The sequence below is a fragment of the Rhizobium viscosum genome, from assembly GCF_014873945.1.
Taxonomy (GTDB): Bacteria; Pseudomonadota; Alphaproteobacteria; order Rhizobiales; family Rhizobiaceae; genus Rhizobium; species Rhizobium viscosum.
The window spans coordinates 3,428,514-3,484,244 of record NZ_JADBEC010000001.1 but is presented as its reverse complement, the minus strand read 5'-3'; the positions used below and the strand labels follow the sequence as shown (position 1 = coordinate 3,484,244).

58 protein-coding genes, 1 other RNA gene and 1 pseudogene (2 of these 60 running past the window's edge) are annotated in these 55,731 nt (G+C 61.2%); 31 read left to right on the top strand and 29 right to left on the bottom strand.

What is annotated here, in order from left to right:
* The 4 genes from H4W29_RS17090 to H4W29_RS17075 form a co-directional block, all read left to right on the top strand.
* A protein-coding gene (locus tag H4W29_RS17090) for a sensor domain-containing diguanylate cyclase (protein WP_192729967.1) crosses the window boundary here: on the top strand, positions 1 to 191 show its 3' portion. It extends 841 nt beyond the left edge of the window; only the last 191 of its 1,032 coding nucleotides appear in the window; the start codon falls outside the window, past its left edge; its stop codon occupies positions 189 to 191.
* A 91-nt stretch (positions 192 to 282) separates the two neighbouring features.
* On the top strand, positions 283 to 663 hold the full coding sequence (locus tag H4W29_RS17085; RefSeq protein ID WP_192729966.1) for a COG4315 family predicted lipoprotein: 381 nt from the start codon (positions 283 to 285) through the stop codon (positions 661 to 663).
* 10 nt (positions 664 to 673) lie between these two features.
* Complete coding sequence (locus H4W29_RS17080) at positions 674 to 1,189, top strand: RNA polymerase sigma factor (protein ID WP_192729965.1); 516 nt, start codon at positions 674 to 676, stop codon at positions 1,187 to 1,189.
* A complete protein-coding gene (locus H4W29_RS17075; protein WP_192729964.1) occupies positions 1,186 to 1,971 on the top strand; it encodes an anti-sigma factor family protein in 786 nt (261 codons plus the stop codon). Before H4W29_RS17080 ends, H4W29_RS17075 begins: the two co-directional genes overlap by 4 nt.
* A gap of 80 nt (positions 1,972 to 2,051) precedes the next feature.
* Here the strand turns inward: H4W29_RS17075 and H4W29_RS17070 are convergent, their stop codons facing one another.
* From H4W29_RS17070 to nthA, 3 genes are read right to left on the bottom strand one after another with little or no spacing between them, the layout of a single operon-like run.
* Positions 2,052 to 2,423 (bottom strand): nitrile hydratase accessory protein, encoded by a 372-nt coding sequence (locus H4W29_RS17070; protein WP_192729963.1) that lies wholly within the window; start codon positions 2,421 to 2,423, stop codon positions 2,052 to 2,054.
* Complete coding sequence (gene nthB, locus H4W29_RS17065) at positions 2,410 to 3,069, bottom strand: nitrile hydratase subunit beta (RefSeq protein ID WP_192729962.1); 660 nt, start codon at positions 3,067 to 3,069, stop codon at positions 2,410 to 2,412. Before nthB ends, H4W29_RS17070 begins: the two co-directional genes overlap by 14 nt.
* Complete coding sequence (gene nthA, locus H4W29_RS17060; protein ID WP_192729961.1) at positions 3,066 to 3,740, bottom strand: nitrile hydratase subunit alpha; 675 nt, start codon at positions 3,738 to 3,740, stop codon at positions 3,066 to 3,068. The genes nthB and nthA overlap by 4 nt, the downstream gene beginning before the upstream one ends.
* A 251-nt stretch (positions 3,741 to 3,991) precedes the next feature.
* On the opposite strand from nthA, the gene H4W29_RS17055 reads away from it, so the two are divergent.
* The 3 genes from H4W29_RS17055 (at position 3,992) to H4W29_RS17045 (ending at position 6,527) form a co-directional block, all read left to right on the top strand.
* Positions 3,992 to 4,684, top strand: coding sequence for a hypothetical protein (locus H4W29_RS17055; RefSeq protein WP_192729960.1), 693 nt, complete (start codon positions 3,992 to 3,994; stop codon positions 4,682 to 4,684).
* Positions 4,685 to 4,773: 89 nt separating this feature from the next.
* On the top strand, positions 4,774 to 6,057 hold the full coding sequence (locus tag H4W29_RS17050; RefSeq protein WP_192729959.1) for an SDR family oxidoreductase: 1,284 nt from the start codon (positions 4,774 to 4,776) through the stop codon (positions 6,055 to 6,057).
* Positions 6,057 to 6,527 (top strand): DUF2269 family protein, encoded by a 471-nt coding sequence (locus H4W29_RS17045; protein ID WP_192729958.1) that lies wholly within the window; start codon positions 6,057 to 6,059, stop codon positions 6,525 to 6,527. Before H4W29_RS17050 ends, H4W29_RS17045 begins: the two co-directional genes overlap by 1 nt.
* On the opposite strand, the gene H4W29_RS17040 is transcribed toward H4W29_RS17045, so the two are convergent.
* The gene (locus tag H4W29_RS17040) at positions 6,519 to 7,112 is read right to left on the bottom strand and encodes a LysE family translocator (protein WP_192729957.1); all 594 of its coding nucleotides are present in this window, start codon (positions 7,110 to 7,112) and stop codon (positions 6,519 to 6,521) included. The two genes, H4W29_RS17045 and H4W29_RS17040, sit on opposite strands and share 9 nt — an antisense overlap.
* Positions 7,113 to 7,261: 149 nt before the next feature.
* Here H4W29_RS17040 and H4W29_RS17035 point away from each other — a divergent pair, with 149 nt between their 5' ends.
* Positions 7,262 to 8,104 (top strand): aldo/keto reductase, encoded by an 843-nt coding sequence (locus tag H4W29_RS17035; RefSeq protein WP_192729956.1) that lies wholly within the window; start codon positions 7,262 to 7,264, stop codon positions 8,102 to 8,104.
* Positions 8,105 to 8,167: 63 nt separating this feature from the next.
* Here the strand turns inward: H4W29_RS17035 and ilvN are convergent, their stop codons facing one another.
* Positions 8,168 to 8,740, bottom strand: a complete 573-nt coding sequence (ilvN, locus tag H4W29_RS17030; protein ID WP_192729955.1) for an acetolactate synthase small subunit — start codon at positions 8,738 to 8,740, stop codon at positions 8,168 to 8,170.
* A 26-nt stretch (positions 8,741 to 8,766) separates the two neighbouring features.
* Entirely contained in the window at positions 8,767 to 10,560 is a 1,794-nt protein-coding gene (locus tag H4W29_RS17025; RefSeq protein ID WP_192729954.1) for an acetolactate synthase 3 large subunit, read from the bottom strand.
* 340 nt (positions 10,561 to 10,900) lie between these two features.
* Here H4W29_RS17025 and H4W29_RS17020 point away from each other — a divergent pair, with 340 nt between their 5' ends.
* Positions 10,901 to 12,928, top strand: a complete 2,028-nt coding sequence (locus H4W29_RS17020) for an ATP-binding protein (protein WP_192729953.1) — start codon at positions 10,901 to 10,903, stop codon at positions 12,926 to 12,928.
* Positions 12,929 to 12,935: 7 nt separating this feature from the next.
* On the opposite strand, the gene H4W29_RS17015 is transcribed toward H4W29_RS17020, so the two are convergent.
* Both H4W29_RS17015 and miaA read right to left on the bottom strand, forming a co-directional pair.
* Positions 12,936 to 13,193 (bottom strand): hypothetical protein, encoded by a 258-nt coding sequence (locus H4W29_RS17015; RefSeq protein ID WP_192729952.1) that lies wholly within the window; start codon positions 13,191 to 13,193, stop codon positions 12,936 to 12,938.
* Positions 13,194 to 13,274: 81 nt separating this feature from the next.
* Complete coding sequence (gene miaA / locus H4W29_RS17010; protein ID WP_192729951.1) at positions 13,275 to 14,171, bottom strand: tRNA (adenosine(37)-N6)-dimethylallyltransferase MiaA; 897 nt, start codon at positions 14,169 to 14,171, stop codon at positions 13,275 to 13,277.
* Between miaA and serB the strand changes: the two genes are divergently transcribed.
* Positions 14,170 to 15,060, top strand: a complete 891-nt coding sequence (serB, locus tag H4W29_RS17005; protein ID WP_192729950.1) for a phosphoserine phosphatase SerB — start codon at positions 14,170 to 14,172, stop codon at positions 15,058 to 15,060. The genes miaA and serB overlap by 2 nt on opposite strands.
* 82 nt (positions 15,061 to 15,142) lie before the next feature.
* Here the strand turns inward: serB and H4W29_RS17000 are convergent, their stop codons facing one another.
* The 6 genes from H4W29_RS17000 to H4W29_RS16975 form a co-directional block, all read right to left on the bottom strand.
* On the bottom strand, positions 15,143 to 16,885 hold the full coding sequence (locus H4W29_RS17000) for a DegQ family serine endoprotease (RefSeq protein WP_192729949.1): 1,743 nt from the start codon (positions 16,883 to 16,885) through the stop codon (positions 15,143 to 15,145).
* Between the two features lie 103 nt (positions 16,886 to 16,988).
* Positions 16,989 to 17,174 (bottom strand): DUF2065 domain-containing protein, encoded by a 186-nt coding sequence (locus H4W29_RS16995; RefSeq protein ID WP_192729948.1) that lies wholly within the window; start codon positions 17,172 to 17,174, stop codon positions 16,989 to 16,991.
* Between the two features lie 11 nt (positions 17,175 to 17,185).
* Positions 17,186 to 18,151 (bottom strand): protease modulator HflC, encoded by a 966-nt coding sequence (gene hflC, locus H4W29_RS16990; protein WP_192729947.1) that lies wholly within the window; start codon positions 18,149 to 18,151, stop codon positions 17,186 to 17,188.
* Between the two features lie 3 nt (positions 18,152 to 18,154).
* Positions 18,155 to 19,255 carry an FtsH protease activity modulator HflK gene (gene hflK / locus H4W29_RS16985; protein WP_192729946.1) on the bottom strand — a complete coding sequence of 367 codons (1,101 nt, stop codon included), beginning with the start codon at positions 19,253 to 19,255 and terminating at the stop codon, positions 18,155 to 18,157.
* Positions 19,256 to 19,401: 146 nt separating this feature from the next.
* Positions 19,402 to 19,923 carry a dihydrofolate reductase gene (locus tag H4W29_RS16980; protein WP_192729945.1) on the bottom strand — a complete coding sequence of 174 codons (522 nt, stop codon included), beginning with the start codon at positions 19,921 to 19,923 and terminating at the stop codon, positions 19,402 to 19,404.
* Positions 19,924 to 20,037: 114 nt separating this feature from the next.
* Entirely contained in the window at positions 20,038 to 20,832 is a 795-nt protein-coding gene (locus H4W29_RS16975) for a thymidylate synthase (RefSeq protein ID WP_192729944.1), read from the bottom strand.
* Between the two features lie 113 nt (positions 20,833 to 20,945).
* Here H4W29_RS16975 and ssrA point away from each other — a divergent pair.
* The 4 genes from ssrA (at position 20,946) to H4W29_RS16955 (ending at position 22,508) form a co-directional block, all read left to right on the top strand.
* Positions 20,946 to 21,322, top strand: a transfer-messenger RNA (tmRNA) gene (gene ssrA / locus H4W29_RS16970).
* A gap of 131 nt (positions 21,323 to 21,453) precedes the next feature.
* Entirely contained in the window at positions 21,454 to 21,966 is a 513-nt protein-coding gene (locus tag H4W29_RS16965) for an SspB family protein (RefSeq protein WP_113325497.1), read from the top strand.
* 51 nt (positions 21,967 to 22,017) lie between these two features.
* A complete protein-coding gene (locus H4W29_RS16960; protein ID WP_192729943.1) occupies positions 22,018 to 22,206 on the top strand; it encodes a DUF4169 family protein in 189 nt (62 codons plus the stop codon).
* Between the two features lie 80 nt (positions 22,207 to 22,286).
* Positions 22,287 to 22,508: a ribbon-helix-helix domain-containing protein gene (locus H4W29_RS16955; protein ID WP_192729942.1), complete on the top strand. Its 222-nt coding sequence runs from the start codon at positions 22,287 to 22,289 to the stop codon at positions 22,506 to 22,508.
* 37 nt (positions 22,509 to 22,545) lie between these two features.
* Here the strand turns inward: H4W29_RS16955 and H4W29_RS16950 are convergent, their stop codons facing one another.
* From H4W29_RS16950 to H4W29_RS16940, 3 genes are all read right to left on the bottom strand, one after another.
* Positions 22,546 to 26,247 (bottom strand): AsmA family protein, encoded by a 3,702-nt coding sequence (locus H4W29_RS16950; protein ID WP_192729941.1) that lies wholly within the window; start codon positions 26,245 to 26,247, stop codon positions 22,546 to 22,548.
* Between the two features lie 89 nt (positions 26,248 to 26,336).
* The gene (locus H4W29_RS16945; protein WP_192729940.1) at positions 26,337 to 27,749 is read right to left on the bottom strand and encodes an FAD-binding oxidoreductase; all 1,413 of its coding nucleotides are present in this window, start codon (positions 27,747 to 27,749) and stop codon (positions 26,337 to 26,339) included.
* Between the two features lie 100 nt (positions 27,750 to 27,849).
* Complete coding sequence (locus H4W29_RS16940) at positions 27,850 to 28,902, bottom strand: aldo/keto reductase (protein WP_192729939.1); 1,053 nt, start codon at positions 28,900 to 28,902, stop codon at positions 27,850 to 27,852.
* Between the two features lie 91 nt (positions 28,903 to 28,993).
* Between H4W29_RS16940 and H4W29_RS16935 the strand changes: the two genes are divergently transcribed.
* Both H4W29_RS16935 and H4W29_RS16930 read left to right on the top strand, forming a co-directional pair.
* Entirely contained in the window at positions 28,994 to 29,896 is a 903-nt protein-coding gene (locus H4W29_RS16935) for a LysR substrate-binding domain-containing protein (RefSeq protein WP_192729938.1), read from the top strand.
* Between the two features lie 161 nt (positions 29,897 to 30,057).
* On the top strand, positions 30,058 to 31,143 hold the full coding sequence (locus tag H4W29_RS16930; protein WP_192729937.1) for an AbrB family protein: 1,086 nt from the start codon (positions 30,058 to 30,060) through the stop codon (positions 31,141 to 31,143).
* Positions 31,144 to 31,173: 30 nt separating this feature from the next.
* On the opposite strand, the gene H4W29_RS16925 is transcribed toward H4W29_RS16930, so the two are convergent.
* Positions 31,174 to 31,572 (bottom strand): VOC family protein, encoded by a 399-nt coding sequence (locus tag H4W29_RS16925; RefSeq protein ID WP_192730759.1) that lies wholly within the window; start codon positions 31,570 to 31,572, stop codon positions 31,174 to 31,176.
* A gap of 88 nt (positions 31,573 to 31,660) precedes the next feature.
* On the opposite strand from H4W29_RS16925, the gene H4W29_RS16920 reads away from it, so the two are divergent.
* The gene (locus tag H4W29_RS16920) at positions 31,661 to 32,371 is read left to right on the top strand and encodes a helix-turn-helix transcriptional regulator (protein ID WP_192729936.1); all 711 of its coding nucleotides are present in this window, start codon (positions 31,661 to 31,663) and stop codon (positions 32,369 to 32,371) included.
* A gap of 138 nt (positions 32,372 to 32,509) precedes the next feature.
* Entirely contained in the window at positions 32,510 to 33,430 is a 921-nt protein-coding gene (locus H4W29_RS16915; protein ID WP_192729935.1) for a LysR family transcriptional regulator, read from the top strand.
* A 1-nt stretch (position 33,431) separates the two neighbouring features.
* On the opposite strand, the gene H4W29_RS16910 is transcribed toward H4W29_RS16915, so the two are convergent.
* Both H4W29_RS16910 and H4W29_RS16905 read right to left on the bottom strand, forming a co-directional pair.
* Positions 33,432 to 34,385 (bottom strand): NmrA/HSCARG family protein, encoded by a 954-nt coding sequence (locus H4W29_RS16910; protein ID WP_192729934.1) that lies wholly within the window; start codon positions 34,383 to 34,385, stop codon positions 33,432 to 33,434.
* Between the two features lie 196 nt (positions 34,386 to 34,581).
* Positions 34,582 to 35,526, bottom strand: coding sequence for an AraC family transcriptional regulator (locus H4W29_RS16905; protein ID WP_192729933.1), 945 nt, complete (start codon positions 35,524 to 35,526; stop codon positions 34,582 to 34,584).
* 32 nt (positions 35,527 to 35,558) lie between these two features.
* Between H4W29_RS16905 and H4W29_RS16900 the strand changes: the two genes are divergently transcribed.
* Positions 35,559 to 35,966 carry a DUF2000 family protein gene (locus tag H4W29_RS16900; protein WP_192729932.1) on the top strand — a complete coding sequence of 136 codons (408 nt, stop codon included), beginning with the start codon at positions 35,559 to 35,561 and terminating at the stop codon, positions 35,964 to 35,966.
* A gap of 66 nt (positions 35,967 to 36,032) precedes the next feature.
* Here the strand turns inward: H4W29_RS16900 and H4W29_RS16895 are convergent, their stop codons facing one another.
* Positions 36,033 to 36,698, bottom strand: coding sequence for a YiaD family glycine zipper/OmpA-like lipoprotein (locus H4W29_RS16895; RefSeq protein ID WP_192729931.1), 666 nt, complete (start codon positions 36,696 to 36,698; stop codon positions 36,033 to 36,035).
* Positions 36,699 to 36,862: 164 nt separating this feature from the next.
* Positions 36,863 to 37,273 carry a winged helix-turn-helix transcriptional regulator gene (locus H4W29_RS16890; RefSeq protein WP_192729930.1) on the bottom strand — a complete coding sequence of 137 codons (411 nt, stop codon included), beginning with the start codon at positions 37,271 to 37,273 and terminating at the stop codon, positions 36,863 to 36,865.
* A 77-nt stretch (positions 37,274 to 37,350) separates the two neighbouring features.
* Here H4W29_RS16890 and H4W29_RS16885 point away from each other — a divergent pair, with 77 nt between their 5' ends.
* Positions 37,351 to 37,944: an NADPH-dependent FMN reductase gene (locus H4W29_RS16885; protein WP_192729929.1), complete on the top strand. Its 594-nt coding sequence runs from the start codon at positions 37,351 to 37,353 to the stop codon at positions 37,942 to 37,944.
* A 67-nt stretch (positions 37,945 to 38,011) separates the two neighbouring features.
* On the opposite strand, the gene H4W29_RS16880 is transcribed toward H4W29_RS16885, so the two are convergent.
* The 5 genes from H4W29_RS16880 to H4W29_RS16860 form a co-directional block, all read right to left on the bottom strand.
* A complete protein-coding gene (locus H4W29_RS16880; RefSeq protein ID WP_192729928.1) occupies positions 38,012 to 39,010 on the bottom strand; it encodes a flagellin N-terminal helical domain-containing protein in 999 nt (332 codons plus the stop codon).
* 282 nt (positions 39,011 to 39,292) lie between these two features.
* Positions 39,293 to 42,445 (bottom strand): efflux RND transporter permease subunit, encoded by a 3,153-nt coding sequence (locus H4W29_RS16875; RefSeq protein WP_192729927.1) that lies wholly within the window; start codon positions 42,443 to 42,445, stop codon positions 39,293 to 39,295.
* Positions 42,442 to 43,656, bottom strand: coding sequence for an efflux RND transporter periplasmic adaptor subunit (locus H4W29_RS16870; protein WP_192729926.1), 1,215 nt, complete (start codon positions 43,654 to 43,656; stop codon positions 42,442 to 42,444). Before H4W29_RS16870 ends, H4W29_RS16875 begins: the two co-directional genes overlap by 4 nt.
* A gap of 246 nt (positions 43,657 to 43,902) precedes the next feature.
* Entirely contained in the window at positions 43,903 to 44,199 is a 297-nt protein-coding gene (locus tag H4W29_RS34365; protein ID WP_246517205.1) for a helix-turn-helix domain-containing protein, read from the bottom strand.
* A gap of 13 nt (positions 44,200 to 44,212) precedes the next feature.
* The gene (locus H4W29_RS16860; protein WP_192729925.1) at positions 44,213 to 44,695 is read right to left on the bottom strand and encodes a VOC family protein; all 483 of its coding nucleotides are present in this window, start codon (positions 44,693 to 44,695) and stop codon (positions 44,213 to 44,215) included.
* Between the two features lie 645 nt (positions 44,696 to 45,340).
* Between H4W29_RS16860 and H4W29_RS16855 the strand changes: the two genes are divergently transcribed.
* The 9 genes and pseudogenes from H4W29_RS16855 to pncA all read left to right on the top strand — a co-directional run bounded on the left by H4W29_RS16855 (position 45,341) and on the right by pncA (position 54,001).
* On the top strand, positions 45,341 to 46,162 hold the full coding sequence (locus H4W29_RS16855; protein ID WP_192729924.1) for an alpha/beta fold hydrolase: 822 nt from the start codon (positions 45,341 to 45,343) through the stop codon (positions 46,160 to 46,162).
* A gap of 74 nt (positions 46,163 to 46,236) precedes the next feature.
* Positions 46,237 to 46,988 (top strand): annotated as a pseudogene (locus H4W29_RS34780) (IS5 family transposase).
* Between the two features lie 56 nt (positions 46,989 to 47,044).
* A complete protein-coding gene (locus H4W29_RS16845; protein WP_192729922.1) occupies positions 47,045 to 47,926 on the top strand; it encodes a glyoxalase in 882 nt (293 codons plus the stop codon).
* A 27-nt stretch (positions 47,927 to 47,953) separates the two neighbouring features.
* Positions 47,954 to 48,631 (top strand): YoaK family protein, encoded by a 678-nt coding sequence (locus H4W29_RS16840; RefSeq protein ID WP_192729921.1) that lies wholly within the window; start codon positions 47,954 to 47,956, stop codon positions 48,629 to 48,631.
* Positions 48,632 to 49,069: 438 nt separating this feature from the next.
* Complete coding sequence (locus tag H4W29_RS16835; protein ID WP_192729920.1) at positions 49,070 to 51,565, top strand: ATP-dependent helicase; 2,496 nt, start codon at positions 49,070 to 49,072, stop codon at positions 51,563 to 51,565.
* A gap of 159 nt (positions 51,566 to 51,724) precedes the next feature.
* Positions 51,725 to 52,219, top strand: a complete 495-nt coding sequence (locus tag H4W29_RS16830; protein WP_192729919.1) for an EF-hand domain-containing protein — start codon at positions 51,725 to 51,727, stop codon at positions 52,217 to 52,219.
* A gap of 114 nt (positions 52,220 to 52,333) precedes the next feature.
* Complete coding sequence (locus tag H4W29_RS16825) at positions 52,334 to 52,753, top strand: hypothetical protein (RefSeq protein ID WP_246517202.1); 420 nt, start codon at positions 52,334 to 52,336, stop codon at positions 52,751 to 52,753.
* The gene (locus tag H4W29_RS16820; protein ID WP_192729918.1) at positions 52,659 to 53,168 is read left to right on the top strand and encodes a GNAT family N-acetyltransferase; all 510 of its coding nucleotides are present in this window, start codon (positions 52,659 to 52,661) and stop codon (positions 53,166 to 53,168) included. The genes H4W29_RS16825 and H4W29_RS16820 overlap by 95 nt, the downstream gene beginning before the upstream one ends.
* 206 nt (positions 53,169 to 53,374) lie before the next feature.
* Positions 53,375 to 54,001, top strand: coding sequence for a bifunctional nicotinamidase/pyrazinamidase (gene pncA / locus H4W29_RS16815; protein ID WP_192729917.1), 627 nt, complete (start codon positions 53,375 to 53,377; stop codon positions 53,999 to 54,001).
* On the opposite strand, the gene H4W29_RS16810 is transcribed toward pncA, so the two are convergent.
* Entirely contained in the window at positions 54,002 to 54,253 is a 252-nt protein-coding gene (locus tag H4W29_RS16810; protein WP_192729916.1) for a DUF2164 domain-containing protein, read from the bottom strand.
* Positions 54,254 to 54,385: 132 nt separating this feature from the next.
* Between H4W29_RS16810 and H4W29_RS16805 the strand changes: the two genes are divergently transcribed.
* Together H4W29_RS16805 and H4W29_RS16800 are read left to right on the top strand one after the other, a co-directional pair.
* Positions 54,386 to 55,117: an AzlC family ABC transporter permease gene (locus H4W29_RS16805; protein WP_192729915.1), complete on the top strand. Its 732-nt coding sequence runs from the start codon at positions 54,386 to 54,388 to the stop codon at positions 55,115 to 55,117.
* Position 55,118: 1 nt separating this feature from the next.
* A complete protein-coding gene (locus H4W29_RS16800) occupies positions 55,119 to 55,427 on the top strand; it encodes a branched-chain amino acid transport AzlD family protein (protein ID WP_192729914.1) in 309 nt (102 codons plus the stop codon).
* Between the two features lie 24 nt (positions 55,428 to 55,451).
* Here the strand turns inward: H4W29_RS16800 and H4W29_RS16795 are convergent, their stop codons facing one another.
* Positions 55,452 to 55,731, bottom strand: partial view of an aminopeptidase P family protein gene (locus H4W29_RS16795; protein WP_192729913.1) — the 3' end only. It continues 1,556 nt past the right edge of the window; the window shows 280 of its 1,836 coding nt (coding positions 1,557-1,836); the start codon falls outside the window, past its right edge — the gene reads right to left on this strand; it ends in the stop codon at positions 55,452 to 55,454.

Below are 55,731 nucleotides of genomic sequence, written 5' to 3'. Positions count from 1 at the left end.
GCCTGCTCTCGGCCTTCCGCAGCCCCTTTACCATCGAGGGAAATACCATCCTCGCCCGCCTGAGCATCGGTGCCGCACTCGCTCCGCAAGGTGGCGGCCGCCGCCGCGAACTGCTGCGCAACGTCGATGGCGCCCTCTATAGCGCCAAGGCCGCTGGACGGGACTGCTATGTGGTTTTCAATCCGAACTGACGTTTGAAAAGGAAGCGGGAATAAAACGGACACCTGCCGTGTCTCATCTCCGGTATCGCAAAAATGCGTGCCTAACCCGAGGAGAGAGACCATGAAGTCCGTGAAATTCCTGTCCGTTCTGGCGCTCGTTGCTGCCACCGCCACTGCAGCCTTTGCAGCCCCGGCCGTCACCACCGTCGAAACGGCAAAGGGCAAGGTTCTTGCCGGCGAAAAGGGCATGACGCTCTACACCTACAAGAAGGACGAAAAGGGCGTCACGAACTGCTACGACAAGTGCGCCACCAACTGGCCGCCCTTCCTCGCCGCTTCCGACGCCAAGGCCGATGGTGCATACTCGCTCGTCGAACGCAAGGATGGAAAGAAGCAGTGGGCCAAGGACGGCATGCCGCTCTACTACTGGGTGAAGGACACCAAGTCCGGCGATATCACCGGCGACGGCGTCGGCGGTGTCTGGGATCTTGCAAAGCCCTGATGAGGCCAGCGTGAAGACGCCCCTACCCGATACGTTCGAGGGCCAGATCCTGGCCCTCCTTCCCTCGCTCCGGCGCTATTCCCGCAGCCTCACCCGCTCGGATGCCGAAGGCGAGGATCTGCTTCAGGATTGCGTGGAAAAGGTTCTGGCCCGGCGCGGCCAGTGGCGCGGCATCAATCTGCGCGGCTGGGTCCTGACGACGATGACCAACCTTTACCGCAATACCCGCCGCGCAAGCCCCCGTGACCGGCTGGTCGAACTCGATGCCGCAGAAGAGATCGCCAATCCCGATGCCCAGGCCGATCCGCTGGAGCGCCTGCGGCTGGAACAGGCTCTCGACAACCTGTCGGAAGACTATCGCGCCGTGCTGATGCTCGTCGTCATCGAGGGCTACAGCTATCATGAAGTCGCCACCATGCTGGAGATCCCGATCGGCACCGTCATGTCGCGCCTGTCGCGCGCACGCCAGCGCATGAGCGAGCATATGAAAGCCGACAACGTGATTACGCTTCGGAGACCGAAATGAACGAGACCAACCCCACCGTGACCGAAGCGGACCTGCATGCCTATGCCGATGGGCAATTGCCGGAAGCCGCCCGCGCCCGCGTGGAAGCCTACCTCGCCGAAAATCCCGATGAAGCCGCTATGGTCGCAGGCTGGCAGGCGCAGAATGCCGGCATCAATTCCCTGTTTTCCGGTTATGAGAAGAGCCGCGGCACCGATCTCCGGATGGTGACACCGGCCGCTCAGCCTACCTCCTCCTGGAAGACGCGCTCGGCATTCGCGGCAGCCGCCGTGATCCTCTTTGCACTTGGCGCCGTCAGCGATCGCTTCATCCCGCCGCTCTTTGAGCGCCCGCCGCTGCAGCTAGCCGAATCCGAGACCCTGCCGAAGCAGGCCGAGACCGCCTTCCTGGTCTATGCCAGCGAAGTGCGCCATCCTGTCGAGGTCTTCGCCAATGAGGAGGCGCATCTGGCAACCTGGCTCGGCAAGCGCCTTGCAATCCCCGATCTCAAGGTGCCGGATCTCAAGTCCCTCGGCTTCCATCTCGTCGGCGGTCGCCTGCTGCCGGTCGATGACAGGCCGGGCGCCATGTTCATGTACGAGGATCAGGGCGGCGAGCGCCTGACGGTCATCGTCGGCCGCAACAAGGAAAACAGGACGACGAGCTTCCGCTTCGCCTCTGCCAGGGATGTCGAAACCTTCTACTGGATCGACGGCGAACTGGGCTACGCGGTGACCGGCGAAATTTCCCGCGACATGCTGCGCAAGGTGGCCGAGGAATGTTATCGGCAGTTCCCGTCGTAGAGCAATTCCAGCAAAAGTGGATAGCGGCTTTGCGACCGGAATTGCGCCAGATCCTCCAAGGCGGGAACTGCGGCTGAAACTCAGCGCAGCGGATCGTTGGCAAGCTCGATCGGCTTGCCATGCGGCGTTGCTTCCGCCGCCCGTTGCCAGCTCTTCTGCAGGTCGAGAATGCCTGAAGCATCCGCCACACCGCGGCTGACGAGCAGATCGGAAAGAGCAGCCACCCAGCAGTCGAAATAATCGCTGCCATCCTCGGCCCGGCCCGGCCTATGCAACTCCTTCGACAGAGTTTCCGCCCATTCGCTCCAGGCAAACAGCCCTTTCTCATGCAGATGCACGGTCATGGCAAAGGCTTCCGCCGCCCAGGGCTCCGGGAAAACCGGATCCCCTTCCGGTGACTTCGGCAGGCCAGGCGATTGGGCCAGTTGAGACGGCACCTCACACACGCTCAAGATAGCTCTCCCACGCATCGATCGAGACCGTCAGCGACGGGTCTGCCCCCTCGCCCCAGATCTCGCCAGCATCGAAGACCACGGTATAGAGCCATTGCGGGTTTTCGCCCTTGCCATGCGCATTGTCGTCGGGGAAGACGAAAGAGCCCTGCACCGCCTCGATGATGCCGGTCTTGGCGCGGGCATAACGCGGCAGCCGCGTATGGGTGGCCGGATTGAAATTCTTGGTCTTTACAGTTTCGCCGACGACGAAGAGCGGCGCCGTCTCGACGGGCCGGTCGCAGGGGCCACCCTTGGCGAGCACGCCGGCGACCATGTTGGCCGTCAGCACCCGCTTCGGGACGGTGCCATCCTGCATCTTGTGGCCGGACAGCAATTCCTCGCGGCTCGCAAAGCCATGACGCTCCAAAAGCATGTCGATGCCGCGGATCCAGATCTCGTAATAGCTCGCCGCCAGATAATCGGCCGGCGGAATGCTTTCGCGGGCATGCCGGCTCTCGTCGATCGTCCAGGCGCCGAAAGCCCCGCAGGAAAGCGTGATTCCAAGCGCCCGCTTTTCCCATTCGGCATGGAAATAGGGCTCGTTCACTTCGGGCGCGACGGGCCCGAAGCCCATCTGCCCGCCGAGATCGTGCGGACCGTTCATGCAGTCACCTCCGGATTGCCTGCACCCGATATTTTCGGACTGCCCGCAATCGCGGCGCCGATCATCGCATCGCGGCTGACGAGATCGGCAAGCGCCTCCTCGTCCATGCCTTCTGTTTGCTCGGGCCGTTCGGGGATGACGAGATAACGCAGCTCCGCCGTCGAATCCCAGACGCGAACCTTCTTGCCATCGGGCAGCGTCACCCCGAATTCCGCCAGCACGCCGCGCGGATCAATGACGGCGCGTGAGCGATAAGCGGGAGCCTTGTACCAGACCGGCGGCAGGCCGAGCACCGACCACGGGTAACAGGAACAGAGCGTGCAGACGATGAGGTTATGCGTATCGGCCGTGTTGAAGACGGCGCGCATATGCTCGCCCTGCCGCCCGGTAAACCCAAGGCTCGCAATTGCCGCCGTCGCGTCCCGCTTCAGCCATTCGGCAAAGTCGGGATCGCTCCAGGCTTTCGCAACGACACGCGCACCATTGCGCGGTCCGACCTTCGTTTCATAGGTCTCGACAATCGCATCGATCGCCGCCGGATCGATCAGCCCCTTCTCCGTCAGCAGCGTTTCCAGCGCTTTCACACGCGCCTGCATGTCCGAATAGTGGTTGTCGTGGTGATGATCATGGTGATCGTGGTCATGATCCGCGTGGTCGTCTCTGTGCCGCATGGCGCTCTCCAGGATAGAGCGCTCGATCTTATGCGCCGATCGGAGGACCGCCAAGCGTATTTCTCGTCAAGAAGTACTCCAATGCCATCGGCAAGGACTAAAGGGGCGACTAATTAAGCAACTACTTATTTTTCGCCGTGATCCTAACCAAACGTTAACGGCTTCATCTCAAGACTGCACACATGAAAGTTCCGACATTCGGCCGCAGCACCAGACCACCCGCGCCTCCGTCCGCCCCTCCGCGAGAGGAGATGGAGAGCCTTGCACACAGCTCGGCCTCTGCCGATCCGCGCCGGCGTGAGACCGAAGATACCGTGCAGAGCCCGGGGCTGGTTGCACGCGCCCTGCTCGATCATGTGATTCAGGAAATGGCGACGGACGGCCATGTTCAGTCGATCGATCTCTTTGGAGCGCTGGGATCGGTTGGCGGTTTTTCCTGCGTCCTCACCGCCTTTGATATTGCTTCCGCCGGGGAACTTGGCGACGACGCCGATCTCATTGCCATGGAAACTGAGGACGGCTCCCGCTATTATACCGGCAATCTGCCGAACGCCTTCCTTCTGGAAAGCCATGATTCCCTGCTCAACCTGACATACGGCGCGGCAAGAAGGTCCGGTGCTCTGATCTCGCAAGAGATGGCGATGGAAACGCTTCGTTACGTGGTCTCAACCATCGGACATCCGCAGTTCGGAATACCGCGATTGACGGATGAGCACCGTCCAGGCGAGACGCCCCTCGCCTACGTTCGCCGCCTGTGGCCGAAGTTGGCCGATGCTCTCGATCGAAATCGCGTACCCCTCAGCAGGCGACCTTTCGCGATCGGCCTGGCGTTGGAACTTGCCTTCTTCCACGTCAGGCCGCCGCTCGACCCGTCCCTGGCGGCGCGGATCGTCACCGAATGCGCTATCCCCATGGCGAGACTCGATCCCCGCCTTGTCGCTTGAGCGATCCGGTATGAAAGCCAGACAGTTTCTTGCGGGCGTTACACCGCCTGCCCCCTGCCCGACATGCCGTTTTTGGGTAGTCTCCCACTATGAACATCCTGATTCTCGGTGCCACAGGCTTCATCGGCTCGGCGATCGCAGCACGATTGCTTGCGGACGGCTGCACTGTGACCGGGCTTGCCCGCAATCCCGACCGGGCGCGGGTTCGCCAGCCCGCGGTCCGCTGGATCAGGGCCGACCTGGAGAAGATGACCAATGTGGCCGACTGGGCCACCGTCCTGGAAGGCCAGCACGTTGTCGTCAACAGTGCCGGCGCCCTTCAGGACGGTCTTTCAGACAATCTCGCAGCCACCCAGCAACGCGCAATGATGGCGCTCCAGCAAGCGGCGGAACCGGCCGGCGTGACGCTCATCGTCCAGATCTCCGCCCGAACGGATGGCGCCGGCAGCGACTTGCCCTTCCTCGCCACCAAGCGCGCTGCCGATATCGCGCTTGCGGCATCCGGCCTGCCTTACGTCATCCTGCGACCGTCCCTCGTGCTCGGCCGCAATGCCCATGGCGGCACCGCACTTCTGCGCGCACTCGCATCCTTCCCGTTTGCCCTGCCGCTCATCCATGCCGACAGCCCGGTTGAAACGGTCGCCGCCGAAGATGTCGCCTCTGCGGTCTCGGCTGCGATTTCAGGCACCCTTCCCCCCGGCAGCGACATCGAACTGGCTGCCACCGAACGGCACACGCTGACGAGCCTCGTCAAACTGCATCGTGCCTGGCTTGGCCTGCCGGATGCGCCTGTTATCTCGATCCCGCCGGCACTCGCACGGCCCGTCTCATGGCTTGCCGATCTCGCCGGCCATCTCGGCTGGCGCTCACCGCTGCGCTCCACCGCCATGACCGTCATGTCCGAGGGCGTCAGGATGGACCGCCCCGCCCGGCAGGGTCTGCCGACGCTTTCGGCCGCAGAGACGCTGGCCGACAACCCCTCCGGCGTTCAGGATCTGTGGTTTGCCCGCCTCTATCTCCTGAAGGCGCCTATCATTGCCGGCCTGTCGCTTTTCTGGCTGCTATCGGGCTTCATCCCGCTGCTGGCACCTGAACAGGCAAGCGCCCATTTCCTGCCCTTCGTGCCAGTCGGTGCGGCCATGGCGATGACAATCATCACCTGCCTGATCGATATCGCGCTCGGCGCCGCAGTTCTCGTGCGCCCCTTCGCCCGCCGCGCCCTTGCCGGCATGCTCATCGTCTCGCTTGCCTATCTCGCCGGCGGCACTGTTCTGGAGCCGGAGCTCTGGCTCGATCCGCTCGGGCCGCTGGTCAAGGTGCTGCCGTCGCTGCTGCTGACGCTTGCGGCACTCGCCATCCTGGATGAACGCTGATGCTCGCCGAATTGCTGCTTCTTGCCCATGTGGTGGGTGCCGCCGTGCTCTTCGGCACCGGCGCCGGCATCGCCTTCTTCATGGTGATGGCCCATCGCACCCGTGATCCCGGGCTTATCGCACACGTCGCCGGCACTGTCGTCATTGCCGACACGATCTTTACCGCCACCGCCGCCATTCTCCAGCCGGTGACAGGCTTTCTTCTCGCCCGTATCATTGGCTGGGATCTGACGGAAAGCTGGATTGCGCTCTCGCTGCTGCTTTACGTCGTGACCGGCATCTTCTGGCTGCCGGTCGTCTGGATCCAGATCCGGCTGCGCAATCTCGCGCGGGCCGCAGCGGTTTCGGGTACTGCCCTGCCTTCGGCCTATTTCAGCCTTTACCGCATCTGGTTCGCCTTCGGCTTCCCGGCTTTCTTCGCCGTGCTTGGCATCCTCTGGCTGATGCTCACAAAGCCGACGCTATTTTAGCATCGGCCACAGGCTGAGCACGAGCAGTACCGCCATGATGATGTTGAACCATTTCAGCCTGACAGGATCGGACAGCCATTCCCTGAGCGCCGAGCCGAAGCCCGCCCAGGTGGAAACCGAGGGCACGTTGACCGCCGCAAAGGCGAGGCCGACGAGCAGCACGCTGATCAGATAAAGCTCCGGATTCGTATAGGTCGCCATCGCCGTCACCGCCATAACCCAGGCCTTGGGATTGACCCACTGGAAGGCCGCAGCCCCAAGAAACGACATCGGCCTGACGCCGCTCGTGCCTTCGCTCAGCGACCGCGAGGTCGCGATTTTCCAGGCGATCCAGACGAGATAGGCGCCGCCCGCAAACTTCAGCGCGATGTAGACCGCCGGCACGGTGTGCAGCAGCGCTCCGAGCCCAAGCCCCACACCGAGCAGCAATGTCAGGAAACCCGCGCCGATGCCGAACATATGCGGGATGGTGCGGCGGAAACCGAAATTCACGCCCGAGGCAAACAGCATCATATTGTTCGGCCCCGGCGTGATCGAGGTCGTAAACGCAAAAAGCAGCAATGCCAGAAACGTATCCAGCGGCATGAAACCTCCCAGGCGCATGTGTTGAGGATGCGGCGACGTCTTGAAATTAGGTCAACATAACTGCCCTAAACCCTTGTCACCATAACATGATTGTCATGGTGACAGGATTACCTGATAGTCTGCCGAGCACACAAAGGACCAGAACTGCCATGGACCCGATCCCCACCATCACCTTTCCCGACGGCACCGAAGTTCCCGCGCTCGGCCAGGGCACCTGGGGCATGGGCGAGGATGCCGGCCATGCGAAGCAGGAGATCGCCAGCCTCCAGGCCGGCCTCGATCTCGGCATGACGATGATCGATACCGCCGAAATGTATGGCGACGGCGGCGCCGAAGAAATCGTCGGCCGGGCAATCAAGGGGCACCGCGACGAGACCTTTATCGTCAGCAAGGTCTACCCCTGGAACGCCAGCCGCAAGGGCACGATCGAAGCCTGCGAAAATAGCCTCGAACGCCTCGCCACCGACCGTATCGACCTCTATCTGCTGCACTGGCGCGGCAACTATCCACTCGCTGAGACCGTCGAAGCCTTCGAAGCGCTGAAAGCCGCCGGCAAGATCCGCGCCTGGGGCGTGTCCAACTTCGATACTGACGATATGCAGGAACTGTTCTCCGTGCCCGGCGGCCGGAACGTCGCGGCCAATCAGGTGCTCTACAATCTCGCCCGCCGCGGCATCGAATACGATCTCCTGCCCTGGTGCCAGAGCCGGAACATTCCGATCATGGCCTATTCCCCGATTGAGCAGGGCCGCATCCTGCACCATCCCGATCTCATCCATATCGCCAAGGCCTATCAGGCAACACCGGCGCAGCTGGCGCTCGCTTTCCTGCTGGGACGCGAAGGCGTCTTCGTCATTCCGAAAACATCCAATGTCGAGCGCGCCCACGAAAACCGCGACTGCGTCTCTCTCGATATCACCGACGAGGACTGGGAAGCGCTCGACGAGGTCTTCCCGCCCCCGGCAAAGAAAACGCCGCTGGAGATGCTCTGACCTCCAGCGGCGTGAACCCTTTTCCCGTAATGACGTAGGCGATTACATGCCCGGCTGTAATCCTTACATGCCCTGAGCGCCGCGGTTCATCGCGGCAATGCCGGTGCGGCAGACTTCGATGAGGCCGAGCGGCTTCATGATCGCGATGAACTGGTCGATCTTGGAGGACTTGCCGGTGATCTCCAGAATGAAGTGATCGATCGTCGCATCCACCACCTTGGCGTGGAAGGCATCCGCAAGGCGCAGCGTCTCGGCGCGAGTCTCGCCATTGCCGATCACCTTGAGCAGCGCCACTTCCCGCTCGATCGGCCGGTCCTGGCCAAGTTCGCGGGCGCGTACCGTCAGGTCCACCACGCGGTGGACAGGCACGATGCGCTCGAGCTGCGCCTTGATCTGCTCCAGCACATGCGGCGTGCCGCGGGTGACGATGGTGATGCGCGACAGATGCGCCTGGTGCTCCGTTTCCGAGACCGTCAGGCTTTCGATGTTGTAGCCACGGCCGGAGAACAGGCCGATGACGCGGGCGAGTACGCCTGGCTCGTTATCGACCAGCACCGAGAGCGTATGGCTCTCGACGGCTGCCGTTTCCGGAGAGATGAAGTAGGCAGAGCCGGTGGGTTGAAGGTGTGCGTTCATGATCCTGGGTTTCCTCTGGCTTCTTCTTAGACTAGCTGACGGCCCTTGGCGTCGATCGCATTGGCAACAGCTTCGTCCGTAGCTTCGTCCGGCAGCAGCATTTCATTATGTGCCTTGCCCGAGGGGATCATCGGGAAGCAGTTGGCGAGATTGGCAACGCGGCAATCGAAGATGACCGGCTTCTTGACGTCGATCATCTCCTGGATCGTCGCATCAAGATCGTCAGGCTTCTCGCAGCGCAGGCCAACCGCGCCATAGGCTTCAGCGAGCTTCACGAAATCAGGCATTGCCTCCGTATAGGAGTTAGACAGACGATTGCCATGCAGGAGCTGCTGCCACTGGCGGACCATGCCCATATACTGGTTGTTCATGATGAAGATCTTGATCGGCGCATTGTGCTGGATCGCCGCCGACATTTCCTGGATGCACATCTGGATAGAGGCATCGCCGGCGATGTCGATGACGAGGCTCTCCGGATGGGCGATCTGAACGCCGAGTGCTGCCGGCAGGCCGTAACCCATCGTCCCCAAACCACCCGAAGTCATCCAGCGGTTCGGCTGTTCGAATCCGAAGAACTGCGCTGCCCACATCTGGTGCTGGCCGACTTCGGTCGTGATGTAGGTGTCGCGATCCTTGGTCAGGGCAAAGAGACGTTCCAGCGCATATTGCGGCATGATCACGTCCTTGCTCATCGTATAGGCGAAGGAGTTGCGCGCACGCCAGCGGGCAATATCGCTCCACCATGCATCGAGACGGTTCTTTTCCGGCTTCTTCGGCAACGCCCGCCACAGGCGGATCATGTCTTCCAGAATGTTGCCGACATCGCCGCGGATGCCGACATCGACGCGGACGTTCTTGTTGATCGAGGACGGATCGATATCGATATGGATTTTCTTGGAATTCGGCGAGAAGGCGTTGAGGCGGCCGGTAATGCGGTCATCGAAGCGGGCGCCGATGCAGACCATGACATCGCAGTCATGCATCGCCATGTTCGCCTCGTAGGAACCGTGCATGCCGAGCATCTTCAGCCAGTTCTTGCCGGATGCCGGATAGGCGCCGAGGCCCATCAGCGTCGAGGTGATCGGGAAGTCGGTCAGCTCGACCAGTTCGCGCAGCATGCGGGAGGCTTCCGGGCCGGAATTGATGACGCCGCCGCCTGTATAGAATATCGGCTTGCGGGCGTTGGCCATCAGCTCGATTGCCGCCTGGATCTGGTTCAGGTCACCCTGGATTTTCGGCTGGTAACTCTTCTGGATGGCATGATCGGCCGGCGGCGTGTAGGTGCCGGTGGCAAACTGCACGTCCTTCGGGATGTCGACGACAACGGGACCCGGACGGCCCGACTGGGCGATGCGGAAGGCCTCATGGATGACGGCGGCGAGCTCGTTGACATCCTTGACCAGCCAGTTGTGCTTGGTGCAGGGGCGCGTGATGCCAACCGTATCGCATTCCTGGAAGGCGTCCGAACCGATCAGCGGCGTCGGAACCTGGCCGGAGAGGCAGACGAGCGGAATGGAATCCATCAGAGCATCCTGCAGCGGCGTGACGGCGTTGGTGGCACCGGGACCAGAGGTCACCAGCATGACGCCGACCTTGCCGGTGGAGCGGGCATAACCTTCGGCCGCATGGCCGGCGCCCTGCTCGTGGCGCACGAGGATGTGCTGGATATCGTCCTGCTGGAAGATCTCGTCATAGATCGGCAGAACGGCACCGCCGGGATAGCCGAAGATGTGCTCGACACCATTGTCTTTCAGCGCGCGGAGAACGATCTCCGCTCCCGTCATCCTGTTGTCTGCCGCTTGATTGTCCGTGCTCGCCATATGTCTGTTCCGTTTGATGCTGGAGATCTGAGGTTTGTGGCCGGAAGCCCTGATTTCGGGCATAAAAAAAGGCCCCTGAGGAGCCTTCGTCTTGCGCATGGGTGGCTATCGCCGGATGGTTACACCATCCTGCCCATGCGCTTTCCCACCACGATAAGAACGTTCGAAATTGTCATGGGCGGAAGTGATAGACAGAAAATTTCGCAGCGTCAACGCATTCCGCAATAAAAAATCCGCTGCCTGTCAACGTATTACCCTCCCATGGTCCGTCCAATTCTGGGACTGAAGGATTTGTTAAAGGATCGGCAATATCCTGTCCGTTAATGCAGGGAGTAACCCTTTGCTCAACAACGACATGATGACGACAGGCAAAGCAGGCGAACAGGATCGCCGCGATAGCCTCACGCCGGGGAATCGATTCCTCGGGCGCGTCGTCGCATGCAGCGGTTCGCGTGCTACCATTGCCGCAGTCGCCGAAGACGGCGGCACCGATCTCACGGAATTATGGTCCGTCGGCCGGTTGATTTCCATCAGCGTCGGCAGGAACCGCGTCGTCGCCCTCGTCTATTCCATGAATACCGGCAATCAGGGCTGGGGCGAAGGCCAGGACAATGTCTTCCGCATCGAGACGGAACTGCTCGGCGAAGTCCGCGTCGACGAAGACGGCCGCGAGGAATTCTCGACCGGCATTTCGCGCTATCCCTATCTCGGCGCCATCGCCCATCGCATCCGCGCCGCCGACCTGATGCGCATCTATGATGCCGGCAAGGGCGCCACCGCCGTCATCGGCAGCCTGACGCAGGATGAAAGCATCGACGCGGCGATCCATGTCCCCTCGATGCTGTCGAAGCACTTCGCCGTGGTCGGCTCGACCGGTGTCGGCAAATCGACTGCCGTCTCGCTGCTACTGCATAAGGCGATCGAGGCAGATCCGAAGCTGCGCGTGCTGATCCTCGATCCGCACAATGAATTTGCCGCCGCTTTCCCGAAACACGCCGTCACAATCGATACCGATACGCTGGATCTGCCCTTCTGGCTGATGCGGCTCGAGGAGTTCGCCGAAGTGGTCTTCCGCGGCCGCCCGCCGATACCCGAAGAGCTCGACATGCTGCGCGATATCCTGCCTGAGGCCAAACGCGCCTTCCGCGGCAGCGACAGTTCGCTGGTGCGCCGCCAGACGGAAAAGAGCTCGATCACCGCCGACACTCCGGTGCCCTATCGCATCGCCGATCTGCTTGCCCTCATCGACGAGCGCATCGGCAGGCTGGAAGGGCGCGCCGAAAAACCCTTCCTGCGCGCGTTGAAGATGCGCATCATCGCCGCGATCAACGATCCGCGCTATCACTTCATGTTTTCCAGCAACACGATCAGCGACACGATCACCGATACCATAGCGCAGATCTTCCGCATCCCCGGCGACAACAGGCCGATCTGCACCTTCCAGCTCGCCGGCATCCCCTCCGAAGTCGTCAATTCCGTCGCGTCCGTACTTTGCCGCATGGCCTTCGAGATCGCGCTCTGGAGCGAAGGCGCCATTCATATGCTGGTCGTCTGCGAAGAGGCGCATCGCTATATCCCGTCGGATCCGAACCTCGGTTTCGTTCCGACCCGCCAGGCGATTGCCCGCATCGCCAAGGAAGGCCGCAAATACGGCGTCTCGCTCGGCATCATCACCCAGCGCCCGGGAGAGCTCGACCAGACGATCCTGTCGCAGTGCTCGACGCTCTTTGCCATGCGCCTTGCCAACGACCGCGACCAGGAAATCATCCGCTCGGCAATCCCCAACTCCTCGATCTCGACGACGAGCTTCATCTCCTCGATCGGCAATGGCGAAGCGATCGCCTTCGGTGAGGCGATCCGGGTGCCGATGCGTATGCGCTTCTCGCGTGTCGACGAAAGCCTGCTGCCGAAGGCCCATAGCGCCACCAGCATCCACGCCGAGGAAGACCCCGATACGGTCGACCTGCGCCGCATCGTCACCCGCATGCGGGCGATCACAGCAGGCCCCGATATCTCCACCTTCCAGCAGAGCTATAGTGCAGCGATCGCGGATTATGAGCCGGAAGAAGATTTCACCGACGAAGCCGCCGACCAGCCCTATGCCGCTCCATCAGCAGAGGCGCCGCTCGAACCCTATCGCCCCGCCCTGCTGCCGCAGAGCCGCGCGCCGCATCCTGAGCCCCCACTGCTCTCGCCGCAGACTTCTATCGACGCGCGCCTGGAAGCACTGCGCCGCGAAATGCGCCGCGACGAACAGCCGAGGCCGGCCTTCGGCGAACAGACATCGCCGCCACGCCGCGAGGGTGGCATGTCGCTGCGCGAAAGTATCCTGAAGAAGCCGCTGAGCAGCCTCTACAACAAGGACTGAGTGCGCCTTACGAACGCGGCTGGCGCGTCGCCGCTGCGATTTCGGAGAGATGCCGCTCGATCAGTGCCAGAAAGGCGATGGTGCCACAGATCAGCGCCGCAACCACGATGCCGCCGATGGCGCCCAAAATTGCTCCGACGATGAACATACCCGATCCGCCCTGCGCCGCAGCGGCGGTCGCACCGGAAAGTGTGGAAAAGGCGAAGATGACGATGGCGATCAAGGCGTTGATCGAAGAAAGCGTCTTTGCGAGAAAATTGTTCATGCCGGCCCCCATAGCTCCATTGGTCATGATTCGAAGATCATTCTAGCCGTTTGCGGGCGCGAAGCACGTATCGCTTTGGCGCTAAGGCGAAAGCCGCTCCCAGCTTTCATCCATCTGGTTACGGAACCAGGTCATCTGCCGCTTGGCGTATTGCCGCGTGGCGGCGGCCCCGCGCTCGACCACCTCGGCGCGGCTCATCTCACCACGCAGCATCGCCGCGATCTGCGACACGCCGATCGCCTTCATGACAGGCATTTCCGGAGGAAGATCAAGCGCCAGAAGCGCGCTCACCTCGTCTTCCGCCCCCTGCTCCAGCATTTTCTCGAAACGTCCGTTGATACGCTGATGCAGCACGGCGCGATCCGGCAGCACGACGATCTTGCGCGCCGTATCGGGATCGACGACGACGGGGCCTACCTGCCCCTGGAATTCAGCGATCGACTGGCCCGTCGCCTCGAAAACCTCAAGCGCCCGCACGATCCTCTGCCCGTCCTGTACGTTTAGGCTTTCGGCCGTGGCGGGATCAACCTTCGCAAGCTGCGCATACAGGCCCTCCGGCCCCTCCTCCAGAAGCCGTGCGCGCAGCCGTTGCCTTATCTCCTCGGGAATGACGGGCATTTCCGACAACCCGCCGGTCAGCGCCTTGAAATAAAGCCCGGTGCCGCCGACGAAGACCGGCAGCTTTCCCTCGGCGTGGATGCGCGGCAGGAGCACCGTCACATCCCGCAGCCAGGCACCGGTCGAATAGGCCTGCGCGGCCGGCACGTGGCCGTAGAGATGATGCGGCACACCCTCCATATCTTCTTCCGAAGGCCGCGCCGTCAGCACCCGCAGCGTGTCATAGACCTGCATGCTGTCGGCATTGATCACCACGCCGCCATGCTCTTTGGCCAATTCCACTGCGAGCGCGGACTTGCCGCTGGCAGTCGGCCCGGTTATCAGGATCGCATTCGCAGTGCTCAGAAGGTTTTCCATCATGGCCCTCGTTGCCACGCTTGTTGCCAATCCGTCAAACCCCGTTCTTTCGCCTGAGATCGCCGAGCGCGCCGCAGACGCCGTCAAAGCATCCGGGCTCTACTGGCTGGCGGACGGCATTGCCTGCGATATCGTGCTCGCAGACGGCACGGACAGACAGGCAGCCGAGGCGAATCTGCTCGCCGTGATCGCCAGCGCTCCGATCGATCTCGTCATCCAGGAACAGGAAACCCGCCGCAAGAAGATGCTGATCGCCGATATGGATTCGACCATGATCGGTCAGGAATGCATCGACGAACTCGCTGCCGAAGTCGGCCTCAAGGAAAAGGTCGCAGCCATCACCGCTCGCGCCATGAACGGCGAGATCGCCTTCGAGCCGGCATTGCGCGAACGCGTCGCCCTCCTGAAGGGCTTGCCGATCTCTGTCGTCGATGAAGTAATCGCCAAGCGCATTACCCTCACCCCCGGCGGCCTTGAACTGATCGCTACCATGAAGTCGAAAGGCTATTATACCGCCCTCGTCTCCGGCGGTTTCACGGTCTTCACCAGCCGCATCGCCGCCACCCTCGGCTTCGACGAAAACCGCGCCAATATCCTGCTCGAGGAAGGCGGCCTCCTCTCCGGCCATGTCGCCGAGCCCATCCTCGGCAAGCAGGCCAAAGTCGACGCCCTCAACGACATCGCCGCCCGCCTCGGCATTTCCCCGCAGGATGCTATCGCCGTCGGCGACGGCGCCAACGATCTCGGCATGCTGCACCTCGCCGGCTCCGGCGTCGCCCTCCACGCCAAACCGGCTGTCGCCGCAGAAGCCGATATGCAGATCAACCACGGCGACCTGACGGCGCTGCTTTATATTCAGGGCTACCGGAAGACGGATTTTGTGATGGCTTGAGCCCACCGAGAGTCATCTCTGAAAACCAAAAAGGAGCGGCTAACCGCTCCTTTTCAATTTCCGGAACTGTACCAGACAGCCCTTATTCCATCGGCACCGCAACGAACCGCAGGTCGCCATTCGCCGCAGCAACCATCATCTGTGCATTGCGCCGGCCTTCCTGCTTCAGCGTCTGCACCTTGGTGGCAACGGCATCCGGCGACTTCATGAATTCCTGTGCGACCTCGACGATCACGTCGCCGGGCTTCAAGCCCTTTTCGGCGGCGGCCGACCCCGGCGCAACCTCGGTCACGACGACACCATCAACGCTTTCGGCAATGCCGAAGGCCTTGCGGGTCTCGGGGCTGAGCAGCGAGAGCGAAAGACCGAGCACATGCTTTGGGGTAGCCTGACCGGGTGTTGCCTGATCCTGCCCCTTTTGATCCGGGCTCTTTTGATCTTGCCCTTGATCCTGCTGGTGCGGTTCCTGGCCGTCAGGTGCGGCCTGCCCCTGATCGCCGCCCTGATCCGGTTCGTCCATATCGTTGTTTTCGCCGGGATCGGGATTGATAACACCGTCATCCGTCGAACTGTCGTTGGCTGCCGCTTGGTCGCTATCCTCGAGACGGCCGAGCGTTACCTTGACGGTCTGTTCCTTGCCGTCACGCATGACCACCACGTCGACCTCTTTGCCGACGGGGCTTTCAGCCACCACGCGCGGCAGATCGCGCATCTCGCTGACGACCTTGCCGTCGAATTTCAGGATAACGTCGCCCGCCTTGATCGAGCCGTCATCAACCGGCCCACCCTTGATGACACCGGCGACCAGCGCGCCCTTGGCAGTGTCGAGGCCGAGGCTGTCGGCCACTTCGTCGGTGACGGGCTGGATGCGCACGCCGAGCCAGCCGCGGCGCGTCTCGCCATATTCGCGAAGCTGATCGACAACGCCGGAAGCAAGTTCCGACGGCACCGAGAAGCCGATACCGATCGAGCCGCCCGACGGGGAGATGATTGCCGTATTGATGCCGATCACTTCGCCCTTCATGTTGAAGAGCGGACCGCCGGAATTGCCCTTGTTGATCGCCGCGTCCGTCTGGATGAAATTGTCATAGGGGCCGGCATTGATGTTGCGGCCGCGACCCGAAATGATGCCGACCGTCACCGATCCGCCGAAGCCGAACGGGTTGCCGATTGCCATCACCCAATCGCCGATGCGCATGACGCTGGAATCGCCGAACTTGACGGATTTCAGCGGCTGTTTCGGCTCGACCTTCAACACCGAAAGGTCGGTCTTGGTGTCCGTACCGATCAGCTTGGCCTTGAGCTTGGAGCCATCGGCGAAATTGATCTCGATATCGTCGGCGCCCTCGATCACGTGGTTGTTGGTGACGATATAGCCGCTGGGATCGATAACGAATCCGGAGCCGAGCGAGCTGACATTGTGATTGGGGCCGCGATTGCCCTGCTGTTTGTTGAAGAAATCGTTGAAGAATTCCTGGAAGGGCGAGCCGTCAGGCGCGCGCGGCGCCGGACCTGCGCCCTCGTCATCCTTCACATTCTGCGAGGTCGAAATATTGACCACGGCATCGAGCAGTCCCTCGGCGAGATCGGCGACCGAAGCCGGTCCATTGCCCGGAGCCGTCATCTGTACCGGCGGAGCGGCGGGCGCCACTGCAGCCGGGGACGTCGGCGCCAGTTGAGGGGCCGGTGCTGCCTGTTCAGGTGTCGCTGGTGCGGGGGCAGTTTGCGCATGCGCAACACCGCTTGCGCCGACATTTGCCAGAAGGGCGGTGCCGGCCAGCAGCGCGAGCGTTCGTCTGAAGGGCGAGCGAGTCGTGGGGGCCATCAAGCTTCCTCGTCTGGGATAAAGGCGCACATACAGCACCAGCATAAGGCGGAATGATGGAGGGAGAAATCACCTTTTCGCGAAATCCCCGTGCGAATGTGATCTAACCTCGCAAAAGCCAGACACAGCCGACGCCGAGGGCTATCGCTCCAAGCCCGAAGACCCTGAGCTGCCGCTCCGGGATGCTGGGAAGAAGCTTCGCCATCTCGATAAGAAAACGAGGGGCCAGTGCGTAGACCAGCCCCTCGATGATAAGGAAGAATGCAAGCCCGGTGAGAAGGTCCTGCATTCTGTCTGTCGTCAGTTCGCCGGCTGTGCCGGAGCGGCCGGCTGGACAGTCGCAGGCGGCACAAGCCCACCGGTCTGGCCCGGCACGGCGGGCGGATTGCCGTTCGCATTCTCGAAGTAGCGGAAGAACTGCGAGGTCGGCGACAGCACCAGCGTCGTATCCTGCGAGGAAAGTGCAGCGGAATAGGCGGCCATCGAGCGGTAGAACTCGAAGAAGGCCGGATCCTTGCCGAAAGAGTCGGCGAAGATACGGTTGCGCTCCGCATCACCCTGACCGCGCAGGATTTCCGAATCGCGCTGCGCATCGGCAGTGATCTCGACGACCTGGCGGTCGGCGACAGCCCGGCGGCGCTGGCCCTCTTCATTACCCTCGGCGCGAATGCGCTCGGCTTCGGCTAGACGCTCGGAGCGCATGGCGTTGTAGGTGTTCGGAGCCACTTCCGGCGAAAGGTCCGTCCGGCGGATGCGGACGTCATCGATATGCAGGCCGAGATTTTCGGCATCGGTGCGCAGATCGTCGCGGATTTCGAGCATCATCGCCACGCGCTCTTCCGAAAGCGCAGCATTGTAGTCACGCAGACCGTAGACGCGGCGAAGCGAAGAATCGAGCTGCGCACGCAGCCGTGCCTCCGCAGCGTCGCGGTCGCCCGAGACCGTTTCGCGGAAACGGCGCACATCCGAGATGTTGTAGATCACGAAGGCGTCGACATCGAAAGTCTGGCCGTCCTGAACCTGAACGCGGATATTGTCGAGGTCGAGCCGCAGAGCGCGCTTTTCCACGAACTGCACGCGGTCGGCATCCATGAAGCCGAAGGGCAGCTTGAAATAGAGGCCGGGCTCGCTCTTCACCGACTGGATCTGACCGAAACGCACGACGATGGCCTGCTCACGCGCATTCACGACGAAGATCGACGAATAAAGAATGGCGAGAAGGATCGCGAGCGCGATGAGGATTACGGGAAGTCTGTTCGATACCATGGTTCAACCTCCCTGCCGTGCCGGTGCTGCTGCCGCCGGTCTGTTGATCTCGTTGAGCGGCAGGTAAGGTACGACGCCCTGCTTCTCGTCGATCACGACCTTCTTGGAGTTCTTCAGAACCTGCTCCATCGTTTCCAGGAACAGGCGCTTGCGCGTCACATCGGGAGCCTTCGAATATTCGTCATTGATGGCCGTAAAGCGCTGGGCTTCACCTTCCGCTTCCTTGACGACGCGATCCTTGTAGGCGGCCGCGTCTTCGCGGATGCGGGCTGCATCGCCTCGTGCCTGACCGAGCTTCTGGTTCGTATAGCGGTTGGCGTCCTCAATCGTGCTGTCGCGGTCGCGGCCGGCACGCTGCACTTCTTCGAAGGAGTCGGCGACCTCGCGCGGCGGAGCCACGTTCTGGATCGTCACGCCGGTCACAGTAATGCCCGCACCATAGCGGTTCATCGTATCCTGAACGATGTTGAGAACCTGCGTCTCGATCGGCTGGCGGTTGCTGCGGAAAGCATCCAGCGCCGGACGCCGGCCGACGACTTCGCGCATGGCGCTGTCGGAAACCTGCTGCAGTGTTTCAGCCGGATTTTCGACACCGAAAAGATAGGCCTTGGGATCGCTGATCGTATAGAAGACGGCAAACTGCACGTTGATGACACTCTTGTCGCTCGACAGCATCAGCCCGCTCGAAGAGCCTGCCGTGGTCGCGCCGATGTTCAACTGCTGCACCGTCACCTTGACCGTCTCGACGGTTTCAACCGGCCAGAAATGGAAATGCAGGCCCGGCATGGAAATCTCCTGCTTGGGCTTGCCGAAGCGCAGTTCAACGCCGCGCTCGTCCGGCTGGACGACGTAAATGCATTGGAAAAGCCAGAAGATCGCAATGATCGCCACGATGATCGCAACGACACCGCCGTTGAAACCACCTGGAATGAAGCCGCGCAGCTGATCCTGTCCGCGCCGGATAATGTCTTCCAGATCGGGCGGACCGCCTTTGCCACCGCCACCGCCGCGTGGACGGTTCGGTCCCTGCCCCCATGGCCCCTGATTGTTACCGCCGCCGCCGCCCCAAGGGCCGCCGCCGCCATTCTGATTGCTCCAGGGCATCAAAACCTCGTTGTTCGTTACGTCATACACATCCGACCGCCGTGGGGGCTGCCGGCGGATGCGATCCGACCGTTATAGGTATCACTGCATCTGCTTTCAACGCAGCGTCAGAAACTTGGTCAATATAATTGGAAAATAGTTCCTTTTCAGGCATCTCGCCGTTCATAAACGACGAAACGCGTGGGATAGGTGTCCCTTTCCCCCGAGGGGACATCGAGGCTCTCGGTCGCCACCCAGATTGCGGGATCGATGTCGGGAAAGGACGTGTCGCCATCCACGTCGGCTTCCACATGCGTCACGCACATGCGGTCGACAAAAGCCATCGCCTGCGCGTAGATCTGCCCGCCGCCCAGGATGGAGATCTCGTTTTCGCCCTGCTTGCGGGCGAGCTCCTCAGCCATCGCTATCGCCTCGTCAAGCGAGCGGGCCATTTGCACGTCGGGAAGATCGATAGCGGCGCCGCGCGAGATCACCACGTGCTGGCGCCCCGGCAGCGGCTTGCCGCCGAAGCTCTCGAAAGTCTTGCGGCCGACGACGACAGGCTTGCCCGTTGTCATCGCCTTGAAGCGCTTGAGGTCGGTCGACAGCCGCCAGGGCATGTCGCCATCGCGGCCGATAATGCCGTTACGCGCAACGGCAACGAAGATGGTCTTGCGGATATCGGACATCGGCCTTCCCGGCTTGGAGCATGTCGCGCAAAAAATGTGCAGCGGTTTTTTGATAACGACATGCGAAACAAAAGCCTAAAGCGTGGCGAGCGATCTGAAAGATCACGACACGCTTTAGACGGCGATCGGCGCCTTGATATTGGCCTCTGCGTCATAGCCGACGAGTTCGAAATCCTCGTAGACGAAGCCGAAGATATCCTTCACGTCCCGCTTGATCAGCATGCGCGGCAGCGGCTTCGGCTCGCGCGTCAGCTGCAGCTTCGCCTGGTCGAAATGGTTATGGTAGAGATGCGTATCACCGAGTGTATGGACAAACTCGCCATATTTCAGCCCGGTCACCTGCGCCACCATCATCGTCAGCAACGCATAGGAAGCGATGTTGAAGGGCACGCCGAGGAAGATATCCGCCGAGCGCTGGTAGAGCTGACAGGAAAGCCTGCCGTCGGCCACATAGAACTGGAACAGGCAATGGCAGGGCGGCAGCGCCATACTGTCGACTTCGGCCGGGTTCCAGGCCGAAACGATGTGACGGCGGGAATTCGGGTTCTTGATGAGGCCTTTTACGAGATTGTCGATCTGGTCGATATGCCCGCCATCCGGTGCCGGCCAGGAGCGCCACTGCGCGCCATAGACCGGGCCGAGATCGCCGTTCTCGTCGGCCCATTCGTCCCAGATGCTGACGCCGTTTTCATGCAGGTAGCGGATATTGGTCTCGCCCTTGAGGAACCACAGCAGTTCATGGATGATCGAGCGCAGATGCAGCTTCTTCGTCGTCAGCACCGGAAAGCCGGCATCGAGATCGAAGCGCATCTGATAGCCGAAGACCGAACGCGTGCCGGTGCCCGTGCGGTCGCCCCGGTCGGTGCCGTTTTCCATCACATGGCTCAAGAGGTCGAGATATTGCTTCATGGTCGCCACTGATTCCTTTTGCACCTAATTTAAGGGCAAAGCGGCCGCAAACCAATGCGCCTTGCTGATTATCCAAGCAAATCGCTGGAGAGCACGACGCTTTTATGACGTATCCCCTTCCCTTGCGGTGACAAAAACACTATATCACCCATGCCGGCTTTCGGGCCGGCTATGGCGATAAACGGGCGGTGGAATAAACCTATTGGACCCGGGGGCGGTACCCGGCGCCTCCACCAAAAGCAGGCGGATATCCTTTTGGAGAATGGCCTGCTTTTGATGGGGGCGAAATAGGATCGACAAGGGTGTAAAGATCGACTTTTCGCTCGGCATGATACCGCCGTTATCGGGTCACAAGTGTAGTTGCAAACGACAACAACGCTAAGGAATACGCTCTCGCTGCCTAATGGCGGTGTGAGAATTCCGACCTAAGTCCTCTAGGTTAGCCCCTTGAGGCGGGGTCCGAAGGCACCTGGCAACAGAAGCCTTCACCTTCTCCCCTTTTTCGACGAAATCATGTATGCTTGATGAACGCATGAATCGGCTTGGCGCTTTCCCAAAGCGCCCGGACGTGCCATATAAGCGCGTGAAAAGACTTCTAAACCGACGAAAGACAGGAAAAGCATGGGGCAGGATCATATCCGCTACGACATTCTGGCACAGGACGCGTTGCGCGGTGTCATCCGCAAGGTCTTGACCGAAGTCGCAACGACGGGCCGTCTGCCCGGCGACCATCACTTCTTCATTACGTTTCTCACGGGCGCTCCCGGCGTACGCATCTCGCAGCACCTGAAGTCCAAATATCCCGAGCAGATGACCATCGTCATCCAGCACCAGTTCTGGGAACTGAAGATCACCGAATCCCATTTCGAGATCGGCTTGTCCTTCTCCGACGTGCCGGAAAAGCTCGTCATCCCCTTCAACGCCATCAGAGGCTTCTACGACCCCTCGGTCAATTTCGAGCTGGAGTTCGACGTACCGCTGAGCGACGGCGAGGAACTGCCGGCGGCCGAGATCACGGCCTATCCCGTTGATGCCGTCAAGACGGAGGACGCGGCCGCAAAGCCTGCCGCAGAAGGCGAGGAAAAGAAACCGGGCTCCGTCGTTTCGCTCGATTCTTTCCGCAAGAAGCAGTAATGCCAAGGGAGGCGAAAGCCTCCCTTTTTCTTTCATGACGGAGGCAACCGCATGAGCGCCGAAATCGTCAACTTACGCCAGTTCCGCAAGAAGCAGGCCCGCTCCGAAAAGGAAATGCAGGCCGAGCAGAACCGTGTGTCCCATGGACGCACCAAGGCCGAGAAGCAATTGACCAAGGCCCTTAACGAAAAAGCCGAAAAGGCGCTCGACCAGGGCAGGCTCGAAAAAGACAAGACTTGATCGCGCCGGCATAAAGGCATGCGCGATCAAGCAGATGCGATCCTTAAGTGAATCGCTTTCTCATGAGACATGGTAGCCCGATGATCCGTAAACATTCGGCGACACTGCATGGGCATCGCACAAGCTTCTCGTTGGAAGATGAATTCTGGATGGAGCTGAAGGCAATCGCCGCAAGCCGCTCCATGCCGCTCGCAGCGTTGATATCGGAAATAGACGATAACCGGCCGGCAGAGAGCAATCTCTCCTCGGCGCTGCGCCTTCATGTGCTTTGCTGGTTTAAAAACGGCGCCACACTGGCTTGAGAAGCCCTGTCGGACGGAGCCTTTTGACTGGCATGAATTATTGTGCCCGGACGCCCGGCACCTGATCGAAATTGAGCTGTCCGGGCTGCGGCACCGAACGGCGCGCAGCCTCGGCCTCAGCGGCGGCCCTCGCCTGAGCTTCTGCTTCAGCCTTGGCCTTCGCATCGGCAGCAGCCTTCGCCTCGGCCTCTGCCTTGCGCTCGGCCGCCTGCTGTGCCAGCGCACGCAGTCGTTCTTCCTCCGCCTGTCGCTGCCGCTCGATCTCGGCAGCCGCAGCCCGCTGGGCGTCATTGAAGCGATAGAGTGCCACCTCGCGCCGCAGCCGCTGCTTTTCCAGCACATTGGTCTGCAGCCGTTCGACGCGCCGCCGCTCGCGCTCGAAGGCACGCAGCGAGAGAAAGCTGGTAATATCGGTCACATCCATCGTCTTGCCGGGCGAGGCCAGCAGGCCGGAGAAGTTCAGTCGGATGCCCGGCTCCGCGCCTGAAAGCGCCTCGGCACCGGGATTGAGGCCGATGCCAAGTGTCGCGCTGATGCGCCCCTGCGGCAGTTCGATTTGCGCGTCGGCGCTTAAATGCGCGAGATCGTTGGCAACGCTGACATTCTGGACCCGCAGCGTACCGTCAGTCACGTTGAAAGGGATGCTGAGCGGCGGCAGCTTCGCCTCACCATTGTTCAGCAGCGTTTCGACAATCGGATGTATCTTGCCGGCATTGATCTGGTCCTGCATCGGATCGGTGGCGGCCAATAGCGGCGCCAGGATCGCAAGGTTCAGCCCGCGAACGCTCGTCTCGCCGAGCCGGATTTCGCCCGAGCCGTTCAGAGCACTCGCAATTTCCGAAACCGTCTTGCCTGAAGCTTCGAGCGCCAGCGACATGCCGAACTTGCCGTTGGCGACAGGCGCGCCGTCGCGCGGCCAGACGACGCCGCCAAGATCGGAATCGGCAAGCGCCAGCCGCAACTGCAGGAAGCCGGTACCATTGGCATTGGTAAAGAGCATATTGCCGGAGAGCGCGCCGCCATCCCAGTTGCCGGCCATGTCGTTGAGCTGCAACTCGTCGCCCTTATAGGCAACGTTCGAGGTGAAATCGTTCACCGCCGTGTTGAAAAGCCCTGGCCAGAACTGCTTTGCGGTGAGCTTCAGATTGATGTCGAGATCACGGAAGAGCGGCAGGCCGAGGGCGGCCGTTGTCAACTGGCCGTTGGCGGGGTCGTTGATCTGCCCGAACACGGCCTCGCCGAGCCAGCCGAGATCGGCCTTGGAAAGCGCAAGTGTGCCGCTCGCCGTCGTCTTTGCCGCCTTGCGGTCGAAGGTCAGCCCCCCGGCGAATTCATTGTCGGCCGCATGCCCGTTGAGATCCGCCAACACCACCTTGTCGGCATCGATGGTCGCGTTGGTCTGCAGCTTGAAGGGCAGCCCGGTGCCAAGTTCAGGCAGCGCGATGCCGTTCATCACCAGATACGGATCGAGGTCGGCGCTTTCGAGCGATACGGCGACATTGCCGTTCATGAAAGTGTCGGGCCGCACGTCGACCTTGCCGTTTGCCGTAAACGACGTCCGGTCTGTCGCGAAGGTCAGCGCAGCATCGGCAGGATCGTTGCCCGCCGCCGTTACCTTCAGCGTCATGCGGCCATTGGCGCCCGCATCGACCGGCAGCGGATCGAGACCCGCCTGCCCGAACAGGATCGACGGCACGGCATTGTCGAGCGTTGCCTCCAGCGTCGTCGTGCCGCTGCCGGTCAGCGCCAGCAGGTCGGACATGCGGTAGTCGAGGTTGACGCGGCTGCCGTTCGAAACACCTGCGAGCGTCACCGAAAGCGCATTGCCGTCATCCCCGCCGAGCGTCAGCGCGCCGCGCAGCGCCGTATTGCCATACCAGCCGGCGTTGCGCACCAGCCGGTCCATCACAGGGTGATGCGGCAGATGCTCGCGCAGCATGGAGAAGAAAGCACCGGGATCGGCGGCCTTGAAGGTGATCTCGCCGGTGCCCTTATAGTCGAGCAGCGACCCCTCCGCCTTGCCCGTCGCCGTCAGTTCGGCGCCCGCAAGGTTCTTGATCGACAGCCGGTCGACGGAGAGCGCCCCATCGGCGAGTGTAAAGGTCGTCTCGACATTATCGGCCTGCACACCGAAGGCCGTGAATTTGTCAGCCTTGAACTGTGCGGCGATCTTGTGATCGAGCACATTGTCGCCGGCATCCTGGCCTGTAAAGAGACCGATCAACGCCCTCAGCGCATCGAGATCAAGTGAATCGCCGTTGAGCGCAACGGAAAGCGATGGCGTCTGGCCGTTGGTCGCCTGCCGCTCCAGCCGTCCCTTGAGTGTCGCAGCACCGATCGCGATCTCCAGGTTCTCGAAGCGCTGCAGATCATGCGTCAGGCTGACATTGGCGGAGAAACCGGCCTGTCGGAGCTGGCGGATCGCCGGATCGACCGAACCGGCCAGCCAGGAGGCAAGGCCCGTAGGTTGCGTGGAGGCAACCACCATCTGGCCGTTGAAGGACGGATCACCCGTGAGCGTCAGCTTGCCCGCGCCTTCCACCTGCGTGCGGCCGGGCAGCGTGCCAACGGCATTGTCGATCATCCAGCCATTGCCGGCCGGCCTCAGTTCCAGCGCCACGTCGCGGATCGTCGTATCCCCGGCAACGATTGCCGGCAGGCGCACCGTCGCTTTCCCCGGCACCTGCGGGATCGGCACCTGGCCGACAATTTCGAGCAGCGAGTTCAGTCGCTGACGTGCCGAAACCGCCGGGTCGCGGTTGGTCTTGCCCGCGGCACCCTGATTGCCGATACGGTTGACGTCGATCTGCTGGCCATCGGCGGTCAGCAGGAATTCCGGCGCACTGCCGGTGTCGAGCGTCGCCTCGCCCGTTATCACATAAGGATCGCTGGTCGAGCCGACTTCCATACGGTATTCGGGAATGCGTATCCGGTCGTTGGTGAGTTCGAAACGACCCTTGAGGCGCGGCGGCGCCTCCCCCTTTTCAGTCTTGCCCTCACGGTTTTCAATCGCTGCAGACAGCGTGCCCTGATAGTTCGGCCGGCTGTCGAGGAGCTTGAGTTCACCATCGAGGTCGATGGTGATGGGATGCTTGTCCGGCGCAAGCCGGGTGCGCACGCGCAACACGCCACTCTCGTCCGGCTGATTGCTGGAGATGGAAAAGCTGCCATGTTCGCCGTCGAGCGCGCCGTCACCCTCGATACGCCATGGACCGGCGAGCGACTTCGCCGACATCTCGGCATTGAGCCCCGTCACATGCCGCGAACGACCGGACTGGTCGTCGACGAATTCGATCTCGCCGCCGCTGACATGCACATTTTCCAGAACGACGGTCTTGGCCGGAATTTCCGGCTGGCTGCCACGCATCCAGTCCAGCGAGCCGTCCTTCAGAAGCCGCAGCCGCACCTTGGGGTTGACGACGCGCATGTCGAAGATCAGCGCCTCGCCCGAGAGGAAAGGCGCAAGCTCGGCATCCATGGAGAACTGCTCGACCTGCACCACCGGCGTGCCGTCTTCTTCCTGGCCGACGCGCACGTCATGCAGCGTTACGGACGGAAACGGCAGCAGCCGCGCATCGACAGTGCCGTGCACCGTCACCTTCTTGCCGATGATGCGGCTTGCCTGATCCTCGAAATTCATCCGGAAATCCGTCCAGTCGATGAACAGCGGTGCCAGCAGCGCCACGAAGAGCACTACGACGATCACTCCTCCTAGAAAGACGAGGAACCGGCCTACCAAGTCAGGGATTCTCCATTCGGGATTCTGTTGCCGACACTAGCGCTATTCATGCCGGGGGCAAGGGCCAAGATCATGAGATTGTTCCATTTTCAGCCCAGATGAAAAATCTTGCCGGGATTGAGGATGTTGTCGGGATCGAGCGAGCGCTTGATCTGGCGCATCAGATCCACCGTCCCCCCGAGCTCTTGCTCCAGAAATGCCATTTTCCCCTGCCCGATCCCGTGTTCGCCGGTGCATGTTCCGTCCATTGCCAGCGCCCGCGCATTCAGCCTGGCCACGAATTCCTCTGCCGTGGCAATCCCCGCGGCACTCTTGTCGTCAAACAAAAGCTGCACATGGAAGTTCCCGTCGCCCGCATGGCCGACGATCGGCGCCAGCAAACCGTTTGCCTCGATATCGGCCTGCGTTTCGGCAACGCAATCCGCAAGTCGGGATATCGGAACACAAACATCGGTCGAAAGTACGGCAAGCCCGGGCGCGAGCGCCCGCACCGACCAATAGGCGTCGTGGCGAGCCTTCCAGAGCTTCGTGCGCTCTTCCGGGCTCGCCGTGAAGCGGAATTCGCCGCCGCCGCATTCGGCCGCAATCTCGGCAAAGGCGGCCGATTGCAATTCCACCGTCTCGTCCGTGCCGTGAAACTCGAGGAACAGCGCCGGGCTTTCCTCATAGGGAAGATTGGCATAGGCGATGCTGGCGCGCATCTGCAGCGCGTCGACAAGCTCGATGCGCGCCACTGGAATGCCCATCTGGATCGTCATGATGACGGCGTCACAGGCCGCCTTCACGCTCGGGAAGGCACAGACACCGCCGGCGATCTTCTGTGGAATACCGTGCAGCCGCAGCGTCACCGAAGTCAGGATGCCGAGCGTACCTTCCGCCCCGACGAAAAGCCGCGTCAGATCGTAACCCGCCGACGACTTGCGGGCGCGGCGCGCCGTGCGAATTTCTTCGCCGGAGGCGGTCACTGCCGTCACCGCGAGCACATTGTCCTTCATCGTTCCATAGCGCACGGCATTGGTGCCGGAGGCTCGCGTCGAGGTCATTCCGCCGATCGAGGCATTGGCGCCGGGATCGATCGGGAAGAACAGGCCGGTATCGCGCAGATGGGTGTTCAGCGCCTCGCGCGTGACGCCCGGTTCGACCGTGCAGTCGAGATCCTCAGGATTGACTTCAAGCACTCGATTCATGCGGCTGAAATCAATGGAAATGCCGCCATTCGGTGCATTGACTTGGCCCTCGAGCGAGGAGCCGGTACCGAAGCCGATGACCGGCACTTTATGGTCGGCGCAGGCGCGGACGACAGTCTTCACATCGTCAGCCGTCTCGGCAAAGAGCACGCCGTCGGGCAGTTGGGTAGGGATATAGGTGGTCGTGTGCGCATGCTGGGCGCGAAAAGCCCGGCCGGTCTGGAAGCGCTCTCCGAAGCGCTGTTTCAGAATGCCTGACACGGCCTCGATGCCCGCCTCGTTTCGCACTCCAGCCTTCGCGTCGCGCAGCGCCATGCCCTTGATCTCCCTGCATTCCACAGCCTGCTACAGTATCTGCAGCAGGCCGGGTATGAGGCAAGTCAAAGCGGCTGTCCAGCCAAGATTCGGGAAGATTTCATCCGATCTTTGTTGCAGGGACCGCAGGTGGATTGAGCCGCGCAAAGCCCTCCTGCCGATAATAGGGAAAATAGGGATAAGGCGGCGTCGCGGCACTGACCACATCCAGCCGCCCGATCTGCTCCGGCGTCAGGCTCCAGCCAACGGCGCCGAGATTTTGCCGAAGCTGCTCCTCGTTGCGTGCGCCGATGATGACGCTTGAAACCGTCGGCCGGCCGATCAGCCAGTTGATGGCGATCTGCGGGACGGTCTTGCCGGTCTCGGCGGCAATTTCGCCCAGCACATCGACGATATCGAAAACCTTCTCGTCATCGACGGGCGGACCGTATTCGGCCGTCTGGCGCAGACGGCTTCCCTCGGGCAAAGGCGCGCCGCGGCGGATCTTGCCGGTCAGCCGGCCCCAGGCGAGCGGGCTCCAGACGAGTGCACCCACCTCCTGGTCGGCGGCAAGCGGCATCAGCTCCCATTCGTAATCCCGTCCGGCAAGCGAATAATAGACCTGATGGGCCACGTAACGCGGATATCCATATTTCTCGGACAGCCCAAGCGATTTCATCAGCTGCCAGCCGGAGAAATTGGAAACACCGATGTAGCGAACCTTGCCGGCAGCCACGAGCCCATCGAGTGTCGCAAGGACTTCTTCGACAGGCGTCGAGGCATCGAAGGCATGAAGCTGCAACAGGTCGATATAGTCAGTACCGAGCCGGCGCAGCGCATCCTCGGTCGCGCGGATCAACCGCGCCCGCGAGGTGCCCCAATCATCAGGCCCCTCGCCCATCGGCAGCGCCATCTTGGTCGAGATCAGCACGGCGTCACGCTTTCCGGAGATCGCCTGCCCCAGCACCTCTTCGGATGCACCAGCCGAATAGACGTCGGCCGTATCGAACAGCGTCACACCCGCCTCCAGGCAGATATCCACCATCCGCCGCGCCTCTTGCGCATCCGTCGTACCCCAGGCGCCGAAGAGCGGTCCGCTGCCGCCGAACGTGCCGGCCCCGAAGCTCAGCGCCGGCACCCTCAAGCCCGATGCACCTAGATTTCTGTATTCCATGATTCAATCTCCTGTTTTTTGAAGAGATAGACCCGGCCGGAATGATGATATAGATTGCCCCAAAGCATATCATCTGTGATTTGAATTCATCATGAGCCGTCAGGACATCAATCGATCCGGCGAAATGGAAGTCTTCGTCAGCGTCGTCGAGCGCGGCGGATTTTCCGCTGCCGCTGAAACAAGGCGCATGACGCCTTCCGCCGTCAGCAAGCTCGTCGCCCGGCTGGAAACCCGGCTCGGCACCCGCCTCGTCAACCGCTCCACTCGCAAGCTGCAGCTCACGCCCGAAGGCTGCGCCTTCTACGAGCGCAGCGTGGCAATCCTCGCCAACATTTCGGAGGCCGAACGTTTCGCCTCGGCAGGAGAACAGGCCGCCGGCCGCATCAGCATCAATACCAGCGGCTCTTTCGGCAATCATGTTCTGGCGCCGCTCATCCCCGCCTTCATGGCCGAGCATCCCGGCGTCACCCTCGACATCACCCATACCGACAAGGTCGTCGACCTCCTGGAAGAACGTGCCGATGTCGCAATTCGCGCCGGCCCGCTGAAGACATCGAGCCTGATCGCCCGCAAGCTTGGCGCTGCCGGAAAGATCATCGTTGCCTCACCCGATTATCTTCAGCATCACGGTGAACCACGCTCGGCTGCCGAACTGCACCGCCACCGCCGCATTGGATTCTCCTATGCCCGGGCGCTGGAAGGCTGGCCTGTCACAGACAATTTCGAGACGATCACCATTCCGGTCACCCCCGGCCTTCAGGTCGGCGATGGCGAGGCCATGCGTTATCTGGCGCTCTCAGGTGCCGGCCTTGCCCGCATGACAGAATTCACCGTGCGCGCCGACATCGCCGCAGGTCGACTCATTTCCGTGTTGGAAGAACTCAATCCCGGCGATGTCGAAGAGTTCTATGCCGTCTATATCGGCCAAGGCGGCCCTCTTCCGGCGCGCGTTCGCGCCCTGCTGGATTTCCTTGCAAGACACGTCAGGCTTTAAAGCCGGAAAGGTCAGATTCCGCAATTGACCCCTTGGTCACCCCGCGCCTATACCGGGTCTGCGCCTGCCGGCCCTCGCAGCCGGCCTCTTTATAGTGCCGGGGCCTCCTCCCACCTTCGCCTTCGGGCCTGCTCCGGTCGAAAAGTTCGGGGACTACAGTTTTGGACGCAAGCAGCTTCCATCAGAAAGCGAGCCTGCCCAAATGGGTATTGCTGCTCGCCTTGTCGGCCATATCAGTCCTTTTCCTCGAACTCTTCGCCCTCCCCGCCTCGCTGCTGATCGGCCCGATGGTCGCGGCTATCGTTCTGGCGCTCACCGTCGGCAAGGGGCAGCTTCGCGTGCCTTACTGGCCGCTGCAATTCGGCCAGGTCCTCGTCGGCCTCTTGATGGCCCGCAACATCACGCCCGATATCCTCGGCACCATGGCCAAGGACGCGCCGCTCTTCTTCGTCTTCATCGTCTCGGTGATCGCCATTGCCGCGGGCCTCGGCTGGCTGCTCACCCGCTGGCAGGTTCTGCCCGGCACGACCGCCGTGTGGGGTTCCACGCCCGGCGGCGCCTCGGCCATGGTCATCATGTCGGAAGCCTATGGAGCGGACGCCCGCCTCGTCGCCTTCATGCAATATCTGCGCGTCGTCTTCGTCGCCGTCGGCGCCTCCATCATCTCCCGCCTTTGGGTCGCCGCCGATGGCGAAGAGCCGCCGCCGGTCATCTTCTTCCCGCCGGTCGACTGGCCGGCTTTCGCCATGACCATCGCCTTCGCCGCCCTCTGCTGCTACGGGGTCTTCCGCTTCCGCATCCAGGGCGGCAACATCGTGGTACCGCTTTTCGCCGGCGCCATACTGCAAGGCTTCGGCCTCCTGAAGATCGAGCTGCCCACCTGGATCCTGGCGCTCAGCTACGCGCTCATCGGCTGGAGCATCGGCCTGCGCTTCACCCGCTCGATCATCAAACACGCTGCCCGTGCCCTGCCGCGCGTTTCCGCCTCCATCATCATCCTGATGGCGCTCTGCGGCTGCATGGCGGTGGCACTCCACAAATTCGCCGGCATCGACCCGCTCACCGCCTATCTCGCGACCAGTCCCGGCGGCGCCGATTCCGTCGCCATCATCGCCGCCTCAAGCGATGTCGACGTGCCCTTCGTCATGGCCATGCAGACCGGCCGCTTCCTGATCATATTGCTGATCGGCCCGGCGCTTGCCCGCTTCATGGCGCGTCGCTCCGGCCTTGCGGAGAACACCGCGTGAGCATGGAAACCCTCGGCACCCGCAGGCCGATCAACGACCGCTGAAGCGTTGCCTCGCGGCCTCGGTAACGGGTGTATAAAGCGCCACGCAGGTTCCCTCCGGGTCCGAGAACTGGACCGTGCGATTTCCCCACGGCATATCCTTGGGCTCATGCACCACCTCGACATGATCCTTGAGCCGAGCGAATTCAGCGTCGACATCCGATACCATGAATTCAAGAATGGCGGTTTTATTGGCGCGTGGCTCCGCACTGCCCTCTTTGAACAGAGCAACCGTCTCAGCGCTCCCTATCGCCACGACGGCACCGGGTGTGACGATCTCGGCAAAGACGGGAACAAGCCAGTCGGCGCGATAGCCCGTCACGAACTCATAGAAGGCCACCATGCTTTCAATATCCGAAGCGACGAGACGAGTGGATGCGAGCTTCATCATTTTCTCCTTCAGGCGTAACGATGTCTTTGCCCGCTCTTGTGACATAGTCATCCTGCCAGCGTTGTGGCAGCAGGAGTCATCAGCCATGCGAAAAGCGGAACGGCTTTTTCAGATCATCCAGATACTTCGAAGATCAAACCGTCCGGTCACCTCGGCGCAGCTTGCCGATGAACTCGAGGTCGCGCGACGTACCGTCTACCGCGACATCGCCCATCTGATCGGCCAGCGCGTTCCCATCGAAGGGGAAGCAGGGTTCGGTTACGTGCTCGATCCGCAATACGACATGCCACCACTGATGCTGACACCAGAGGAAATCGAAGCCGTTCTGCTCGGCGTCCAGATGGTTGCAAAACTGGGTGACCCGGCCATCACCAATGCCGCCAGAGATGTTATCGCCAAGATTACCGACACAGTACCCGACGACCTTCTTCCGTTCATCGCCGAACCCGCGGTCGGCCTGAAACCCGAGCAGGTCACCAATAGCTTGACGTTCGACACCCGCCCGGTCAGGCGGGCGATCAGGGAGGGGCGAAAGATCGACCTCGAATATCGCGCGGCCGATGGCGAGCTAAGCCATCGCATCGTGTGGCCGGTGCTTCTCGGCTATGCAGACGCGCATTGTCTTCTGATCGCGTGGTGTGAATCGAAGCAGGCCTTCCGCCATTTTCGCACCGAACGCATCCTCGATATCGAGGTTCTCGAAGAGATCATCGGCATATCCAGAGGGAGGTTGAGACAGCAATGGCTGCACTGGCGTGAAACCGAACTATCCCGTTCGCGCTCTGCTCAGGGCTAGGAGAAAACGCCGCTTAAATCCGGGATCATCAGCATGTGTGGCCGTCAAAACGGCCTCCGAACTATCCTGCCTATGCCTGACTAGCCACAGGCCCAGTTATTCCCTAGATTGACCCAATGAACATCACTGTGCTGAAAAATGGATAACACTGGACTGTCTCTCGACCGAATGCGCACGTTTGTTCGCGTTGCCGAGCGCGGCAATCTGTCTTCTGTGGCAAGGGAACTCGGCATCGGTCAATCAACCGTGACGCGGCATCTCAATGAACTCGAGGACGCAGTCGGTGTGCCTCTCCTCAGCCGGACCACGCGTCGCGTCATCCTTACCGACGAAGGCAGCCGTTATTATAGCAACTGCCTTCAGGTGTTACGCTTGGTCGAGCAAGCTGCCGAGGAAGCCAGGAATGCCCGTCGGGCGGCCGCAGGCGCGGTCAGGCTTTCGTGTACTGCAGCGCTTGGCGTGATGCACATCACCCGCCTCATCTTCGAATTTCAGGACCAGCATCCGGATATCAGCGTCGATCTCAACTTGACCGACGAGCGCATCGATCTGGTTCGCGAAGGCGTTGACCTGGCACTCCGGCTTGGACCTCTCACCGACAGCTCCATGAAGCTTCATGCGCTCGGAAAGAGCCATCGGCTGATGGTAGGCGCTCCGGCTTATTTCTCCGTCCACGGGCGGCCGGAGCGGCCGGACGATCTCTCGCGATACGAAACCGTCATCATGTCCAATGTGGCCGGGAGCGATCAGATAGCCCTCTCCTCCCGCCATGGCGAAAATTTTGCGGTTCCCGTCAACGGGAAGCTGCGCGTTGATCACGGGCTTGCGGCACGCGAAGCCCTTGCCGCAGGACGCGGCATTGGCCCCACGCACCTCTGGCTGGTCCACGATCTCCTGGACAACGGCCGGCTCGAGGTCGTGCTCGAAGACTATCGTCCGTCGCCGGTTCCGCTGAGCCTGCTCATCGTGCCCGAGCGTTCGGCTATTGCCCGCGTCCGCCTTCTCACCGACTTTCTTGTCGCCGAGATTCCTAAACTGCCGGGAATCCGCCCATCGTGACTTAGAGCCCGAAAGATCGCTTGTCGCCGCGCCAGCCCGTGGTCCGAAGATACTGTTCCCAGTCGAGCGTGTCGGGATTCAGGCGACGGCTCCATTCCAGATCATGCTCCCTGCCGAAATAACCATATTCTACAGCGTACTCGACCATCCCCAAAAGTTCTTGCACGAAAAGCTCGTTCGCGGCGAACTCCGGAAAATACTGCAGCAGGCCACCCCTGGTGAAAGCATTTCGATATTCTGCCTTGAGGCCGGTTACCTCTCGGAAAGTTTCGACCATCTCGTGCGGAGAGATCACATCGCCGACGATCGGCAACGTTTTCCCGTTGTAGCGCTTGGGATTTGAGAAAATTTCGAGCACGGCCGGCCCGGTCGCCGTGAGCGGATCGACAAAAGGCGCTCGAAAATCTTCGGGAAGATAAATTGGCATCACGAGCGTATCACCCTCCATGCGCGGCGGATAATATTCGAGAAGGTTGGTGTAGAAGAATGCCAGCATCACGAAGGAATGAGAGATCGGCAGACCGCGAATATAATCTGCGACGCGCGCCTTGTCCGTGAAGTGCGGAGCATATTTCGTCCCGCCGGAGATGGCGTCGACATTCTCGAGCGTACTGAACACAATATGTCCGACACCTGCCTCAACCGCGGCATCCGCCAACTGGCGGCCGATAGGAGCCTCCATTGTCTCCGGTGGCATGACGGGCGGCGTCATCAGAAATGCCCCGTCCGCGCCTTCGAAGGCAGCGACGAGATCCTTCTGGAAGCCAAGCTGGAGAGGCACGGTTACAATCTCGGCTCCAAGCTTCTCCAGACTTAAAGCCTCAGGCGAATCCTTTTTTCGGGTTAAGGCGCGTACGCGGAAACGTTCGCTGCGAAGGAGCGTCGCTGCGACGCTACGACCCTGTTTGCTGGTTGCACCGACAATTGCGATGAGTGGCTTATTATTATTAGACATAGTTGCGCCTTGAACCTTTTCCCTGTCATTGGCTGCCGACTAGCGTAGCCAAGCGTCATTCTGGGGAGAGCATTCGGCTGGTGCCGATAGCTCGAACTCGGGAGTAGGTTATCTCATCAAGCTTTCTTGCTGTAGGTATGCGTAATGCATATGATAATGCCATTTTATGGATAAATGCGTGATGCTCGCGCCGATATTAGCCGCTGAACGAGCCGGCCTCTGCCGCATAAAAACGTTGAAGCCCCACCCATCGCCCCGGCGTGACCCCATAGGCCTTCTTGAAATGTCGGATGAAATGCGCCTGGTCGGCAAAGCCGGTAGCCGCCGCCACATCGGCAAACCCCTCGCCTTCGCCCATCAACGCCTTTGCCTGCTGCAGCCGCCGCATCAGCATGTAGCGGTGCGGGCTGGTGGCAAAGGCCGTGCGGAAATGCCGTGACAGGGTGAAACGATCGAGGCCGGTAATGCTCTCCAGCTCGCCGGAGCGCACTGGCCTCAGAGCATGCGCCTCCAGATAATCGCGCGCCGCCCGCACCTGCCTCCAGGCAACCGTGCCGAGAGCCCTGCGGCGCACCTGCGAGTGGCGCGACAACCCGCCCGCCACGCGGCTGACGAAATCGTCGACGAAAAGCTCGTCCAGTTCCCGGTCGAGCTCGCCAAGTGCGGCAAGCAGCACCTGCGCCAGCGCCCCATCGGCAATGACCGGCTGGTCGACGAAGGGAAGGCCGATCTTCTCTGCCGCCAGGCACTCCATCAGCAGCGCCGGCTCCATGTAAAGCATGCGATAATGTAGGCCTGCCTCGGTCGCCGCCCCACCGTCATGTTCCTCGTCGGGATGCAAGACGATCACCTGGCCCGGCATGCTGAAGCGCCGCTCGCCGCGATAGGTGAAGGTCTGCACGCCGTGAAGCGTGACGCCGAGCGCATAGGTATCATGCCGATGCGGCTCGAAGACATTGCCCGAGAACTGCGCCTCGATACGCTCGATGCCCGGAAAGGCAGGCGCAGTCAGGATGCCGCTGCCGGCGGGCGCGGCCAGCATGCCGCTGCCCCCAGGCGCGGACAGCATACCGCTGCCCACCTGCGGCGCGCACAAACGTTCAAGACCCTCGAAGACCTGCGGCGTTAGATCCTGGCTCAACGCGTTTCGATACCCTGATGAGAGAGACTGAGATGTTTGATACCAAAATTGCGATCGTCCTGCGAAACAATCTTGCCGGCTGGCAGAAGCTGAATGTCACCGCCTTCCTCTCGACAGGCATCGCCGGGCAGTATCCGGAAATCATCGGCGAGCCCTACAAGGACCGCGCCGGCAACCTCTACAACCCGCTATCCATCCAGCCGATCATCGTCTTGTCGGCCGACGAAGCGACGATATCGACGATCCATCGCCGCGCGCTGGAGCGCGACGTGACCTCCTCCGTCTTCATCGAAGAGATGTTTGCAACCGGCCATGACGCAGCCAATCGCGCCGTCTTCGCCGAATACGCACCTAACGACGCCAAGGTCGTCGGCATCGCCCTGCGAGCCGACAAGAAGATCGTCGACAAGATCACCAAGGGCGCAACGATGCAGCATTGAGGCAAACGGCGGAAACGAAAAAGGCCGGGCGATGACCCGGCCTTTTTGTCGTCTGAAGGCGACCGATCAGCCCTGCGTGATCGGCGCGATCTGGATTTCGACGCGGCGGTTCTGCGCGCGGCCGGCTTCGGTCGCGTTGGAAGCGACCGGCTGCGACGGGCCGAAGCCGACGGCCGAAACGCGGCGCTGGTCGATGCCCTGGCTGCCGAGATAATCGGCAACGGACAGCGCGCGGCGCTGCGACAGGTCCTGGTTATGCTGCAGGCTGCCTGTGGAGTCCGTATGACCGTTGATGTCGATCAGCGTGCGGTTGAACTTGCGCAGCACGATCGCCACCGAATTCAGCGTCGGATAGAAGCCCGCTTTCACTGCATCCTGGTCGACGTCGAAGGTGATATTCGACGGCATGTTGAGAATGATGTTGTCGCCCTGGCGGGTGACCGAAATGCCGGTGCCTTCGAGCTGGGCACGAAGCTCGGCTTCCTGCTGGTCCATGTAATTGCCGATCGCGCCGCCGGCGAGCGCGCCAAGGCCGGCGCCGATCAGCGCCGCATTGCGCTTGCCATGGCCGCCGCCGCCGACGGCGACACCGACGAGGGCACCGCCGAGCGCGCCAAGGGCAGCACCGCCGGCGGTATTGGATACCTTCTGCTCACCAGTATACGGATCGGTCGTCGTGCAAGCTGAGAGGTAACTCGCCGCAACGGCCAGAAGGATGAATTTCTTGATCATGGACAGGAGGTTCTCCGTTCGAAGCTGGTGCGAGCAGATATTAGGGAATGCGGCAACAAGATGAAGATACCAATCTGATAAGCCAAATTCCCCATGGGAAACATGGCCCTGTTGCAGCGGCGCACCGATATCACCAGCTTTATTGGCAAACCGCAGGACTTCCCTCAGTCGAGCCCGCGACGTTTGGCATAGGCAGCGCGCGCTTCGTCCATTCGCGCCGAGTTTGCGACGACCCACTCGGCAAGCCCCCGAACCGGCCCCAGGAACTCCCGGCCGAGATCGGTCAGCGCATATTCGACCTGCGGCGGCGTGGTCGGCGTGACGGTTCGGGAAACGAAGCCGTTCTCCTCCAGCTCCCGCAATGTCGATGCCAACACCTTTTGGCTGATCTCGCCGACTTCGCGGCGCAAGGCGTTGAAACGCAGCGGTCCGTGACCCAGCACGCGCACCACCAGCAGGCTCCACTTGTCGCTGATGCGCGCCAGCATGCGGCTGATGTGATCGCAGGCCCGGACTTGCTGGCAGCCATCAACAACCTCACAAGGGGCGGTTTCCTCCTGGTTATCTGGTTTCAATAAAGTGCCTCCTTGTGCGGTTCCACGAACCATCCGTAATCTGGTTACCGTTAGAAACCAGCATACAGGAGGTTACTTTGAATTCTAAGCCCCGCATCGCCATTATTATCGGTTCCACCCGCCCCACCCGTTTCGCCGATACCCCGGCACAATGGATAATGAAGCAGGCGCAGGCACGTGATGACATGGACGTTGAGGTGATCGACCTGCGCGATCATCCACTCCCCTTCTTCGACGAAATGGCATCGAACCTGTGGATGCCGAGCCAGAATCCCGAAGCGGTTCGCTGGCAGCAAACTGTTGGACGCTTCGATGGCTATATCTTCGTGGTCGCCGAATATAACCACTCGATCACGGCAGCCCTCAAGAACGCGCTCGATCAGGCCTATAAGGAATGGAACCGCAAGCCGTTTACCGCCATCGGCTATGGCGGCACGGGCGCCACACGCGCCGTCGAACATCTGAGAGGCATCGGCGTGGAGCTGCAGATGGTTTCGACCCATGCTGCGGTCCATATCGGCGGTGGCGACTTCATGGCTGTCCATCCGCATTTCGGCAACAAGCCGATCTCGGAAATCGAGGCGAGCCTGCTTCCCACGGCAAAGACTGCCCTCGACGAACTGGTCTGGTGGGCCAAGGCAACGATGGCCGCCAAGGCAGCCGAAGCCTGAGCTTTGCCAAAAGAAAACCGCGCGGCGAGCATGGCTTGCCGCGCGGACGATATTACAGAAGCCGAAGTTAGAAATTCTGGAAGAGCTGACGAACCTTGTCGTAGGAGGCGTTGGCGATGTTCAGCGCTTGCAGGCCGAGCTGCTGCTGGGTCTGCAATGCCCGGAGCTTGCTCGATTCCGCCTCCATATCAGCATCGACGAGGCGGCCGATGCCCGAGGTGAGGTTGTCGGACAGGTTCTTGGCGAATTCGTCCTGCAAGCTGATGCGCTTTTCCAGGGCGCCGAAAGCCGAGCCGACGGCCGTCAGCTGTCCGAGTGCGGCATCGACGACGCTGATCATGTCGTTCAGGTCCTGTTTGCTGGTAGTGGCCGCCAGCCCGATTTCCACCTGGCCGGTCGTATTGCCGTTCTTGCTCTTCGTCAGCACCCAATTCTGCGCCGTGCCTAGTTCGCTTGCGAAGAAGGCGGAAGTCAGCACACCATATTCGCCGGTGCCGCCTGCCCGGTCGTCGATCACATAGCGTGCATCCTTGGAGGATGTCGCGCCGCTCGGCGGGATATCGATATGATAGCTCAGCATGCCGACCGATACCGTACCGTCCGAATTGCGGATGAAGGAGGCCGGGATCTGGCGCGGCTGTGTCGGCGTCGTGGTATTGTCGAGAATGATCCAGTTGTCGTTGTTGAAGCCTGCACCTTCGGAAACGCTGCGCAGCTGCGCCTTCAACTGCTCGAGCTCTTCACCGATCTTGGTCTTGTCGACGCCCTGCTCGGTTGCCGCCACAAGCTTTGCCTTGATCTCGGTGACGACGTCCACGACGCTGTCGACGCCCGCGGACGCAGTACCCATGGTGGCCGCCGCCATGCCGAGGGCATCCTGAATGGCGGAAAGAGCCTTGTTGTCGTGGCGCGCCGTCGTCGCAACCGACCAGTAGGCGGCATTATCTTTTGATTTTTCGACGCGCAGACCTGTCGTGACATGGTTCTGCGTCACCGTCATGTTCCGATTAATATCACGCAGCACATAAAGCGCCGCATCCACGGAGGTGCGCTGATAAATACTCACGGTACGAACTCCAAAACACAACAGTACGCAACAGAACAGGATGTACCGAATTCACGCGGACGTTCATGTCCGCCGTCGCTGGAAAATCAGCGCAATGGCCTTCGAAAAAACTGAGAAGACCGACCGGTTACTGATCGCGATCATTGCCGGTTATGCTTAAAAAACGGCTAAAGTTCAGAAGTAATTTATCTTATTTCACAAGGCTTCATACACCATAAAAACGCCTGCCGGAGAGATCCGGCAGGCGCTTCCGAAAGTATTGAAAAAGGCTTGCTCGCCCTCTTACTCGGCAGCCTGAAGCTGTTCTGGGTCCGGCTTCGGACGCGTCGCATGCGTCATTTCCTCGTGCAGGCGCGCTTCCTCATGGGCATGCGGCTTTGCGAAGCGCGCAATCAGGAGATAGGCGACCGGCGTGATGAACAGCGTCACCAGCGTTGCGAAGCCAAGACCGCCGACGATGACCCAGCCGAGCGCCACGCGCGCTTCCGCACCCGCGCCATGCGCGAAGACCAGGGGAACGCCCCCAAGAATGGTCGCGATCATCGTCATCATGACCGGGCGTAGGCGAAGCGCGCAGGCCTTCTCGATGGACGAGCGCACATCCTCGCCGCGGTCACGCAGCTGGTTGGCGAATTCCACGATCAGGATGCCGTTCTTCGCCATCACGCCGACAAGCAGCACGAGGCCGATCTGGCTGTAGATGTTGAGGCTGGAGCCGGTGATGATGAGCGCAAAGACGGCGCAGGCAAGGCCGAGCGGCACCGTCGACATGATGATCAGCGACGACAGCACGCTTTCGAACTGTGCCGCCAGCACCAGGAAGATGATAACGATCGCAAAGCCGAAGGTCAGCGCCATGCCGCTGGAATTTTCCTCAAGCGTCGCGGCTTCGGCAAGCGGCAGCAGGCGTGCGCCGGGCGGCAGGAGCGGCGTTGCAATCTCGGTAACGTTCTTCACAGCATCGCCGAGCGACATGCCGCCCTTCAGACCGGCGGTGATCGCCACGGAGGCAAGCTGCTGTTCGCGGTTGAGCTGTGGCGCAACCGAGCCTTCCTTTAGCGAGGCGATCACCGACATCGGCACGATCTTGCCATCGCCGGTCTTCAGGAAGACGTTTTCGAGATCGGTCGGATCGTCGATCGGCCGCATCGTAGAGGTCAGAAGCACCGGATAGGATTCGCCGTCGACGAAGACATCGACGACCGAGCGTCCCTCGAGCAGCGACTGGATGGCGGTCGAAAGCCCGGTGATGTCGATACCGAGATCGGAGGCCCGTTCGCGGTCGATTGCGACGGAAACCTGCGCCTGCGACGGTTCGTTGGTCAGGCGCGGCGTATCATACTGGCCGCTGGCATCGAGCTGCTGCACCAGCTTGGCGGCCGCCGCCGTCAGCGCCTCGTGATCATTGCCGATCAGCGCCATCTGCAACCCGCTGCCGGCGCCGCGGATGCGCAGGCTGTTCGAAGAGATGGCATTGCCGCGCAGCGCCGGCACCTTGAAAGCCGCCTGGTTGATATCGCGGACGATATCAGCCTGTGTGCGGTGGCGTTCGCCCCAGGGCGCCAGCGTCAGCACCATGAAGCCGCTGTTGGAGGAGCCGCCCTGGCCGGAGATTGAGAAGACGTTCCTGATGTCGCCGCTGTCGACGAGCGGCTGCAGATATTCCTCCACAAGCTGCAGCTTGTCGCGTGTATATTCGAGGCTGGAACCCTGCGGCGTCGTCAGCCGCATCATCACCATGGCGCGGTCTTCTTCCGGCGTCAGTTCGCTCTTGACCGTGCCGAAAGCGACAACGGCTGCACCGCCGAAGATAAGCGAGAAGACGATGACGACGACGGGCGCGTTCAGGCAGGCATGCAGCGCCCATTTGTAGAGGCCGGCGAAAGCCTCGCCGAAGCGGCCGAGCAATCCGTGATCCTCGATCATCGGCTTGGTCAGCATGCGCGAGGCGAGCATCGGGCATAGCGTCAGCGCCACGATCGACGACAGGCCGACCGAGAAGGCAAGCACGAAGCCGAATTCGCGGAACAGCCCACCCACCTGCCCCGGCAGGAAGGACAGCGGAATGAAGACGGCGGCAAGCGTCGCCGTCGTCGCGATGACGGCAAAGAATACCTCGCGCGTGCCGAGCACGGCAGCCGCGCGCGGCCCCATGCCCTCCGAGCGTCGGCGCACGATGTTTTCGAGCACGACGATGGCGTCATCGACCACGAGACCAGTCGCCAGCACGATCGCAAGCAGCGTCAGGATGTTGATGGAGAAACCGACCATATAAATCGCCGCCAGCGTGCCGATCAGCGCCACCGGCATTGAAACGGAGGGGATCAGCGTCGCGCGCCAGTCACGCAGGAAGAGATAGATGACGACGGTGACGATGACGGCCGAGAGCAGCAGCGCCAGCACCACTTCATGGATCGCACCCTCAATGAACACGGCGTCATCGCTGGTGATGGCGATCGTCGTGCCCTTCGGCAGCGTCTTCGAAAGCTGGTCGACGGCAGCGTGAATGCCGGTGGAAATATTGAGCGTGTTCGACTGTGCCTGACGGATGATGCCGAGACCGATGCCCGGCTTTCCGTTGGAACGCAGTGCCGTCTCGCCGTCGCGCGGCCCGAGCGTCACGGTCGCAACATCGCCGAGGCGCACATTGTGCTGCAGGATGACGTTCTGGAAGTCCTCGGGCGTTTGCAGGCTGGCGGTTGCGCGCACCACGATATCCTGCATCGGGCTCTTCAGCGAACCGGCCGGCACGTCGAGCGCGGCATTGTCGAGCGCCTTGGTGAGATCGCCTATGGTCAGCCCTCGGCTTGCAAGCGCGCCTTGATCGACGTCGACGCGGAAGACCTTTTCCTGATCGCCATATTCCTCGACATCGGCAACACCATCGACAGAGGCAAGGCGATCGACCACCTCGTTCTCGACGAGCAGCGTCAGGTCGTCCATGTTGAGCGTATCCGACGTCACCGCAAGGCGCATGATCGCCGAGGAATCCGAATCCGCCTTGACGATCTGCGGCGCATCCGCCTCATCGGGCAGGTTCTGGGCGATGCGGCCGATGGCGTCACGCACGTCATTGGCGGCAACCGCCAGATCGATGGAATCGGAAAATTCCAGCGTCACGCGGCTCTGGCCGAACTGGGAACTGGAAGAGATGGATTTGAGGCCGCTGACGCGCGCAACCGCGCCTTCGATGACCTTGGTCAATTCCTGGTCAATCGTCTGCGGCGAAGCACCGTCGAAAGTCGTGCGCACGGTCACGACCGGCCGGTCGACATCAGGCAGCTCGCGCACTTCGACGCCCACATAGGCCGCAAGGCCTGCCACCACCATCAGCGTGTTGAAGACCAGCGCCAGAATCGGCCGGCGCACGAAGAGCGCGGTGAACGTCGCCTTGCCGGATTCCGGCTTGCCGGGGTGGATCTCGGTCACGCTCATTGGGAGGCGACCTTCTCGTTGGAGGCGAGATCGGTCGCCGTGCGCACGGCGCCGTTCTCGCGCACGCGCTGCAGGCCCTGCGTGACGATCTGATCGCCATCCTTCAAGTCAGCCTTAACAAGCACATAATCCGGATTGCGCTGCACGACCGTGACACGCACCTTGTGCGACTTGTCGCCCGTTACCTGCCAGACGAAGGAGCCCTGAGCATCCCATTGCACGGAGAGCGGATTGACGGCGGGATATTTGTCGCCGGCAAACTTCATGCTGACCGAAAAGGACATGCCAGCGCGCAGCTCGTCCGAGCTGTTGTCGATCCGGCCCCGCAGGCGTAGCGTGCGGCTTGCCGCGTCGATGCGGTTGTCGACCGCTTCCAGAACTCCTGAAAAGACTTTGCCCGGCCGCGCCACAGACGTTGCCTCGACCACCTGGCCAACGGAAACCGTATTGGCGAAACGCTCCGGCACCCAGTAGTCGATGAGGATTTCAGTGCGATCGTCGAGCGTTACGATCGGCGTCGAGGTCGTGACGTTGTCGCCGATATTGACCGGTACGATGCCGACGATACCGTCGATGGGGGCTACAATATTGCGGCGTGCGAGATTGAGGTCGGCGGCCTGCAATTGCAGGCGTGCGTTCTGCTCGGCGATCTCGGAATCGAAGACATCCATGCGCGACACGCTGGACTTGATATTGTGATAGAGGCTGGATTTCTCGAGCGCGCTGTTCAGCGCCACCTGCGCCTGCCCCTGGGCAATGACCTGCTCCTCGCTGTCGAGCTTGGCGAGAACCTGCCCCTGCTTCACCATATCGCCTGATTTGATCAGGATCTCGCGGATCGTACCCGTCGCCTGCGGCGTGACCGCAACGGAGCGGATCGCATCACCCGTGCCGATCGCATTCAGCCGGTCGTTGACGACGCCCTGTACCACGGCCTGGGTGACGACGAGCGTGGCTGCATTGCGTCCGCCGCCACCGCCGCCATTGCGACGGCTCTGCCCCTGCCCTTGGTTTTGGTCACCCTGACCTAGTGCCTGCCCTGCACCGGCATCAGCCGTTTCGTCGGCCTTGGGCGAAATCATGGCAATGATATTGTCGGGAATTCCGGCATTCCGCATCGTCTGGCCGGCACTGGGCACAAAGTAAACCCACGCGGCAAAGCCGGCCATAATCACGACGATGCAAAGTACAAACTGCTTCCAAAAGGGCATTCACGTCTCCGGAGGGACTCGAGGTTGTCCAGGGTCTGTCGAAAGAGGCGCGCGAGACAAAAGGTCCCACCTGGTGCGACAATATCGCACCTTTCCCCGGCCGGCAGCAAGCACAACCACCCGTCATTACCGATTTGTAATATCAGCGAACTTTGAAAATAACCCGTGCGCTCACTTTTACTTGAACGACGCTGAAGCAATGCCGGCAAACTCCACAGCGTTTTCCTTTCGGCACCGCGCCATGCTTCAGATGCGCCTCTCCCTTCGCCGTGTTCCGGGCGAAACCCCGTGGAGTGCGGTGAAGATACGGGTCAAATGGCTCTGGTCGGCAAAACCGCAGGCAACCGCGATCTCGGCAATGGAGGCGGTGCCGAGCAGCATCTGCCACGCTTTCTCTGCCCGATATTCCAGCAGCCGGCGGTGCGGCGTGCGGCCGGCAGGCTGATCTTCCCGATCGAGCTGGCCCGCAATCGATCCCGCCGCATAGCGGAAGTCGAAAAGAAACGGCAGCTCCTTCGAGGCTGCCGTCCGCTGTCTTCGCATCGATTCCCCGAGATCAGGCGGCTTCCTGAAACGCCTGCTCCAGGGTAGCGACGTCGATTTTGACCATCTTCAGCATCGCTTCGGTCATCTTCTTGGCATTGCCCTTGCGCGTGCCACTCATCATCTCTGCAAGCGCCTTGGGTACGATCTGCCAGGAAAGACCCCAGCGATCCCTGAGCCAGCCGCAATGTTCGGCCGTTCCGCCATTGGCGAGGAAGCCATCCCAGATGCGGTCGAGCTCCGCCTGATTTTCGCACACGACCTGCACCGAGAAAGCGTGGTTGAACTGCTCGAACGGGCCGGCCTGCATGGCGATGAAATTCTGATCGCCGAGCGTGAACTCCACGATCTCGACGCTGCCGGGAGGCCCGCTCGGAGTTTCCGAAGGCACTGTCGTGATATCGCCGATCGAAGAATCGGGAACAAGCGAGACATAGAATTCGACCGCTTCGCGAGCCCGTTCGGCAAACCAGAGAAAGGAAATGACCTTGACCATGAACTGTCCTCCTTAAGCTGTTGGTCACTATGGCTCTAGGACGCAGGAGCCTGGCCTCTCCCGACAGGGCGGCGCAATTTTTTCACGAAAAACGATTTTGACTGTCTCCGGGGCCTTCCGCAAAGCTCCGCAGCCAAGAGCAATTTTCCACCAAAGAGGGTCAGAACCGACAATCGGATTTGCCGTTTGCCAAGGAGGTTCGCCGTCAATTCGCAGCCTCGCCCTTGCGGTGACGCGATGCCGACTGACGCCAGTCAGCCTCTTTGGCGACAGCCCGGCAGCCCGTTTCAAGGCCCACGACCAGGGGGCCGCTGAATGTCCAGATATCTCGAAGTCCTGACACCGCAGAACAGCCGGTTGAAAACGACGTCCCACCGGGCATGCCCGACTGGTTGCCGGTGCGCAGCTTCTGGGGATACGCCGTCTGGGGAGGACCCGAAGGAGCGGGCAAGAATGCCTCGGCCTCGTCGACGGCTTTCTGTTCGTCGCCTGGTTCGATCTCAGGGAAAAAGCATAGGCAACCTACACCAAAGGATCGCTTACACGACCATTCGAAACATGTTTCCTGATCGCGTCACGCACCACAGTGCAGAAAATTGCGCCAGCAGGCGAATATATCCCAATCCCAAGCATAGGACAGAGACGATGCCGACGATCACCACCAAGGATGGAACGACGATCTATTATCAGGATTGGGGCAACGGCCAGCCGATCCTCTTCTCCCATGGCTGGCCGCTCTCGGGCGATGCCTGGGAAGTACAGATGCTCTATTTCGCCCAGCAGGGCTACCGCGTCATCGCCCATGACCGCCGCGGCCATGGTCGCTCCTCCCAGCCGTGGAACGGCAACAATATGGACCAGTACGCCGATGACCTCGCCGAACTCATCGAGAAGCTCGATCTGAAGAACCTCGTCATGATCGGCCATTCTACCGGCGGTGGCGAAGTCGCCCATTATATCGGCCGTCACGGCACCAGCCGCGTAGCCAAGGTCGTGCTCGTCGGGGCCGTGCCGCCGCTGATGCTGAAGACATCAGATAATCCCGAGGGCACGCCGATCGAAGTCTTCGACGGTATCCGCAAGGGCACAGCCGGTGACCGCTCGCAGTTTTACCGCGATCTGACCATGCCCTTCTACGGCTTCAATCGCGATGGCGCCAAGGTCAACGAAGGCCTGCGCGAAACCTTCTGGCTGATGGGCATGGCCGGCGGCATCAAGGGCCATTACGATTGCATCCATGAATTCTCCGAGGTCGATTACAGCGACGACCTCAAGAAAATCGATGTGCCGGCGCTCCTCATCCACGGTGACGACGATCAGATCGTGCCGATCAAAGCGGCTGCCGAAAAAGGCATCAAGCTCCTGAAGAACGGTACGCTGAAGGTCTATGTGGGCGCCCCGCACGGCCTTGCCCAGACCGAAGCCGACAAGTTCAACGCCGACGTTCTCGCCTTCATCAAGGCCTAGGGTCGAAACCCAATCAAACTATTGATAAAATGATCTGTGTATGATTCACTTCGGTAATAACAGGAGTTTGGATCATGGCAGGAGAATTCTGGCTTGATGACCGACAGTGGGCGGTGATCGCTCCTCTGCTTCCGACGAACCAACCCGGCGCTCATCGAACTGATGACCGCCGGGTGATCAGCGGGATCATCCACGTGCTGCGATCCGGCTGCCGGTGGCAGGATTGTCCAGCTTGCTACGGGCCTTCGACAACCATCTACAATCGCTTCCATCGCTGGTCTGCCAAAGGAATATGGCGGCGGCTGTTTGAAGCCCTGGTGCAAACGACCGATCAGGACATTCACATGATCGACAGCACCACCGCAAAAGCGCACCGATCAGCAGCCGGCGGAAAAGGGGGGCGGATGCCGAAGCAATCGGTCGCTCGCGAGGCGGCAGATCGACAAAAATCCATGCTGTTGTCGATGGTTGCGGCCGTCCAATCGCGCTGCGAATAACGCCTGGACAGCGCGGCGACGCCCCCGTTGCCATTCCACTGATCGACCCCTTGCCGCCAAGCCGCATCTGCGCTGCCGATACCGCTTACGACAGCAACGCGTTGCGCGATTTCCTCACTGCACGCGGCACCGAGCCTGTCATTCCCAACAATCCAACCCGAAAGCAGATCAAACCGTTCGACCCCATCGCTTACCGCCGCAGAAATATCATCGAACGTGCTTTCTGCCGCCTCAAGGACTGGAGGCGTGTCGCAACACGATATGACAAGCTCATGCTCAACTTCGCCGCAACTTGCTACATCGCCGCCATCATCATTTGGTGGACTTGATTGAGTCTGGACCCTAATCCATGAGAGCGCCCGGCCGGGCCGAAGGAGATCATGCAATGCTTCGTCTATCGTTAGCCCTTGTTGCCCTTCTCGGCCTGGCCGGTACTCCGGCCTATGCCGCCTCGCCGCAATTCGGCGTCGGCGCGCAATATGACACGACCCACGTCTACGTCGCCCCCGGTGACGTGGACGCCTTTGCCAAGAGCTTCCTCGCCACCTTCGGTGGCACCAGCAGCAGGCAGGTGACGGCAACGGTAACGCCGACGGCGAGCAGCACCACGTCACAGCTCCTCCAGACGCCTGTCGGCACCGTCTCGCTCTTCGGCTTCAAGACGCCGATCCCCTATCCCTTCGGTGCAGAGCGCACCGGCTACCTCGTTACCGATCTCGACAAGGCCATCGCCGCTGCCAAGGCCGCCGGCGCTGATATCATCGTCTCGCCCTTTCCCGACCCGATCGGCCGCGACGCCGTCATCCAGTGGCCTGGTGGCATCAACATGCAGCTTTACTGGCACACGACCGCGCCAAATTATCCGGCCTTCACGACCGTCCCGGAAAACCGGGTCTACGTGTCGGCTGATCGGGGCGCGGCTTTCACCCACGCCTTCCTTGCCTTCTCGCACGGCAAGGTCGTTTCTGATGAAGAGAAGGCGCCGGGTATCGAGATTGGCCTTCCGGATCAGACCTTTCACCGCTTGCGCATCGAATCCGTCTTCGGCCGCATGACCGTGCTCGTCACCGACGGCCATCTGCCCTTCCCCTACGGCCGCGAGGTGACCGGCTATGAGACGGCCGATCTTGACGTGACGCTCCAGAAAGCCAGGAAGAGCGGTGCTGAAATCCTCGTTGAGCCCTATCAGTCCGGCGAGCGCCGCGCAGCCATGGTGGAATTTCCGGGCGGCTATATTGCCGAAATCCACGCCGTTGCGGCACACTGACAACGAATACACACAGGGGAAAGACCGATGCGCCCAGCTTTGCCCGTGCTTCTGAGCCTCACCGGTGGTTATGTCGATACATCAGGCTTCCTGGCACTTGGCGGTCTCTTTCCCGCCCATGTCACCGGCAACTTCGTCACCCTTGGTGCAGCGCTGACCCACGGCACGTCGGGCATCATCGCCAAGCTTCTGGCGCTGCCCGTCTTCTGTCTGACGATCCTCCTGCTGCGCTACCTCACCTACAAGGTACCGGCCGGTGACGAAAGGGGGTTGCGCACCCTGCTCGTCATCAAGCTATTGTTCCTGACCGCCGGCGGCGTCTGCGCCATCTGGCTTTCGCCCTTCACCAACTCGGATGGCCTGCCGCTGATTGCAACCGGCATGCTGCTCGTCATCGCCATGGCGATCCAGAACGCCGCTCACCGCATCCATCTCGGCGCATCGCCGCCGAGCACGCTGATGACCGGCACGACGACGCAGATCATGATCGATCTCGGCGATATCGCCCATGGCGGTCTCGGCGATCAGGCGAAAACGGTGAAAGGCCGCCTGTCGCGCATGGCCATTGCTGTGGCCGCCTTCGCGCTCGGCTGCGGCCTGGCCGCCCTGCTCTTTGCCACCGTCGGCATCTGGTGCCTGGCGCTACCGTCGCTCTTCGCGCTGGTGTCGGTCTGCCTGGCCTTTGCCGGGCCGAAGGCTGCCTGAGAACAGCCCTTAGCCGCTGATGCCGCTGCCTCAGCCTCGGCAATGCGCTGTCGCAGCGTCGCCTTGCGCGCCCGAATCTCAAGCGAAATGAGTTCGGAAACCGATCCATTGCGGCGTAGCAAGGCGATCGTGCTCAACACAGGAGACACGATGGCGGCGACCACGGTTCCGAGGCCTTCACCACTGTCCGGCAAACCATTCCCCGCGATCAGCGCAACAACGGCGATCAGCAGGATCAGATTGGCAAGAATGGCGATGATGTGCATATGGCTCTCCCGATGGCTGGCGCGAGACCATAGTTGAGGTCCAGGAGGACCACAACTCCTGCGCAGGCTTCCCGACCGGGCAACCAAACCTGCTGAGGATAGCGCAGCCGCTGGGAATGAAAGCAGAACATCTTTTCTGGTCTTTCCTTCCCGAATCACTACATTACGCGCCATGAGCAATAGTTTCGACGATATGCCCTTCTTCGACGAGGAACCGGGCGATGCGCCGCGCAAGCCGCAAGCACCTGCAGCCCCTGCCCCAAGGGCGCCAGCTGCCGGCGGCGGCATTGCCGCCCGCGCCATGGCAGCCCGCGACGGCGGCCGCCCCGATTACCTCACGGGCCTGAACCCGGAACAGCGCGAAGCGGTCGAGACGCTCGAAGGCCCGGTCCTCGTACTTGCCGGCGCCGGCACCGGCAAGACGCGCGTGCTCACCACCCGCATCGCCCATATCCTCTCGACCGGTCGCGCCTTCCCCTCGCAGATCCTCGCGGTGACCTTCACCAACAAGGCCGCCCGCGAGATGAAGGAGCGCATCGCGCTTCTAGTCGGTGGCGCCGTCGAAGGCATGCCCTGGCTCGGCACCTTCCACTCGATCGGTGTGAAACTGTTGCGCCGCCATGCCGAACTCGTCGGCCTGCGCTCCGATTTCACCATCCTCGACACCGATGATGTGGTCCGCCTCATCAAGCAGCTGATCCAGGCCGAAGGCCTCGATGACAAGCGCTGGCCGGCCAAGCAGTTCGCCGGCATGATCGATACCTGGAAGAACAAAGGCCTCGGCCCCGCCGATATTCCTGAAGGAGACGCGCGCGCTTTTGCCAATGGCCGCGGCCGCGATCTCTATTTCGCCTATCAGAACCGCCTGTCGACGCTGAACGCCTGCGATTTCGGCGACCTGCTGATGCATCCGATCGCGATCTTCCGCAAGCAGCCTGACCTGCTCAAGGAATATCACCAGAGGTTCCGCTACATTCTCGTCGACGAGTATCAGGACACCAACACCGCCCAATATATGTGGCTGCGGCTCCTCGCCCAGCGGCCCAAGGGCGAGCCGCAGAATGTCTGCTGCGTCGGCGATGACGACCAGTCAATCTATGGCTGGCGCGGCGCGGAGGTGGATAATATCCTGCGCTTCGAAAAGGATTTTCCGGGCGCCAAGGTCATCAAGCTGGAGCGCAACTACCGCTCGACGGCCCATATCCTCGGTGCCGCCGCCCATCTCATCACCCATAATGAAGGCCGTCTCGGCAAGACGCTCTTCACCGATCGCTCCGATCCTGACGACGTCAAGGTGCAGGTCCACGCTTCCTGGGATTCCGAGGAAGAGGCGCGTGCCATCGGCGAGGAAATCGAGCGCCTGCAGCGCGGCGATGCCGATGGCAAGAAACACCTGCTCAATGACATGGCGATCCTGGTGCGCGCCTCCTTCCAGATGCGTGAATTCGAAGATCGCTTCGTCACCCTCGGCCTGAATTACCGCGTCATCGGCGGCCCGCGCTTCTACGAACGCCTCGAAATCCGCGATGCCATGGCCTATTTCCGCCTCGTCGCCCAGCCGGCCGACGACCTCGCCTTCGAGCGCATCATCAACACGCCAAAGCGCGGCCTTGGCGACACCACGGTACGCGCGCTCCACGACTACGCCCGCGCCCGCGACATCCCGATGCTGGCCGCCGCCGCCGACATGATCGAGACGGACGAACTGAAGCCGAAGGCGCGCAAGGCCCTTTTCGACGTGATTCAATCTTTCCGCCGCTGGCAGGAACTGCTTGAAAACACACCACATACCGAGCTTGCTGAGCAGATACTCGAAGAGTCCGGCTATACTGATATGTGGAAGAACGACAAGAGCGCCGAAGCGCCGGGTCGCCTTGAAAACCTCAAGGAACTCATCCGCTCCATGGACAGCTTCGAATCCATGCGCGGCTTCCTCGAACACGTCTCCCTCGTCATGGATGCCGAGACCAACGAAAATCTCGACGCCGTCTCCATCATGACGCTGCATTCGGCCAAGGGCTTGGAATTCGACACCGTCTTCTTGCCCGGCTGGGAGGAAGGCCTCTTCCCGCATCAGCGTTCCCTTGACGAATCCGGCCGCGCCGGCCTCGAGGAAGAGCGCCGCCTCGCCTATGTCGGCATCACCCGCGCCAAGCACCGCTGCCACATCTGGTTCGTCTCCAACCGCCGCATCCACGGCCTCTGGCAATCGACCATCCCCTCGCGTTTCCTGGACGAACTGCCGGAAACCCATGTGGAAGTGGCCGAAATGGAGCAGAATTACGGCGGCTATGGCCGCGGCGGCGGTTACGGCCAGTCGCGATTCGACAAGGCCGATCCCTTCGCCAATTCCTATTCGACGCCGGGCTGGAAACGCGCCCAGGCCAACAAGACCGACGCCACCCGCGACAACTGGGGCACCCGCTCCGGCCATGCCGTGGAACGCATCGGTTACGGCGAAAGCGGCCCGCGCGGCCGCACCATCGAGGGCGAACTGGTGGCGAAATCCACAGCCACCGAACCCTCACGCTTCGCCCTCGGCGACCGCGTCTTCCACATCAAATTCGGCAACGGCTCCATATCCGGCATCGAAGGCAACAAGCTGACGATCGATTTCGATCGCGCCGGCCAGAAGCGGGTGCTCGACGGATTTGTGGAGCGGGTCTGACCGCTCCCCTTTTGGCGTGTGGTCGGGAATCACACGTGCAGCCGAACGCGCTTCTCCAGATGACAAAACGTCGCTTTGACCCGACTCGCGAACAGGCTTAGCCCGGTCATTGCCCGCCCATGAAAGGCAGGCTTCACAAGACCTTCAAAGGAGGTTCAAGTGACCAGTGTTTCAGCTCTGGGCAGCACGCTGACCCAGTACCAAGCCCCTCTCAATCCTCTCGACAAGAACGGTGACGGCGTCGTCTCTGCGGACGAGCTTGCCGCCGCTTCAAAGTCCTCATCCACCAACGCCTCGTCCGCCGGTGATGACGATTCGTCCGGCTCCGATGTCGTTCAGAAGATCGCAGCCGATATTCTGGCGCTCATGCTCTCGCTCCAGAAGACGGACGACGACAGCAAGGCCGGCACCGATGACAACAGTGATGACTCCAAGGGTGCGCTCGCTGCCCTGGATGCGAATGGCGACGGCAAGTTGACCACATCAGAACTGCTTTCCGCCGACCCGCAGAAAATTGCCGCCGCCGGCGGTGACGATCAGGACGGCGGCCTGATGGCCAAAGTCCTGACAGACATGCAGACCGCGCTTCGCGCATACCAGACGACCTACGGCAACTCGCCCGTTGCAAACGGCGACAGCGATCAGACGGCCTGATGCAATGAGGCTCCGCCGGGGGAGCCTCGCTGATTGGGCAAACGCTTCACGCAGCAGCAGTCTTCTCCTTCGCCGCCGCTTGTGCTGGCCTGATTTATCGGCGAGGCTGCCGAAATGGCTGATCATTCGACAATTGACGTGAAAATACTGCGCCGGATTGGCTGGGATCACTGGGATCCGATCGGCGTCAGGCAAGTGGATGATCAGGCATGGCGAACGACCGCCGCCAACGAATATGATTCCTATCTTCTACACGCCGCCAACATGCTCCTTCACGGCTCGATGCCCGCGGCAGTCGCTACTTACCTTGAAGAGATCGTCGTCATCAAAATGGGGCTCGGACCTGTTAATGATGCCATTCAAGGTGCTGCGCTGCAAACCGTCAATGCGATTGCGGCCTACCTTCAATCCAGGTCCACGAAGGCACACACGACATCCGATGACGTCTATACCGACACTTCAAACCGAGCGCCTGATCCTGCGGCCTCCCGTAATGGAAGACTGGCCGGATTATCACGCACTGATGATCTCTGATCGCGCCCTCTATATGGGCGGCCCGCATTCGACCAAGGCTGCCTGGGGCATGTTCTGCCATGACGTCGCGCTGTGGGCGCTAATGGGCCATGGCGCCCTGATGATGGAGGACCGCGCCACGGGGCAATGCTTCGGCCAGGTCGGCATCAATCACGGTCCGCTGTTTCCCGAGAAGGAACTGGGCTGGCTCGTCTATCCGCAGGCCGAGGGCAAAGGTTATGCCTATGAGGCAGCCGTCGCCCTGCGCGACTGGGCCTTTACGGTGCGTGGGCTGAAGACGCTGGTGAGCTATATCGCTCCTCCCAATATGCGGTCGATCCGTCTTGCCGAACGGCTGGGCGCCGTACCGGATGCAACGGCCCCGCGCCAGGAGGGTGATATGGACGACCTAGTCTTCAGGCATCCGGCTCCTTAGCGCATGCATAAATCCTAATATAAAACGCGAAATACTTGCTGCTTTCGCGTATTACGCGAGCAGCAGCAGAAAAATACGTTGATGCAGCCATTTGCCACTCTTGATACGAGAAATAGCACTTGCGCCTTGCCCCCCGGAAATCCACTAGTTGATTGTGCTGGCACCGGTCGGCATTTTTCGGGGCGGTATGCGTAAGGGATAGCTTAATGAAGGCGTTGCTGCTGGTCGATATTCAGAATGGCTTCTGTCCCGGAGGCAACCTGCCGGTTCTGGATGGCCATGAAGTCGTTCCCGTCGCCAACAGCCTCATCGACAGTGGCAAATACGATCTCATAGTCGCCTCACAGGACTGGCACCCCGCTGATCACGGCAGCTTCGCCTCCTCCCATCCCGGCAAGAACCCTTTCGAGATAGGCGAGCTCTCCGGCAAGCCGCAGATGCTGTGGCCGGACCACTGCGTACAGTATACGCGTGACGCCGAACTGCACCCCGAGCTCCATTCGGCCCAGATCGACCTCATCCAGCAGAAGGGCGAAAACAGGAACGTCGACAGCTATTCCGCCTTCCGCGACAACGATCAGCATGCCCTGACCGGCCTTGCAGATTTCCTGGTGGAACAGGGCGTCACCGAACTTGATGTCTGCGGGCTTGCGACCGACTATTGTGTAAAATTCTCCGCGCTCGATGCGCTGGAACTGATCCCCGGCGTCAAGGTTCGCTTTATCGAAGACGCGAGCCGCGGCATCACGCCCGAAGGTGTCGCTGCGGCCATCGACGAGATGCGCGCAAACGGCATAGACATCGTCAACAGCACCGATATTCTGGCCGCCTGATCAGCTGTTCCTCTCGCCTTCGCGCTCCAGGAGATAGATCTCTTCTCCGAAATCCTCCATCTTCTTGAGGAAGGCGGCATGGGCATCGCGAAGCCCTCTATTGTAGAAATAGGGTCCGATCTTCTCAGCGAAGAAGTCGAGCAGGAACTCTGCTGGCAGCACGCCGATCGGGTCGAGCTCGCGGTCAAAATATTGCCGGATGTGCGAAACGATTTCCGCTTTTTCTTCCTTCGTAAATTCAATCTTTTTCATTGTTTCCTCGCCTCGCCGGTGGCGCAAACCGGTAACGCTTCAGCAAAATCGATTGGTGAATCAAGGAAATTCAATTGCCGTAGCATGTGAGACACCATAGAGGGAAATTTCAATTCCAACAGGACCAATCCCATGAAACGCGCCGACTTTGTAGAAGGTTTGCGGGGCGGATTCGCCGTGGCGCTCGCTTCTGCTCCCTTCGGAGCGCTGTTTGGCGCCCTTGCCGCCGAGCAGGGCATGTCGCTCTCCGAACTCACCTTCATGAGCGCCACCGTTTATGCGGGCGCCAGCCAGATGGTCGGCATCGAGCTCTTCGGCCATAATGTTCAGGCCTGGGTGATCGTGCTGTCGATCCTCGCCGTCAACTTCCGCCACGTGCTCTATTCGGCAGCGATTGCCCGCTACATCAGGCATTTCACTCCGCTGCAGAAGTTCTTCACCTTCTTCCTGCTGGTCGATCCGCAATTTGCCGAAACCGTCAAGCGTGGCGAAGCAGGGCAGCCCGTCACCTTCACCTGGTATCTCGGCTTCGGCATCATCATCTATATCCCCTGGGTCCTCATCAGCCTCATCGGCGGCATGCTCGGCTCCTTCATCGGCAATCCGCAGACGATCGGCCTCGATATCCTGCTGCCGGCCTATTTCCTCGCCATTGTCCTCGGCTTCCGCAAGCGCGAGAATTTCCTGCCCGTGGCGCTGACGAGCGCCGTCGCCTCGGTCATTGCCTATCATTTTGTGGGTTCCCCCTGGCATGTGAGCCTGGGTGCTGCGGCCGGCATCATCCTTGCTGCGCTGATGCCCCTGCCCGCCGAAGAGCCGGATCTCGAAGCCGACGCCCTCAACACCGAAAACCACGAGGTCTGAGATGGAATTTGATCTCCATATGGCTCTCGTGATTCTGGCCGCCGCAGCCGCGACCTTCGCGACCCGCATCGGCGGCTACATCATGATCACCAAGATGAAGCGCATTCCGCCGCGCATGGAAGCGGCCCTGAACGCCGTGCCCGCAGCCGTGCTGACGACGCTTGTCGCACCCGCCTTCTTCATCGGCGGCTGGGATTCGAAGCTGGCGCTCGCCGTCGCCCTCGTCATCGGCCTGCGCTCCTCGCACACCTGGATGCTCGTGACCGCCTGGATCATCGTGATGATCTGGCGGCACACGATCGGTCTCTAAACCGCGGGCCGGATATCCGGCCGCTCAGTATTCCAACGGCAGCGTCGCATTCTCCAGCCATGCCTTGACGTCATGGTCGTGGATCAGCGGCATCAGCGCCTCGCGCGTCTGGCGGTGGTATTCGTTGAACCAGTGCAGCTCGTCATGCGTCAGCAATTCAGGAATGACGATGTTGCGATCGATCGGGCAGAAGGTCAGCGTCTCGAAGCCGAACATTGGCATGTCGCCGCCATCGATGGCTTCGGCCTCCCGCACATAGATCAGGTTCTCGATGCGGATGCCGAAATGGCCCGGCCGGTAATAG

Bases quoted from the DNA above. Each gene is read 5' to 3' on its own strand.
- H4W29_RS16900 (WP_192729932.1), top strand. From the start codon at position 35,559: ATGTTTGATACCAAAATTGCGATCGTCCTGCGAAACAATCTTGCCGGC.
- H4W29_RS34365 (WP_246517205.1), bottom strand. From the start codon at position 44,199: ATGCGAAGACAGCGGACGGCAGCCTCGAAGGAGCTGCCGTTTCTTTTC.
- H4W29_RS16940 (WP_192729939.1), bottom strand. From the start codon at position 28,902: ATGGAATACAGAAATCTAGGTGCATCGGGCTTGAGGGTGCCGGCGCTG.
- H4W29_RS16945 (WP_192729940.1), bottom strand. From the start codon at position 27,749: ATGGCGCTGCGCGACGCGAAGGCTGGAGTGCGAAACGAGGCGGGCATC.
- H4W29_RS16935 (WP_192729938.1), top strand. From the start codon at position 28,994: ATGAGCCGTCAGGACATCAATCGATCCGGCGAAATGGAAGTCTTCGTC.
- H4W29_RS16820 (WP_192729918.1), top strand. From the start codon at position 52,659: ATGACGTCTATACCGACACTTCAAACCGAGCGCCTGATCCTGCGGCCT.
- H4W29_RS16835 (WP_192729920.1), top strand. From the start codon at position 49,070: ATGAGCAATAGTTTCGACGATATGCCCTTCTTCGACGAGGAACCGGGC.
- H4W29_RS16855 (WP_192729924.1), top strand. From the start codon at position 45,341: ATGCCGACGATCACCACCAAGGATGGAACGACGATCTATTATCAGGAT.
- H4W29_RS16800 (WP_192729914.1), top strand. From the start codon at position 55,119: ATGGAATTTGATCTCCATATGGCTCTCGTGATTCTGGCCGCCGCAGCC.
- H4W29_RS16995 (WP_192729948.1), bottom strand. From the start codon at position 17,174: ATGCAGGACCTTCTCACCGGGCTTGCATTCTTCCTTATCATCGAGGGG.
- H4W29_RS17000 (WP_192729949.1), bottom strand. From the start codon at position 16,885: ATGGCCCCCACGACTCGCTCGCCCTTCAGACGAACGCTCGCGCTGCTG.
- H4W29_RS16980 (WP_192729945.1), bottom strand. From the start codon at position 19,923: ATGTCCGATATCCGCAAGACCATCTTCGTTGCCGTTGCGCGTAACGGC.
- H4W29_RS16875 (WP_192729927.1), bottom strand. From the start codon at position 42,445: ATGAGCGTGACCGAGATCCACCCCGGCAAGCCGGAATCCGGCAAGGCG.
- H4W29_RS16895 (WP_192729931.1), bottom strand. From the start codon at position 36,698: ATGATCAAGAAATTCATCCTTCTGGCCGTTGCGGCGAGTTACCTCTCA.
- H4W29_RS17050 (WP_192729959.1), top strand. From the start codon at position 4,774: ATGAACATCCTGATTCTCGGTGCCACAGGCTTCATCGGCTCGGCGATC.
- H4W29_RS17040 (WP_192729957.1), bottom strand. From the start codon at position 7,112: ATGCCGCTGGATACGTTTCTGGCATTGCTGCTTTTTGCGTTTACGACC.
- H4W29_RS17025 (WP_192729954.1), bottom strand. From the start codon at position 10,560: ATGGCGAGCACGGACAATCAAGCGGCAGACAACAGGATGACGGGAGCG.
- H4W29_RS16920 (WP_192729936.1), top strand. From the start codon at position 31,661: ATGCGAAAAGCGGAACGGCTTTTTCAGATCATCCAGATACTTCGAAGA.
- ilvN (WP_192729955.1), bottom strand. From the start codon at position 8,740: ATGAACGCACACCTTCAACCCACCGGCTCTGCCTACTTCATCTCTCCG.
- H4W29_RS17045 (WP_192729958.1), top strand. From the start codon at position 6,057: ATGCTCGCCGAATTGCTGCTTCTTGCCCATGTGGTGGGTGCCGCCGTG.
- H4W29_RS16960 (WP_192729943.1), top strand. From the start codon at position 22,018: ATGAGCGCCGAAATCGTCAACTTACGCCAGTTCCGCAAGAAGCAGGCC.
- H4W29_RS16915 (WP_192729935.1), top strand. From the start codon at position 32,510: ATGGATAACACTGGACTGTCTCTCGACCGAATGCGCACGTTTGTTCGC.
- H4W29_RS17055 (WP_192729960.1), top strand. From the start codon at position 3,992: ATGGAGAGCCTTGCACACAGCTCGGCCTCTGCCGATCCGCGCCGGCGT.
- nthA (WP_192729961.1), bottom strand. From the start codon at position 3,740: ATGCGGCACAGAGACGACCACGCGGATCATGACCACGATCACCATGAT.
- hflC (WP_192729947.1), bottom strand. From the start codon at position 18,151: ATGGTATCGAACAGACTTCCCGTAATCCTCATCGCGCTCGCGATCCTT.
- H4W29_RS16955 (WP_192729942.1), top strand. From the start codon at position 22,287: ATGATCCGTAAACATTCGGCGACACTGCATGGGCATCGCACAAGCTTC.
- H4W29_RS17075 (WP_192729964.1), top strand. From the start codon at position 1,186: ATGAACGAGACCAACCCCACCGTGACCGAAGCGGACCTGCATGCCTAT.
- H4W29_RS17035 (WP_192729956.1), top strand. From the start codon at position 7,262: ATGGACCCGATCCCCACCATCACCTTTCCCGACGGCACCGAAGTTCCC.
- H4W29_RS16910 (WP_192729934.1), bottom strand. From the start codon at position 34,385: ATGTCTAATAATAATAAGCCACTCATCGCAATTGTCGGTGCAACCAGC.
- serB (WP_192729950.1), top strand. From the start codon at position 14,170: ATGGCCCTCGTTGCCACGCTTGTTGCCAATCCGTCAAACCCCGTTCTT.
- H4W29_RS16825 (WP_246517202.1), top strand. From the start codon at position 52,334: ATGGCTGATCATTCGACAATTGACGTGAAAATACTGCGCCGGATTGGC.
- H4W29_RS17085 (WP_192729966.1), top strand. From the start codon at position 283: ATGAAGTCCGTGAAATTCCTGTCCGTTCTGGCGCTCGTTGCTGCCACC.
- miaA (WP_192729951.1), bottom strand. From the start codon at position 14,171: ATGATGGAAAACCTTCTGAGCACTGCGAATGCGATCCTGATAACCGGG.
- H4W29_RS16805 (WP_192729915.1), top strand. From the start codon at position 54,386: ATGAAACGCGCCGACTTTGTAGAAGGTTTGCGGGGCGGATTCGCCGTG.
- H4W29_RS16840 (WP_192729921.1), top strand. From the start codon at position 47,954: ATGCGCCCAGCTTTGCCCGTGCTTCTGAGCCTCACCGGTGGTTATGTC.
- H4W29_RS16965 (WP_113325497.1), top strand. From the start codon at position 21,454: ATGGGGCAGGATCATATCCGCTACGACATTCTGGCACAGGACGCGTTG.
- nthB (WP_192729962.1), bottom strand. From the start codon at position 3,069: ATGAACGGTCCGCACGATCTCGGCGGGCAGATGGGCTTCGGGCCCGTC.
- H4W29_RS16925 (WP_192730759.1), bottom strand. From the start codon at position 31,572: ATGAAGCTCGCATCCACTCGTCTCGTCGCTTCGGATATTGAAAGCATG.
- H4W29_RS16810 (WP_192729916.1), bottom strand. From the start codon at position 54,253: ATGAAAAAGATTGAATTTACGAAGGAAGAAAAAGCGGAAATCGTTTCG.
- hflK (WP_192729946.1), bottom strand. From the start codon at position 19,255: ATGCCCTGGAGCAATCAGAATGGCGGCGGCGGCCCTTGGGGCGGCGGC.
- pncA (WP_192729917.1), top strand. From the start codon at position 53,375: ATGAAGGCGTTGCTGCTGGTCGATATTCAGAATGGCTTCTGTCCCGGA.
- H4W29_RS16845 (WP_192729922.1), top strand. From the start codon at position 47,045: ATGCTTCGTCTATCGTTAGCCCTTGTTGCCCTTCTCGGCCTGGCCGGT.
- H4W29_RS16870 (WP_192729926.1), bottom strand. From the start codon at position 43,656: ATGCCCTTTTGGAAGCAGTTTGTACTTTGCATCGTCGTGATTATGGCC.
- H4W29_RS17015 (WP_192729952.1), bottom strand. From the start codon at position 13,193: ATGAACAATTTTCTCGCAAAGACGCTTTCTTCGATCAACGCCTTGATC.
- H4W29_RS16975 (WP_192729944.1), bottom strand. From the start codon at position 20,832: ATGAAGCAATATCTCGACCTCTTGAGCCATGTGATGGAAAACGGCACC.
- H4W29_RS16860 (WP_192729925.1), bottom strand. From the start codon at position 44,695: ATGGTCAAGGTCATTTCCTTTCTCTGGTTTGCCGAACGGGCTCGCGAA.